57 protein-coding genes, 5 tRNA genes and 1 other annotated feature (1 of these 63 only partly in view) are annotated in these 56,301 nt (G+C 53.8%); of the genes, 18 read left to right on the forward strand and 44 right to left on the reverse strand.

The annotated features are described in order from the left end of the window. Positions 1 to 219: 219 nt before the first annotated feature. The 3 genes from clpB to rluD all read right to left on the reverse strand — a co-directional run bounded on the left by clpB (position 220) and on the right by rluD (position 4,627). The gene (clpB, locus tag RAC60_RS13340; protein ID WP_033739502.1) at positions 220 to 2,793 is read right to left on the reverse strand and encodes an ATP-dependent chaperone ClpB; all 2,574 of its coding nucleotides are present in this window, start codon (positions 2,791 to 2,793) and stop codon (positions 220 to 222) included. Positions 2,794 to 2,918: 125 nt separating this feature from the next. Further along, on the reverse strand, positions 2,919 to 3,650 hold the full coding sequence (gene yfiH / locus RAC60_RS13345; protein WP_262959402.1) for a purine nucleoside phosphorylase YfiH: 732 nt from the start codon (positions 3,648 to 3,650) through the stop codon (positions 2,919 to 2,921). After that, positions 3,647 to 4,627: a 23S rRNA pseudouridine(1911/1915/1917) synthase RluD gene (gene rluD / locus RAC60_RS13350; RefSeq protein ID WP_006120699.1), complete on the reverse strand. Its 981-nt coding sequence runs from the start codon at positions 4,625 to 4,627 to the stop codon at positions 3,647 to 3,649. Before rluD ends, yfiH begins: the two co-directional genes overlap by 4 nt. A 129-nt stretch (positions 4,628 to 4,756) precedes the next feature. On the opposite strand from rluD, the gene bamD reads away from it, so the two are divergent. The 4 genes from bamD (at position 4,757) to pheA (ending at position 7,506) form a co-directional block, all read left to right on the forward strand. Beyond that, positions 4,757 to 5,488 carry an outer membrane protein assembly factor BamD gene (gene bamD / locus RAC60_RS13355; protein ID WP_375093903.1) on the forward strand — a complete coding sequence of 244 codons (732 nt, stop codon included), beginning with the start codon at positions 4,757 to 4,759 and terminating at the stop codon, positions 5,486 to 5,488. A gap of 276 nt (positions 5,489 to 5,764) precedes the next feature. Next, positions 5,765 to 6,097 (forward strand): ribosome-associated translation inhibitor RaiA, encoded by a 333-nt coding sequence (gene raiA / locus RAC60_RS13360; RefSeq protein ID WP_006120701.1) that lies wholly within the window; start codon positions 5,765 to 5,767, stop codon positions 6,095 to 6,097. Positions 6,098 to 6,196: 99 nt separating this feature from the next. Next, positions 6,197 to 6,320 (forward strand) — a sequence feature (Phe leader region). After that, positions 6,198 to 6,245 carry a hypothetical protein gene (locus tag RAC60_RS13365; protein WP_193750318.1) on the forward strand — a complete coding sequence of 16 codons (48 nt, stop codon included), beginning with the start codon at positions 6,198 to 6,200 and terminating at the stop codon, positions 6,243 to 6,245. (Overlaps the previous feature by 48 nt.) Before the next feature lie 22 nt (positions 6,321 to 6,342). Further along, entirely contained in the window at positions 6,343 to 7,506 is a 1,164-nt protein-coding gene (pheA, locus tag RAC60_RS13370; protein ID WP_033739505.1) for a bifunctional chorismate mutase/prephenate dehydratase, read from the forward strand. A gap of 36 nt (positions 7,507 to 7,542) precedes the next feature. Here pheA and tyrA read toward each other — a convergent pair whose 3' ends face one another. Then, the gene (tyrA, locus tag RAC60_RS13375; protein ID WP_006120703.1) at positions 7,543 to 8,664 is read right to left on the reverse strand and encodes a bifunctional chorismate mutase/prephenate dehydrogenase; all 1,122 of its coding nucleotides are present in this window, start codon (positions 8,662 to 8,664) and stop codon (positions 7,543 to 7,545) included. Between the two features lie 6 nt (positions 8,665 to 8,670). Then, positions 8,671 to 9,750: a 3-deoxy-7-phosphoheptulonate synthase gene (locus tag RAC60_RS13380; RefSeq protein WP_375093904.1), complete on the reverse strand. Its 1,080-nt coding sequence runs from the start codon at positions 9,748 to 9,750 to the stop codon at positions 8,671 to 8,673. 284 nt (positions 9,751 to 10,034) lie between these two features. On the opposite strand from RAC60_RS13380, the gene RAC60_RS13385 reads away from it, so the two are divergent. Further along, positions 10,035 to 10,562: a GNAT family N-acetyltransferase gene (locus RAC60_RS13385; RefSeq protein WP_033739509.1), complete on the forward strand. Its 528-nt coding sequence runs from the start codon at positions 10,035 to 10,037 to the stop codon at positions 10,560 to 10,562. Between the two features lie 21 nt (positions 10,563 to 10,583). On the opposite strand, the gene RAC60_RS13390 is transcribed toward RAC60_RS13385, so the two are convergent. From RAC60_RS13390 to ffh, 6 genes are all read right to left on the reverse strand, one after another. After that, positions 10,584 to 11,138, reverse strand: coding sequence for a hypothetical protein (locus RAC60_RS13390; protein WP_033739511.1), 555 nt, complete (start codon positions 11,136 to 11,138; stop codon positions 10,584 to 10,586). 398 nt (positions 11,139 to 11,536) lie between these two features. Next, entirely contained in the window at positions 11,537 to 11,884 is a 348-nt protein-coding gene (gene rplS, locus RAC60_RS13395) for a 50S ribosomal protein L19 (RefSeq protein WP_006120707.1), read from the reverse strand. A 42-nt stretch (positions 11,885 to 11,926) separates the two neighbouring features. Next, positions 11,927 to 12,688 (reverse strand): tRNA (guanosine(37)-N1)-methyltransferase TrmD, encoded by a 762-nt coding sequence (gene trmD, locus RAC60_RS13400; RefSeq protein ID WP_050504850.1) that lies wholly within the window; start codon positions 12,686 to 12,688, stop codon positions 11,927 to 11,929. A gap of 35 nt (positions 12,689 to 12,723) precedes the next feature. After that, positions 12,724 to 13,272, reverse strand: a complete 549-nt coding sequence (gene rimM / locus RAC60_RS13405; protein WP_375093905.1) for a ribosome maturation factor RimM — start codon at positions 13,270 to 13,272, stop codon at positions 12,724 to 12,726. Between the two features lie 18 nt (positions 13,273 to 13,290). Continuing rightward, on the reverse strand, positions 13,291 to 13,539 hold the full coding sequence (gene rpsP, locus RAC60_RS13410; protein ID WP_033739514.1) for a 30S ribosomal protein S16: 249 nt from the start codon (positions 13,537 to 13,539) through the stop codon (positions 13,291 to 13,293). Positions 13,540 to 13,681: 142 nt separating this feature from the next. Beyond that, the gene (gene ffh, locus RAC60_RS13415) at positions 13,682 to 15,043 is read right to left on the reverse strand and encodes a signal recognition particle protein (RefSeq protein WP_006120711.1); all 1,362 of its coding nucleotides are present in this window, start codon (positions 15,041 to 15,043) and stop codon (positions 13,682 to 13,684) included. Between the two features lie 167 nt (positions 15,044 to 15,210). On the opposite strand from ffh, the gene RAC60_RS13420 reads away from it, so the two are divergent. Beyond that, complete coding sequence (locus tag RAC60_RS13420; RefSeq protein ID WP_006120712.1) at positions 15,211 to 16,008, forward strand: inner membrane protein YpjD; 798 nt, start codon at positions 15,211 to 15,213, stop codon at positions 16,006 to 16,008. An 18-nt stretch (positions 16,009 to 16,026) separates the two neighbouring features. Further along, entirely contained in the window at positions 16,027 to 17,313 is a 1,287-nt protein-coding gene (locus tag RAC60_RS13425; protein WP_033739517.1) for an HlyC/CorC family transporter, read from the forward strand. Between the two features lie 126 nt (positions 17,314 to 17,439). On the opposite strand, the gene luxS is transcribed toward RAC60_RS13425, so the two are convergent. The 17 genes from luxS to mltB all read right to left on the reverse strand — a co-directional run bounded on the left by luxS (position 17,440) and on the right by mltB (position 30,735). Continuing rightward, positions 17,440 to 17,955, reverse strand: coding sequence for an S-ribosylhomocysteine lyase (luxS, locus tag RAC60_RS13430; protein WP_006120714.1), 516 nt, complete (start codon positions 17,953 to 17,955; stop codon positions 17,440 to 17,442). A gap of 151 nt (positions 17,956 to 18,106) precedes the next feature. Beyond that, positions 18,107 to 19,711, reverse strand: coding sequence for a glutamate--cysteine ligase (gene gshA, locus RAC60_RS13435; protein WP_058702176.1), 1,605 nt, complete (start codon positions 19,709 to 19,711; stop codon positions 18,107 to 18,109). A gap of 31 nt (positions 19,712 to 19,742) precedes the next feature. Then, positions 19,743 to 20,171: a YqaA family protein gene (locus RAC60_RS13440; protein WP_006120716.1), complete on the reverse strand. Its 429-nt coding sequence runs from the start codon at positions 20,169 to 20,171 to the stop codon at positions 19,743 to 19,745. Beyond that, positions 20,168 to 20,734, reverse strand: a complete 567-nt coding sequence (gene yqaB / locus RAC60_RS13445) for a fructose-1-phosphate/6-phosphogluconate phosphatase (protein WP_375093945.1) — start codon at positions 20,732 to 20,734, stop codon at positions 20,168 to 20,170. Before yqaB ends, RAC60_RS13440 begins: the two co-directional genes overlap by 4 nt. 747 nt (positions 20,735 to 21,481) lie before the next feature. Beyond that, a tRNA-Arg gene (locus tag RAC60_RS13450) sits at positions 21,482 to 21,558 on the reverse strand. Positions 21,559 to 21,737: 179 nt separating this feature from the next. Continuing rightward, positions 21,738 to 21,814, reverse strand: a tRNA-Arg gene (locus RAC60_RS13455). 188 nt (positions 21,815 to 22,002) lie between these two features. Next, positions 22,003 to 22,079, reverse strand: a tRNA-Arg gene (locus RAC60_RS13460). A gap of 135 nt (positions 22,080 to 22,214) precedes the next feature. Then, positions 22,215 to 22,291, reverse strand: a tRNA-Arg gene (locus RAC60_RS13465). A gap of 8 nt (positions 22,292 to 22,299) precedes the next feature. Further along, positions 22,300 to 22,392 (reverse strand) — tRNA-Ser (locus RAC60_RS13470). 284 nt (positions 22,393 to 22,676) lie between these two features. Then, the gene (gene csrA / locus RAC60_RS13475) at positions 22,677 to 22,862 is read right to left on the reverse strand and encodes a carbon storage regulator CsrA (RefSeq protein WP_006120718.1); all 186 of its coding nucleotides are present in this window, start codon (positions 22,860 to 22,862) and stop codon (positions 22,677 to 22,679) included. A gap of 249 nt (positions 22,863 to 23,111) precedes the next feature. After that, on the reverse strand, positions 23,112 to 25,739 hold the full coding sequence (gene alaS, locus RAC60_RS13480) for an alanine--tRNA ligase (protein ID WP_375093906.1): 2,628 nt from the start codon (positions 25,737 to 25,739) through the stop codon (positions 23,112 to 23,114). Between the two features lie 131 nt (positions 25,740 to 25,870). Beyond that, positions 25,871 to 26,383, reverse strand: a complete 513-nt coding sequence (locus RAC60_RS13485) for a regulatory protein RecX (RefSeq protein ID WP_080752857.1) — start codon at positions 26,381 to 26,383, stop codon at positions 25,871 to 25,873. Positions 26,384 to 26,497: 114 nt separating this feature from the next. After that, a complete protein-coding gene (recA, locus tag RAC60_RS13490) occupies positions 26,498 to 27,568 on the reverse strand; it encodes a recombinase RecA (RefSeq protein ID WP_006120721.1) in 1,071 nt (356 codons plus the stop codon). 95 nt (positions 27,569 to 27,663) lie between these two features. After that, a complete protein-coding gene (pncC, locus tag RAC60_RS13495) occupies positions 27,664 to 28,158 on the reverse strand; it encodes a nicotinamide-nucleotide amidase (protein WP_039338334.1) in 495 nt (164 codons plus the stop codon). 105 nt (positions 28,159 to 28,263) lie between these two features. Next, positions 28,264 to 29,040 (reverse strand): trans-aconitate 2-methyltransferase, encoded by a 777-nt coding sequence (tam, locus tag RAC60_RS13500; RefSeq protein ID WP_277283073.1) that lies wholly within the window; start codon positions 29,038 to 29,040, stop codon positions 28,264 to 28,266. Positions 29,041 to 29,235: 195 nt separating this feature from the next. Then, complete coding sequence (locus RAC60_RS13505) at positions 29,236 to 29,571, reverse strand: zinc ribbon domain-containing protein YjdM (protein ID WP_375093907.1); 336 nt, start codon at positions 29,569 to 29,571, stop codon at positions 29,236 to 29,238. Between the two features lie 75 nt (positions 29,572 to 29,646). After that, positions 29,647 to 30,735, reverse strand: a complete 1,089-nt coding sequence (mltB, locus tag RAC60_RS13510; protein WP_058708939.1) for a lytic murein transglycosylase B — start codon at positions 30,733 to 30,735, stop codon at positions 29,647 to 29,649. Positions 30,736 to 31,070: 335 nt separating this feature from the next. Between mltB and mutS the strand changes: the two genes are divergently transcribed. The 3 genes from mutS (at position 31,071) to RAC60_RS13525 (ending at position 35,112) form a co-directional block, all read left to right on the forward strand. Further along, a complete protein-coding gene (gene mutS, locus RAC60_RS13515; protein ID WP_375093946.1) occupies positions 31,071 to 33,632 on the forward strand; it encodes a DNA mismatch repair protein MutS in 2,562 nt (853 codons plus the stop codon). Between the two features lie 227 nt (positions 33,633 to 33,859). Continuing rightward, positions 33,860 to 34,333 carry a helix-turn-helix domain-containing protein gene (locus RAC60_RS13520; protein WP_033739674.1) on the forward strand — a complete coding sequence of 158 codons (474 nt, stop codon included), beginning with the start codon at positions 33,860 to 33,862 and terminating at the stop codon, positions 34,331 to 34,333. Positions 34,334 to 34,380: 47 nt separating this feature from the next. Continuing rightward, complete coding sequence (locus tag RAC60_RS13525; RefSeq protein ID WP_375093908.1) at positions 34,381 to 35,112, forward strand: 2-phosphosulfolactate phosphatase; 732 nt, start codon at positions 34,381 to 34,383, stop codon at positions 35,110 to 35,112. A gap of 69 nt (positions 35,113 to 35,181) precedes the next feature. Here the strand turns inward: RAC60_RS13525 and rpoS are convergent, their stop codons facing one another. The 13 genes from rpoS to cysG form a co-directional block, all read right to left on the reverse strand. Then, positions 35,182 to 36,174 (reverse strand): RNA polymerase sigma factor RpoS, encoded by a 993-nt coding sequence (rpoS, locus tag RAC60_RS13530; RefSeq protein ID WP_006120728.1) that lies wholly within the window; start codon positions 36,172 to 36,174, stop codon positions 35,182 to 35,184. A 51-nt stretch (positions 36,175 to 36,225) separates the two neighbouring features. Beyond that, positions 36,226 to 37,350: a murein hydrolase activator NlpD gene (gene nlpD, locus RAC60_RS13535; RefSeq protein ID WP_282498143.1), complete on the reverse strand. Its 1,125-nt coding sequence runs from the start codon at positions 37,348 to 37,350 to the stop codon at positions 36,226 to 36,228. 164 nt (positions 37,351 to 37,514) lie between these two features. Beyond that, complete coding sequence (locus RAC60_RS13540; protein ID WP_006120730.1) at positions 37,515 to 38,141, reverse strand: protein-L-isoaspartate(D-aspartate) O-methyltransferase; 627 nt, start codon at positions 38,139 to 38,141, stop codon at positions 37,515 to 37,517. Next, positions 38,135 to 38,896: a 5'/3'-nucleotidase SurE gene (gene surE / locus RAC60_RS13545; protein ID WP_006120731.1), complete on the reverse strand. Its 762-nt coding sequence runs from the start codon at positions 38,894 to 38,896 to the stop codon at positions 38,135 to 38,137. Before surE ends, RAC60_RS13540 begins: the two co-directional genes overlap by 7 nt. 267 nt (positions 38,897 to 39,163) lie before the next feature. After that, positions 39,164 to 40,204, reverse strand: a complete 1,041-nt coding sequence (gene truD / locus RAC60_RS13550; RefSeq protein WP_375093909.1) for a tRNA pseudouridine(13) synthase TruD — start codon at positions 40,202 to 40,204, stop codon at positions 39,164 to 39,166. After that, positions 40,201 to 40,683: a 2-C-methyl-D-erythritol 2,4-cyclodiphosphate synthase gene (ispF, locus tag RAC60_RS13555; protein WP_058708981.1), complete on the reverse strand. Its 483-nt coding sequence runs from the start codon at positions 40,681 to 40,683 to the stop codon at positions 40,201 to 40,203. Before ispF ends, truD begins: the two co-directional genes overlap by 4 nt. Further along, positions 40,683 to 41,399: a 2-C-methyl-D-erythritol 4-phosphate cytidylyltransferase gene (ispD, locus tag RAC60_RS13560; protein WP_006120734.1), complete on the reverse strand. Its 717-nt coding sequence runs from the start codon at positions 41,397 to 41,399 to the stop codon at positions 40,683 to 40,685. Before ispD ends, ispF begins: the two co-directional genes overlap by 1 nt. Positions 41,400 to 41,402: 3 nt before the next feature. Continuing rightward, entirely contained in the window at positions 41,403 to 41,720 is a 318-nt protein-coding gene (ftsB, locus tag RAC60_RS13565; protein ID WP_006120735.1) for a cell division protein FtsB, read from the reverse strand. A gap of 169 nt (positions 41,721 to 41,889) precedes the next feature. Then, on the reverse strand, positions 41,890 to 42,210 hold the full coding sequence (locus RAC60_RS13570; RefSeq protein ID WP_006120736.1) for a DUF3561 family protein: 321 nt from the start codon (positions 42,208 to 42,210) through the stop codon (positions 41,890 to 41,892). A gap of 55 nt (positions 42,211 to 42,265) precedes the next feature. After that, a complete protein-coding gene (gene cysC, locus RAC60_RS13575; protein WP_033739539.1) occupies positions 42,266 to 42,871 on the reverse strand; it encodes an adenylyl-sulfate kinase in 606 nt (201 codons plus the stop codon). After that, positions 42,871 to 44,298, reverse strand: coding sequence for a sulfate adenylyltransferase subunit CysN (gene cysN / locus RAC60_RS13580; protein WP_033739540.1), 1,428 nt, complete (start codon positions 44,296 to 44,298; stop codon positions 42,871 to 42,873). The genes cysC and cysN overlap by 1 nt, the downstream gene beginning before the upstream one ends. Before the next feature lie 11 nt (positions 44,299 to 44,309). Continuing rightward, positions 44,310 to 45,218: a sulfate adenylyltransferase subunit CysD gene (gene cysD, locus RAC60_RS13585; RefSeq protein WP_006120739.1), complete on the reverse strand. Its 909-nt coding sequence runs from the start codon at positions 45,216 to 45,218 to the stop codon at positions 44,310 to 44,312. An 11-nt stretch (positions 45,219 to 45,229) separates the two neighbouring features. Next, positions 45,230 to 46,645 (reverse strand): siroheme synthase CysG, encoded by a 1,416-nt coding sequence (gene cysG, locus RAC60_RS13590; RefSeq protein ID WP_033739542.1) that lies wholly within the window; start codon positions 46,643 to 46,645, stop codon positions 45,230 to 45,232. A 251-nt stretch (positions 46,646 to 46,896) separates the two neighbouring features. On the opposite strand from cysG, the gene RAC60_RS13595 reads away from it, so the two are divergent. Both RAC60_RS13595 and RAC60_RS13600 read left to right on the forward strand, forming a co-directional pair. Then, entirely contained in the window at positions 46,897 to 47,907 is a 1,011-nt protein-coding gene (locus RAC60_RS13595; RefSeq protein ID WP_006120741.1) for an aminopeptidase, read from the forward strand. A 9-nt stretch (positions 47,908 to 47,916) separates the two neighbouring features. Beyond that, positions 47,917 to 48,201 carry a YciI family protein gene (locus RAC60_RS13600; RefSeq protein ID WP_033739545.1) on the forward strand — a complete coding sequence of 95 codons (285 nt, stop codon included), beginning with the start codon at positions 47,917 to 47,919 and terminating at the stop codon, positions 48,199 to 48,201. A 43-nt stretch (positions 48,202 to 48,244) separates the two neighbouring features. On the opposite strand, the gene RAC60_RS13605 is transcribed toward RAC60_RS13600, so the two are convergent. Continuing rightward, complete coding sequence (locus RAC60_RS13605; protein WP_033739547.1) at positions 48,245 to 48,997, reverse strand: IclR family transcriptional regulator; 753 nt, start codon at positions 48,995 to 48,997, stop codon at positions 48,245 to 48,247. Between the two features lie 362 nt (positions 48,998 to 49,359). On the opposite strand from RAC60_RS13605, the gene RAC60_RS13610 reads away from it, so the two are divergent. The 6 genes from RAC60_RS13610 to RAC60_RS13635 all read left to right on the forward strand — a co-directional run bounded on the left by RAC60_RS13610 (position 49,360) and on the right by RAC60_RS13635 (position 54,159). Further along, positions 49,360 to 49,752: a RidA family protein gene (locus RAC60_RS13610; RefSeq protein ID WP_033739549.1), complete on the forward strand. Its 393-nt coding sequence runs from the start codon at positions 49,360 to 49,362 to the stop codon at positions 49,750 to 49,752. Between the two features lie 122 nt (positions 49,753 to 49,874). Next, positions 49,875 to 50,717: a transporter substrate-binding domain-containing protein gene (locus RAC60_RS13615; protein WP_039338353.1), complete on the forward strand. Its 843-nt coding sequence runs from the start codon at positions 49,875 to 49,877 to the stop codon at positions 50,715 to 50,717. 48 nt (positions 50,718 to 50,765) lie between these two features. Continuing rightward, positions 50,766 to 51,503 carry an amino acid ABC transporter permease gene (locus RAC60_RS13620; RefSeq protein WP_039338355.1) on the forward strand — a complete coding sequence of 246 codons (738 nt, stop codon included), beginning with the start codon at positions 50,766 to 50,768 and terminating at the stop codon, positions 51,501 to 51,503. After that, positions 51,500 to 52,141, forward strand: coding sequence for an amino acid ABC transporter permease (locus RAC60_RS13625; protein ID WP_006120747.1), 642 nt, complete (start codon positions 51,500 to 51,502; stop codon positions 52,139 to 52,141). The genes RAC60_RS13620 and RAC60_RS13625 overlap by 4 nt, the downstream gene beginning before the upstream one ends. Further along, the gene (locus RAC60_RS13630; protein ID WP_033739676.1) at positions 52,141 to 52,878 is read left to right on the forward strand and encodes an amino acid ABC transporter ATP-binding protein; all 738 of its coding nucleotides are present in this window, start codon (positions 52,141 to 52,143) and stop codon (positions 52,876 to 52,878) included. Before RAC60_RS13625 ends, RAC60_RS13630 begins: the two co-directional genes overlap by 1 nt. Before the next feature lie 9 nt (positions 52,879 to 52,887). Continuing rightward, positions 52,888 to 54,159, forward strand: a complete 1,272-nt coding sequence (locus RAC60_RS13635) for an alanine racemase (RefSeq protein ID WP_375093910.1) — start codon at positions 52,888 to 52,890, stop codon at positions 54,157 to 54,159. A gap of 91 nt (positions 54,160 to 54,250) precedes the next feature. Here the strand turns inward: RAC60_RS13635 and RAC60_RS13640 are convergent, their stop codons facing one another. Both RAC60_RS13640 and cysI read right to left on the reverse strand, forming a co-directional pair. Next, complete coding sequence (locus tag RAC60_RS13640; protein WP_006120753.1) at positions 54,251 to 54,982, reverse strand: phosphoadenylyl-sulfate reductase; 732 nt, start codon at positions 54,980 to 54,982, stop codon at positions 54,251 to 54,253. Then, positions 54,979 to 56,301, reverse strand: the 3' portion of a protein-coding gene (cysI, locus tag RAC60_RS13645) for an assimilatory sulfite reductase (NADPH) hemoprotein subunit (protein ID WP_324029889.1). The gene runs 399 nt beyond the window's last position; only the last 1,323 of its 1,722 coding nucleotides appear in the window; the start codon falls outside the window, past its right edge; the stop codon is at positions 54,979 to 54,981. Before cysI ends, RAC60_RS13640 begins: the two co-directional genes overlap by 4 nt.

Consider the following 56,301-nt stretch of genomic DNA (forward strand, 5'->3'; position numbering starts at 1 on the left):
AAAACTCCGGGGAGTTCTCTGCTGAACACCGCATTCCGTAAGCAGTTGTGCCGTATCAGTGGAGGCGCATTATAGGCAAATATTTTGGGCTGGCAAGGGGGTAATTCAAAGAAACCTCTCAACCGCTCACTTTCCAGGCAAACCGTCGCAGAAACCACCAATCCGGCCCGTTTCAGAAACAAAAAACGGGCATTACGCCCGTTTTTAACAGAGACAACCTTACTGATGTGCCGTAATGACGTCGTCTTTGACATCCATTTCTATCACTTTTCCCGGAACCAGTTGTCCGGAAAGGATCTGCTGTGCCAGCGGATTCTCTATCTGTTGCTGGATAGCGCGTTTCAGTGGACGCGCACCGTACACCGGATCATAACCGTTCTCACCCAGCAGCTTGATCGCGGCATCAGAGATATGCAGCTGATAACCGCGATCCTCCAGACGTTTGTACAACCGTTGCAGCTGAATCTGTGCGATAGAGGCAATGTGTTTTTCACCCAGAGGATGGAACACCACCACCTCATCAATACGGTTAACAAATTCAGGACGGAAGTGCTGTCCTACCACACCCATGACAACCCCCTTCATTTCGGCGTAGTTCAGATTGCCGAAACGTTCCTGAATCAGATCGGAGCCCAGGTTCGAGGTCATGATTACCACCGTGTTGCGGAAATCAACGGTGCGACCTTGCCCATCCGTTAACCGGCCATCATCCAGCACCTGCAGCAGGATATTGAAGACATCGGGATGCGCCTTCTCTATCTCATCCAGCAGAATCACCGAATACGGACGACGGCGAACCGCCTCGGTCAGATAGCCGCCTTCTTCATAGCCAACGTAGCCCGGAGGTGCCCCCACCAGCCGCGATACCGAGTGTTTCTCCATAAATTCAGACATGTCGATACGGACCATCGCATCGTCACTGTCAAACAGGAAGTTAGCCAGCGATTTACACAACTCGGTTTTACCCACACCCGTTGGGCCGAGGAACAGGAATGACCCGACAGGACGGTTTGGATCGGCCAGACCCGCACGGCTACGACGAATGGCATTGGACACCGCTTCGACGGCTTCATCCTGTCCGATAACGCGTGAGTGGAGCTCCTGTTCCATTCGCAGCAGTTTGTCTCGCTCCCCTTCCATCATGCGGGCAACCGGAATACCGGTCCAGCGCGCCAGCACATCGGCAATTTCCACATCTGTCACGCGATTGCGCAGCAGCTTCATGGTTTTGCCTTCAGACTGGGTGGCAGAAGCCAGTTGTTTTTCCAGCGCCGGGATTTTGCCGTACTGCAGCTCAGACATCTGCGCCAAATCACCAGAGCGACGCGCCTGCTCAAGCTGGAGGCGTGCCTGTTCCAGCTCCGCTTTAATATTCTGCGTACCGGTTAATGAGGCTTTTTCCGCTTTCCACTCTTCTTCCAGCTCAGCATATTCACGCTCTTTCTGATTCAGCTCCGCTTCGAGCATCTCCAGACGTTTCACGCTGGCATCATCAGACTCTTTCTTCAGCGCCTGCTGTTCCAGTTTCAACTGAATAATGCGCCGCTCCAGTCGATCCAGTGCCTCTGGTTTGGAGTCAATCTGCATACGAATGCTGGATGCCGCTTCATCGATCAGGTCAATCGCCTTATCGGGTAACTGACGATCGGCGATATAGCGGTGAGAAAGCGTGGCCGCCGCAACGATAGCCGGGTCAGTAATCTGTACATGATGGTGCAACTCATAGCGCTCTTTTAACCCGCGCAAAATGGCGATGGTATCTTCAACGCTTGGCTCTGCGACAAACACTTTCTGGAAACGACGCTCCAGTGCCGCATCCTTCTCAATGTACTGGCGATATTCATCCAGCGTGGTGGCACCGACGCAGTGCAGCTCACCACGTGCCAGTGCCGGCTTCAGCATATTACCGGCATCCATTGCGCCGTCCGCTTTGCCTGCGCCCACCATGGTATGTAACTCATCGATAAACAGGATGACGTTGCCTTCCTGTTTGGCCAGGTCGCTGAGTACGCCTTTCAGGCGCTCCTCGAATTCACCCCGGTATTTTGCCCCTGCCACCAGCGCGCCCATATCCAGCGCCAGTACACGGCGACCTTTCAGCCCTTCCGGCACTTCGCCATTGATAATGCGTTGGGCCAGCCCTTCAACAATGGCGGTCTTACCTACGCCGGGCTCACCGATTAACACAGGGTTATTTTTAGTACGGCGCTGCAATACCTGGATGGTACGGCGAATTTCCTCATCACGACCAATCACCGGATCCAGCTTGCCTTTCTCGGCACGCTCAGTGAGATCGATTGTGTATTTCTTTAACGCCTGACGCTGATCTTCAGCACCCTGATCGTTCACGTTGTCACCTCCACGAAGTTGTTCTATCGCTTTGGTGAGCTTGTCGTTAGTGGCACCCGCAGACTTCAGAATGTCTGCCAGCGAGCCACGTGAATCCAGGGCTGCCAAAACAAATAATTCAGATGAGATAAAGTTGTCATTGCGCTTCTGTGCCAGCTTGTCGCACAGATTAAGCACTCTGATCAGGTCGGCAGAAGGTTGCACGTCGCCGTCGCTGCCTTCCACCTGGGGCAGACGATCGATAGCCTGGTCAATCTGCGTACGCAGAGAGGCCACGTCTATGCCGGTAGAGGACAACAGCGGAGCGACCGATCCCCCTTCCTGTTTGAGCAGTGCGCTCATCAGATGTAAAGGTTCGATAAACTGGTTGTCGTGTCCCAATGCCAGAGACTGCGCGTCGGAGAGAGCAAGTTGAAATTTATTAGTAAGACGATCCAGACGCATAATTCCTCCCATTACAGGTCAAATGCTACTGGAGATTAAAATGAGGTCATCCCTCAAGTTTTCAAGGATAATGACCTGAGATATGAGTAAAAAATGCACTGCCTGGATCGTCTTATGGCGTAAGACTATAACAGCCAAATTAAAGTTGCCATACGCCCGGTGATCCTGTCCCGGCGGTAGGAGAAGAAATTGTCGGGTTCACTGAAGGTGCAGCGTGAATCTGCACTGACAGACTGGACCCCTGCGGCCTGCAGGCGTTGTCGGGCCAGATGCCAGATATCGGCAAAAAATTTATCTCCGACGGGGCGGAATGCATCCGCCGCACGCGGATCAATGTCCATGAATGCACGACGAACCTCCGCGCCGACTTCAAAAGCATCAGGACCGATCGCCGGCCCCAGCCAGGCATGGATTCTGTCGGGCGGCGCCTGAAACTGCGCCAGCGTATTTTCCAGCACGCCGCCACAAAGCCCACGCCATCCGGCATGTGCAGCGGCCACTTCACGCCCATCGTCAGAACAAAACAGCACGGGCAGGCAGTCAGCGGTCATCACAGCACAAACTACGCCCGGCTCACGCGTTATACAGGCATCGGCTTGCCGCGGCTGAGGATCCATGCGGGCAGAGAGATGTTCAACGTCAGTTGAATGCACCTGATTCAGCCATTGCGGCATCGCGGGCAACGCCGCAAGCGAGACCAGTCGCTCACGGTTAGCACGAACATGTTCTGCTTTATCACCGACATGGCCCCCGAGATTCAGCGAGCACCAGTTTCCCTCACTGACGCCACCGTGGCGTAATGTCGAGACAGCTCGCACCTGCGCTGGCGCAGGCCATTTTGGGATAATCAGACTCATAACCAGTCCAGTTGATCCTTGAACATCTCTGTGTCGGCTTTCAGCGCGTCAATCAGATCGATCATATCCTGCGGAATGGCCGCATGAAACTCCATCTCAATACCCGAGATAGGATGATAAAGACGGAGCATCGTGGCGTGCAGTGCCTGACGATCAAAACCGCGTAAGGTCGCGATAAATTCTTCAGACGCGCCTTTTGGCGGACGCGGCCGGCCACCGTAGAGCGGATCGCCCACCAGCGGATGATTAATATGCGACATATGCACGCGAATCTGGTGCGTACGGCCGGTTTCCAGTCGCAGACGAAGCCGCGTATGGGCGCGGAAATGCTCCATAATGCGATAATGGGTCACAGCGGGTTTACCCATTGGATGCACGGACATATGCGTACGTTTCGTCGAGTGACGGCTAATCGGTTCATCCACCGTTCCCCCCGCCGTCATGGTGCCAATGGCCACCGCCTCATATTCACGCGTAATTTCACGACGCTGCAGGGCATCAACTAAATGCGTCTGCGCCGGTACGGTCTTCGCCACCACCATCAAACCGGTGGTGTCTTTATCCAGACGATGGACAATACCCGCACGCGGAACGTCCACAATGGCGGGATAGTGATGCAGTAGTGCATTCAGTACCGTACCGTCGGGATTTCCCGCCCCAGGATGGACAACCAGGTCACGTGGTTTATTGATGACGATAATATCTTCGTCTTCGTATACGATATCCAGCGGGATGTCCTGGGGTTCCCAGCGCTGCTCCTCTTCGATCTCTGCATCAATCGTGACGCGCTCGCCGCCAAGCACTTTCTCTTTCGGCTTATCAATGACAGTGCCGTTAACACTGACGCGCTGGTTGAGAATCCACTCTTTTATGCGGGAACGTGAATAATCAGGGAACAATTCCGCCAAAGTCTGATCTAAACGTTGTCCGAGTTGTGACTCGGATACCGTTGCGGTGAGTTGAACTTGTTGTGCCATATACAGCTTCTTCGTTAACGTTGGGTTTTACGGCGATGCCGTTTAATATAATGTGCTATCGTACCTGGTCATTACCGGGAGCTATACGGACAGCTTCCGCCATAACATTTTGAGGATAATCACTTCGTCATGACGCGTATGAAATATCTGGTGGCTGCAGCCACACTGAGCCTGGCACTTGTTGGTTGTTCCGGCTCAAATGACGCGGTACCGGACAACCCGCCTTCTGAAATCTATGCTACAGCGCAACAAAAGCTGCAGGACGGTAACTTTAAAGCGGCGATTAAGCAACTGGAAGCGCTGGATAATCGTTACCCGTTCGGTCCCTATTCGCAGCAGGTTCAGTTGGATTTGATCTACGCGTACTATAAAAATGCCGATCTGCCCATGGCGCAGGCGGCGATCAGTCGCTTTATGCGTTTGAATCCTACGCACCCTAATATCGATTACGTCATCTATATGAAAGGTCTGACGGATATGGCGCTGGACGATTCAGCATTGCAGGGCTTTTTTGGCATTGACCGTTCGGACCGTGATCCTACGCATGCGCGCGATGCTTTCCGCGACTTTGCACAGCTGCTGCGCAGTTACCCGAACAGCCAGTATGCCGCTGATGCTTACAAGCGTCAGGTCTTCCTGAAAGATCGTCTGGCTAAATATGAACTCTCGGTGGCGCAATTCTATACCAAGCGCGGGGCTTATGTCGCGGTCGTTAACCGTGTTGAAGGCATGATGCGCGATTATCCTGATACGCAGGCGACACACGACGCGCTTCCGCTGATGGAAAATGCCTACCGTCAACTGCAGTTGAATGCAGAGGCCGATAAAGTGGCAAAAATTATCGCCGCCAATAACAGTTAATCAGCCTTCCTTTCCCGAAACAAAAAAAGCAGCCCTGAGGCTGCTTTTTTTTGCGCACAGAACAGGCAATATTGACACGTTGCCGCTGAGCTAACCTATCAACAATGCCTTGTTAATGCCCTGGCTTCAAGCCTTTTCGACCACATTCTCGCCCTTTCTCACAATTTGCCTTGGTTGACAAAAAGTGACATTTTTTTGTGATCAAAATCACACAAATACAGAATTATCGCGCTATGCTGGATCTATTCCGACGGCAATCACAGAGAGGTAAGCATAATGATCGTGAACATTACCAGTAAGCAAATGGAAATTACTCCAGCCATCCGTGAACACGTCGAAGACCGCCTTGCCAAGCTTGAGAAATGGCAAACTGACCTGATTAATCCGCATATCGTCCTGTCGAAAGAGTCCAAAGAGTTTGTGGCAGACGCGACCATTAACACACCAAACGGTACCCTGGTCGCCAGTGCCAAACATGACGACATGTACACCGCTATCAATGATTTGATCGGCAAACTTGAGCGCCAACTCAATAAAGTCCAACACAAACCTGAAGCGCGGCGTGCGGCCAGCAGCGTGAAAGATTTCACGCCAGCAGCCGAAGAGTAGCCTCATCCCCGCTTTTCTGACGCGCCTCCGGGCGCGTTTTTTGTTGACAGCTTTTCGTGAGTACGGTTACTCTCAGGTCAGCTCAATTTTGGAACGCCTCATGAAAATACTGTCGTTTTTCTTCGCTTTCTTTTTTACCTTCCCCTGAACGGGAGGCCATTCGTCGTGTAAAAAGAAAGCGAAGACGAACAACAAAGCCTCCCAATCGGGAGGCTTTTTTATTGGATAGCTTACAGGTGAGCCTTATGACCCCGGACAATCCGCTTCTGGCGCTGCGTGAAAAAATCAGCGCCGTGGACGAAAAACTACTGACGTTACTTGCCGAACGGCGTTTGCTGGCTGTGGAGGTGGCAGAAGCGAAACTCGCCACCCATCGTCCTGTCCGTGATATCGAACGTGAGCGCGCGCTGATCGAACACCTTATTGTGCTGGGCAAAAAGCATCAGTTAGATGCGCATTACATTACCCGTCTGTTTCAGTTAGTCATTGAAGACTCTGTGCTGACACAGCAGGCATTGCTGCAAAAGAACCTGAACCATCCGCATGCACAGGCTGCGCGCATCGCGTTTTTAGGGCCAAAGGGCTCTTATTCTCATCTGGCTGCGCGACAGTATGCTGCCCGCCATTTCGACAGCATGGTGGAATGCGGTTGCCTGAAATTCCACGACATTATTAAACAGGTTGAGAACAACGCGGCAGACTACGCTGTCCTGCCCATCGAAAACACCAGTTCCGGCTCCATCAATGATGTTTATGACCTGCTTCAACAGACCAATTTGTCGATTGTCGGTGAAATGACGTTGCCCATTGAGCACTGCATGCTGGTGAGCGGCCCGAGCGACCTGGAACAAATCGAAACGGTTTACAGCCACCCACAGCCTTTCCAGCAGTCCAGCCACTTTATCAACCGTTTTCCACACTGGAATATTGTTTACACAGAAAGTACCGCCGCCGCGATGGAAAAAGTGGCCGCGCTCAACTCGCCGAAGGTTGCGGCTATCGGCAGTGAGGCCGGAGGTGAGCTTTATCAGTTACGCGTGCTTGAGCGCCATCTGGCTAACCAGCAGCAGAACCATACTCGCTTTATTGTTCTGGCACGCAAACCTATTGATGTCTCCGATCAGATTTCGGCCAAAACCACGCTGATCATGGCAACCGGTCAACAGGCAGGTGCACTGGTTGACGCCCTTTTGGTCCTGCGCCAGCACAATCTCATCATGAGCAAGCTGGAATCCCGTCCAATTAACGGCAATCCCTGGGAAGAGATGTTTTATCTGGATGTGCAGGGTAATTTGCAGTCTGAGAAAATGCAGCAGGCACTGGAAGAACTTCGCGCCATGACGCGTTCACTGAAAGTTCTTGGCTGCTATCCCAGTGAGAATGTGATTCCTGTGGAACCCAAGCAATAGAAATGAAAAAGGCATCCGGTTGGATGCCTTTTGCTTTTAAGGACGGCTGTCGTTAGCCGATCGCAGTAAGCTTCTGCTTTCAACCAAAAAGCGTTTTGCGTGATCGCCAAACCAGGCCTCAACCCGATTGAAGCTGGCGATAAAGGCGTGCTTATCGCCTTGTTCCAGCAAAGCAATCGCTTCGCCAAATCGCTGATAATACCGCTTGATAAGATTCAGGTTATTTTCAGACGACATGATGATATCCGCATAGAGCTGGGGATCCTGAGCAAACAGGCGCCCAACCATTGCCAGCTCCAGCCGGTAGATAGGCGATGACAACGCCAGCAGTTGGTCAAGATTGACGTTCTCTTCCGCCAGATGCAGCCCATAAGCAAACGTCGCAAAATGGCGCAGGGCCTGAATAAAGGCCATGTTCTGATCGTGCTCTTCCGCACCGATACGATGAAGGCGCGCGCCCCAGACCTGGATCTGCTCCAGAAACCACTGGTAGGCTTCCGGTTGTCGCCCATCACACCAGACCACAACCTGCTTGGCCAGGCTGCCGCTGTCAGGCCCAAACATTGGATGCAGACCCAATACTGGCCCGCGATGTGCGGCCAGCATCGCCTGCAAAGGGCGATGTTTAACCGAGGCAAGATCCACCAGAATGCAGTCATCCGGCAAGGGAGGAAGCCGGTTAATCACCGCCTCTGTCAGATGAATAGGGACACTGATCATCACCATACCGGCATCCGCCAGCAATGTATCCGCCTTGTCCCAGTCATCTTTGTCCAGCGTCTTTACCGCATAGCCAGACAACGTCAGCATTTTATTGAACAGGCGCCCCATCTGCCCTTCACCGCCGATAATCACGATTGGGCGAAGCGCAGGACACAATGTTTTAAAACCTTTATCGTTTTCGCTGGCGTAAGATTCACGCATCACCCGGCGTAATACGTCTTCGATCAAGTCCGCAGGAACACCAAGGGCCTCAGCTTCTTTACGACGCGACGCCAGCATCGATGCTTCACGTTCAGGGACATAGACCGGCAAACCATGGCGGCTTTTGACTTCACCCACTTCAGCGACCAGTTCCAGACGTTTTGCCAGCAGATCCAGTAAAGCTTTATCTACCGTATCAATTTGTTCACGTAATGCGTTTAGTTCCGCGACCATTACCTATCAGACCTCGTGTGAAAAACGCGCCGCCAGCGCCCCTTGTAGCTCATGATGCATGCCACGCAGTAAATCTTCGGTAACCTGCCAGTTGATGCAGGCATCCGTGACGGAAACACCGTACTTCATCTCGCTGCGCGGCTGCTCAGAAGACTGGTTGCCTTCATGGATGTGACTTTCCAGCATCAAGCCAATAATTGAGCGGTTACCTTGTTTGATTTGCGCAACGGCAGATTCCGCTACACCGGGCTGACGGCGGTAATCTTTATCGGAGTTACCATGGCTGCAATCTATCATTAAGGCCGGACGGAGTCCCGCTTTTAGCATGGCGGCTTCGCACTTCGCCACATCTTCAGGGCTGTAGTTGGGCGCTTTTCCTCCGCGTAAAATGACGTGGCCATCCGGGTTACCCTGCGTTTGCAGCAGGCAGACCTGGCCCGACTGATTGATCCCGACAAACCGGTGAGGCATCGCCGCCGCACGCATGGCATTAATCGCGGTGCCCAGGCTGCCATCAGTCCCGTTTTTGAAGCCAACCGGCATGGAGAGTCCTGACGCCATCTCACGGTGCGTTTGCGATTCCGTTGTACGCGCACCGATCGCCGACCAGCTGAAGAGATCGCCCAGATACTGTGGGCTGTTAGGATCCAGCGCTTCCGTAGCTAAAGGCAGGCCCATGTCGACCAGATTAACCAGCAATTCACGTGCAATGTGCAGCCCTGCTTCCATATCAAATGAGTTATCCATGTAAGGATCGTTGATCAACCCCTTCCAGCCAACGGTTGTGCGGGGTTTCTCAAAGTAGACGCGCATAACAAGATAGAGTTGATCACTCACCGTTTCGGAAAGGGTTTTTAAACGACGCGCATAATCAAGAGCGGCTTCTGTGTCATGAATAGAGCAAGGACCGCACACCACTAACAGGCGTGGATCGCGACCGGCAATGATATCGGCAATGGTCTGGCGCGATGCCGCAATTTGCGCCTGCTGCGCAGGGCTTAACGGAAACTTGGTTTTCAGCTCTTCAGGGGTGATCAACACTTGTTCATTCGCAATGTGAACATTGTTTAGCGCGTCTTTTTGCATCTTGCTGTCCTTTACACTCATTTATGCGTTTACAGGATCCTCACAGAGGATGTGACACTACTGTACCATAACTGATACACGCAACAACGCTGGATGTACACTTTATTTACCACTACCCATAAAAGCCTTGGCAAAATAAATTAAATACCAATAAAAACAAGACATTAATAAAAGACAAATGAACTCAGAAGCCGCTGAATATGTAAACTTTAATATACACAAAAGAATTTTACGTGGCGGTATCGCCTGTTAAGATAAGCGCATTCCCACAGAGAGGCAGAAATATGGTTCAGATCCCACCAACAATCCGGCTACGTCCTTTTCAGTTAAACGATGTCGAGGCATTTACCGCGGCGGTAAATGCCTCACTTGATACCCTTTTGCCCTGGATGAGCTGGGCACACGAAAACTATCAGCCTCATGAGGCCGAAAGCTGGATTCGCTTTACCCACTTACAACGGGCGGTACGAGAATCAGAAGAGTTTGCGATTGTGGATGCGCAGGATCGTCTGTTAGGCGGTGCTGGTTTTCGTTTTGCCAGCGAGCCGGGCGCGTTGTGTTCCCTCGGTTACTGGGTGCGCAGCGATGCACAGCGCCAGGGCGTGGCTACGCAGGCGGTGAAATTATTACTGGAATTTGGCTTTGCGCGGCCGGATGTGCAGACAATCGAACTGCTGGCGGTGGAGAACAACTATGCCAGCCGGCGAGTGGCAGAAAAAAGCGGTGGGCGCTTTATCGATTACCGTTATGGCTTAATTGTCCTGGACAGCGGGCCAGTAAACGCGGCGATCTATCATTTTCAGCGCCCCTGATGTCAGGTCAGCCGGGCGTTCTCAGAGGCTATAAGCCTCAACATAAGCGATAAGCCAGTCGTCAACGGTCATGCTTTCATTTGTCCGCCAGACAATAACCATGCCGTACTCAATCCGGTCCAGTTCGAATGCGCGTAACTCTCTGTAAAAATGACTATAACCTTTAATAAATCGCCCATCGCAGGATTCCACATCGACGCGTTGGTAAACGACCTTGCCCTCATAGTCAAAATAACTGAAGCCGATCTCTTTCATGTTCAGCCAGGGCATATCCACATCGACTAACGGGATATGCGGCTTAACTGCCGTGGCTTTCTGCTTCTTACGCGCCATTTCCTTTCTGTGTTCACGGCCAGCCCAGACAATGATGAGGTTCAGCGCCACCAGAATCAGGGCCGGACCATATAATCCAATGGCGAGAAACAGGGGAAACAACACGAACACCATGAGGGACCACAGCACGGTCAGAATGCGGCAAAGCCATAGATTGCTGTTGCCTTCCAGCGCATAGCGGGCTGAACGAAATGAGGCGATGGAAAGTAAAAATCCAGAAAGAAAAAAAAGAGCGTCCTTCACAACCTGTCCTTATGATAATGCGCACCTTCCCGGGCAACCCCTCTCATGGGCGAGACGACGAAAATCGGGGAGGCAGTATTTATGCAGCCGCTCATGACAGCGTGCTTTTATTTTGCAGTACGGCCCTGTCTTCAACGCGCGAACGGCGGGACACATGTTACCTGAAAACACCGGCAGAGACGCCATCCCTTGCTGACGGGAGTGATCGTGATCGTCCTTCACGCCGGGATTCGTCATCCTAAACGACAATCCGCCCTGTCAGGCCGACAGACCCGGACTGCGGGCTGCATCGGGTAAGTCTTTTCTGTAAAAGCGTTTCTCTGGCAATAAAAAAAGGGGCTGGCATGCTGCCAACCCCTTGTTTTCTATTAACTTTTAGATGTCGCGTTAGCGATACCTTAGCTAAGACGCTCTTTGATACGAGCAGACTTACCAGTACGCTCACGCAGGTAGTACAGTTTGGCTTTACGCACAGCGCCACGACGTTTAACAGCGATGCTGTCAATTACCGGAGAGTGAGTCTGGAAGACACGCTCAACGCCTTCGCCGTTAGAAATTTTGCGAACAGTGAATGCAGAGTGCAGACCGCGGTTACGAATAGCGATAACCACGCCCTCGAATGCCTGCAGACGTTTTTTAGAACCTTCAACGACCCATACTTTCACTTCCACGGTATCACCCGGACGGAAGGAAGGTACGTCCTGTTTCATCTGCTCTTGTTCAATTTGCTTAATAATGTTGCTCATAATTAAATCTCTTATCCTGGGTAAACTGATAGTCAGGGAAGATTACTCTTCCGCATCATCGTTTTGTTGCTGGTGTTCCTGTTGGAACGCCTTAAGCAACCTTGCTTGCTCTTCAGTCAGAGCCAGGTTTTCCAGAAGTTCAGGTCTTCTCAGCCAGGTACGGCCTAGCGACTGTTTCAGGCGCCACTGGCGAATATCGGCATGGTTGCCCGACAGTAATACTGGCGGAACCTCCATCCCTTCTAACACTTCAGGTCGGGTATAGTGTGGACAATCCAGCAATCCCTCCGAGAACGAATCCTCATCGGCTGACGCCTGCTTGCCGAGTACTCCCGGAATGAACCGGGCGACTGCGTCAATCATCGTCATTGCGGGCAGTTCCCCACCGCTGAGAACGTAATCACCGATTGACCATTCTTCATCAATTTCGGTCTGGATTACGCGCTCATCAATCCCTTCATAGCGGCCACAAACAAGAATTAACTTGTCGCGTGACGCCAGTTCGCAAACGCCCTGTTGGTCCAGTTTGCGCCCCTGAGGTGAAAGATATATCACCCTGGCACCCTCTCCCGCCGCTGCTTTCGCTGCGGAGATGGCATCCCGTAAAGGTTGTACCATCATCAGCATTCCCGGTCCGCCACCATAAGGACGATCGTCCACAGTACGGTGCCGGTCGTGCGTGAAGTCACGTGGACTCCAGCTTTGAACGCTGAGCAGGCCATTTTTTACTGCCCGGCCAGTTACCCCGTAATCGGTAATAGCGCGAAACATTTCTGGAAACAGGCTAATTACACCAATCCACATTGTTTTCGCCGTTACGTTACCGTTTGATTCGGAGATCAAAAACCAGGATCCCAATCTACTTCAATAAGGCCAGTAGCGAGATCGACTTTCTTGATAACCTGTTCATCAAGAAACGGAATTAACCGCTCCTGTACACCAAACGCATCTTTCAGGTTTGCCTTCACGACGAGAACGTCGTTCGAACCGGTTTCCATCATATCGATGACTTTACCCAGCTCGTAGCCTTCAACGTTGACCACCTTGCAACCCATCAGGTCTTTCCAGTAGTACTCACCGTTTTCCAGCGCAGGCAGTTGCGTAGAGTCGACCTGAATTTCGCAATTGGTCAACTGTGCCGCCGCATCCCGATCGTCAATGCCTTTGACTTTGATGATCAGGTCCTGTTTGTGGTGCTTCCAACTATCCAGTTCCACCTGCTGCCATTTACCGGCGCGCTGGATAAACCAGGGTTGGTAGTCAAAGATGCTTTCAGCGTCTTCAGTGGAGGAAAACACTTTGAGCCAGCCGCGAATGCCGTATGCAGCGCCCATTTTGCCCAATACAATCGGGTTAACAGGTGCCTGTGCGGCAAGTTGTCTGCTCATGCTCACCACCGTGACAGATTAAGCTGCTTTCTTTGCTTCTTTGATCAGCGCGTTAACGCGATCAGAAAGCGTTGCGCCCTGGCCAACCCAGTGCTCGATACGATCCAGATCCAGACGCAGTGCTTCAGCCTGACCAGAAGCGATCGGGTTGAAGAAACCTACGCGCTCGATGAAGCGACCGTTGCGTGCATTGCGGCTGTCAGTAACGACGACCTGATAGAACGGACGCTTTTTAGCGCCGTGACGTGCCAAACGAATTGTTACCATAACATCCTCTTCAGTTAATAAAACACCCGGCCCCCATCGAGGAACGGGGTCCGGGTGCTGTATAAAAAGCCCGAAAATTTTACTCATTTTGGCGCAAAAAGCAACCTAAACTGAGCCATCCCAGGTTTTTTTGTGGAACCCCTTAGCGTCCGGGGAAACCTGGCGGCATCATACCTTTCATGCCGCGCATCATTTTCGCCATTCCGCCCTTCTTCATTTTCTTCATCATCCGCTGCATGTCGTCGAACTGCTTTAATAAGCGGTTAACGTCCTGCACCTGCATACCGGAGCCGGTGGCAATACGGCGCTTACGTGAGCCTTTGATGATTTCTGGTTTTTCGCGCTCTTTGCGCGTCATTGAATTGATGATGGCTTCCATGCGGACCAGCACTTTGTCATCCATCTGCGATTTCACGTTGTCAGGCAGTTGCCCCATGCCCGGCAGCTTGCCCATCAGGCTCGCCATTCCGCCCATGTTGCGCATCTGCTTCAGTTGCTCAAGGAAATCATTGAGATCAAAACCGTCGCCGGTTTTCAGCTTCTTCGCCAGTTTTTCCGCTTGCGCGCGGTCAACTTTGCTCTCGATATCTTCAATAAGCGAGAGGACGTCGCCCATACCAAGGATGCGTGAGGCGATACGGTCCGGATAAAACGCTTCCAGCGCATCGGTCTTCTCGCCCATCCCCATAAACTTGATTGGCTTGCCCGTGATATGGCGAATCGACAGCGCGGCACCGCCGCGCGCGTCACCATCCACTTTCGTCAGGATAACCCCTGTCAGCGGCAGCGCTTCATTAAAGGCCTTCGCGGTATTCGCCGCATCCTGACCGGTCATGGCATCCACGACAAACAGGGTTTCAACCGGATTAATCGCGGCATGAACCTGTTTAATCTCGTCCATCATCGCTTCGTCTACGTGCAGACGACCTGCGGTATCCACCAGCAATACATCGTAAAACTTGAGTTTGGCTTCACGCAGCGCGTTGTTGACGATATCAACAGGCTTCTGGCTCAGATCGGACGGGCAGAAATCCACCCCCACCTGTTGTGCCAGGGTTTCCAGCTGTTTGATCGCCGCCGGGCGATAAACGTCCGCGGACACCACCAGCACTTTTTTCTTGTGCTTTTCACGCAGGAATTTACCCAGCTTACCCACACTGGTGGTTTTACCCGCACCCTGCAGGCCCGCCATCAGCACGACAGCCGGCGGCTGCGCGGCCAGATCCAGCGCGTTGTTTTCTGCGCCCATCGCCGCAACCAGTTCATTGCGGACGATTTTGATAAATTCCTGCCCCGGCGTCAGGCTTTTATTGACGTCATGGCCCACCGCGCTTTCTTTTACGCGGTTAATGAAATCCCGCACCACCGGCAGCGCAACGTCAGCTTCCAGCAATGCCATGCGCACTTCGCGCAGCGTGTCTTTGATGTTGTCTTCAGTCAGCCTTCCGCGGCCGCTGATATTGCGCAGAGTTTGCGACAAACGATCGGTTAAATTGTCAAACATTGTCTCTCACTTAAAAAAAATCGCGAGGCGCCATATCGGCAGAATGCGGCGGATTATAACACGAAGCCGAGCCGATCTCTTCAATTCCACCTCAGATCGTTTGGAGCCTGCTTCGCCTGGCGCTATACTGCCCTTTTCCTTTATCTGACTGATGCCTGAAAGGAACTATGTCCGTTTTCGCGATTGTGGCGCTGTTCGCCTACTCCCTGAGTCTTGCACTCATCATCCCCAGCCTGTTGAAACGTCAAAGCGGCTGGCGTCGGTTAGCTGTGTTGTCGGCCTGTGTGGCGCTTGTCACCCACGCCGTCGCCCTGCAGCAACGAATTTTCGCTGTCGATGGCGGGCAAAACCTCAGCCTGCTGAATATTGGTTCGCTGGTCAGCCTGCTGATCTGTGCCATTATGACCATTGTTGCCTCACGGAATCGTGGCTGGTTACTGCTGCCGATTGTCTACAGCTTTGCCTTAATTAACCTGGCTTTTGCCACATTTGTACCGAACGCATTCATTACCCATCTTGAAACAACGCCAGGCATTATGATCCACATTGGCCTGTCGCTGTTTGCCTATGCCACGCTGATTATTGCGGCGTTGTATGCGTTACAGCTGGCATGGATTGACTACCAGTTGAAAAACAAAAAGCTGGCCTTCACGCAGGATATGCCACCGCTGTTGACCATTGAACGGAAGATGTTCCACATCACCCAGGTCGGCGTGGTGTTACTGACGCTGGTGCTGTGTACGGGCCTGTTCTATATGCACGATCTGTTCAGCGCCGAGAACGTGGATAAAGCCGTGCTGTCCATAATTGCCTGGTTTGTCTACATCGTTTTGCTCTGGGGCCACTATCATGAAGGCTGGCGCGGTCGCCGTGTGGTGTGGTTCAACTGCAGCGGCGCTGTGCTGCTGACGATGGCTTATTTCGGCAGTCGCGTGCTTCAGCATCTGCTTATTCACAGTTCTTAATCAAAAGGAAGTTTTGCGGTGGAACATGTTTCGACCACGACCCTGATTGTCACGCTCATCATCATGGTGTTGGTTTCAGCCTACTTTTCGGGTTCTGAGACCGGCATGATGACGCTCAATCGGTATAAATTGCGTCATCAGGCAAAAAATGGTCACCGCGCCGCCCGCCGCGTTGAAAAGTTGTTAAAGCGTCCCGATCGCCTTATCAGCTTGGTGCTCATCGGGAATAACCTGGTCAATATCCTTGCGTCCGCCATTGGCACCATTGTGGGAATGCGCCTGTATGGTGACGCCGGTGTGGCGATTGCGACGGGTGTTCTGACCTTTGTCGTGCTGGTTTTTGCCGAGGTGCTCCCTAAAACCGTTGCTGCACTTTATCCAGAAAAAGTCGCCTATCCCAGTAGCTTTCTGCTGGGCCCGCTGCAGTACGTTATGCTGCCGCTGGTCTGGTTACTGAATACCATTACGCGTCTACTGATGCGTCTTGTCGGCATTCGGGCAGAGGGGGCTATCAGTTCCGCGTTAAGTAAAGAGGAACTGCGCACTATCGTTTATGAATCACGTACGCACATGTCCCGACGCAACCAGGACATGTTGCTGTCCGTACTGGACCTGGAAAAGGTCAGCGTGGACGATATTATGGTGCCACGCAATGAAATCGTCGGCATCAATATCAATGACGACTGGAAATCCGTGATTCGTCAGCTCAGCCACTCACCGCACGGTCGTATTGTACTGTTCCGCGACTCACTGGATGACTGCGTGGGCATGCTGCGCGTGCGTGAAGCCTGGCGCATGATGACGGAGAAAAAAGAGTTCACTAAAGAGATGTTGCTGCGTGCCGCTGATGAAATTTACTACATCCCGGAAGGCACTCCGCTTAATACACAGTTGGTGAAGTTTCAGCGCAACAAGAAAAAGACCGGTCTGGTCGTTGATGAATATGGCGATATTAAAGGGTTAATCTCTATCGAGGATATTCTGGAAGAAATTGTCGGGGACTTCACTACCTCGATGTCGCCGTCGCTGGCCGAAGAGGTCATGCCGCAAAACGATGGCTCGGTGCTCATTGAAGGCAGCGCCAATATTCGTGAGATCAACAAAGCTTTCAACTGGCAGTTACCCGAGCAGGAAGCGCGCACGATTAACGGCATGCTGCTGGAGGCGCTGGAAGAGATCCCCACCGTTAATACGCGAGTCCGGGTGAATCATTACGACGTCGATATCCTGGATGTGCAGGATAATATGATTAAGCAGGTGCGCATTACGCCACAGACGCCGCTTAAACAGTCTGTAGGCTCCTGAGCAGAATAAAGCCGCCTTTTAGGGCGGCTTTTTATTGGCCTGGCTCCGGCTTTTTGCATAAACGGCGAGCCGTAACCCAATAAAAAACGCCGCGTATGCGCGGCGTTTTTGTGAGAACAGCCCAGACTAGATGTGCAGCTCTTTTAGCTTTTCAGCAGGCAGTTTCAGATCGTCATTGTGGTTAACGCCGATCTCCTGTGCCAGCACATTACGGGCAATTTGCTGCGCTTCATCCAGCGAATGCAGCTTGTAACTTCCACACTGGTATTCATTCAGCTCAGGAATCTGGTTCTGATCTTTCACTTTCAGCACATCTTCCATCGCGCCTTTCCAGGCCTGTGCCACACGTTGCTCATCTGGCGCACCAATCAGGCTCATGTAGAAGCCGGTACGGCAACCCATAGGTGAAATATCGACAATTTCTACGCCATCACCGTTGAGGTGGTTACGCATAAAACCTGCAAACAGATGCTCAAGCGTATGGATGCCACGTTCAGTCAGAATATCGATATTGGGGCGACAAAAACGCAGATCGAAAACGGTAATCGTATCGCCATGCGGCGTCTTCATGGTTTTTGCAACACGCACGGCGGGCGCGGCCATGATGGTATGATCTACAGTAAAACTATCCAGTAATGGCATACGTCACCTCTTAGTCTGAAAAATTTTTTATGAACGATGAAACTTTTCCGATCGCCCAGCGTCTGAATATATGAAAGACGCGCATTTGTTATCATCCATCCCTGACAACAGAGATGTTAATTTGGCCACAGTGATGTGGCCTTTTTCTTTTCTACCCTTCCCGGCTGGCCAGATAGGTTTCAAAATCCAGCGTATCACTCGCTTCGAGCTGCTGTTGCGCTGCAACAGATGCCTGCGCCTGTTGCGCAAAGTCTTCTGGCTTTAACACTTCCAGCGGCTCATTAACCAGCAGCTGACGATACTGTTCCGCCAGCATAATCCCCGTGCCCGTTACGCCGTGTTCTTTCATGGCATTCAGAATACGTGCCGAATAGGTTAGCTCAGGATCGTCAAAGGATGCTACCAGTTCATCGCAGACCTGCTGATATTCAGTGGTGCCCTGATTACTGTCCAGCGCTTCTGCGACGCGGCGCAGGTCGGCGAACAAGGTTTTGCCCACCTCGCGCAGTGAATATTCCGCCTCACCACATCCTACCGCAATCTTCAGGTCAGGCTTACGTCCTTCCAGCACCACGCGGTTCCAGTTCTGCCGGCTACATTGTAATTCATCAGCGCTCATTTCAGGCGCGTCTGCCAGCGTGCACCAGATCAGGAACAGATCGAGGAAGCGGACCTGATTCTCATCCACACCAACAGGTGAGAAGGGGTTGATGTCCATGGAACGCACTTCAATGTACTCAATACCACCCCGTAACAGCGCATCTGATGGAGCTTCTCCGGAACGGGTAACGCGTTTCGGACGAATCGGCGCATAGAGTTCATTTTCAATCTGCAATACGTTGGTATTCAGCTGTAACCAGTTGCCCTCAGCATCCCGGGTGCCCATCTTCACAAAGTCTTCTGAAGGCGTTTTAATCGCTTTTTTCAGTGCGCTGACGTAACCCTCAAGGGAATTAAAGGTAATGCCCAATGCACTTTGTGACTTGTTCGTGTAACCCAGGTCGCTCAGACGTAACGATGTCGCGTAAGGCAGCCACAGCGTGCCTTTGTCATCGTGTTTAAACGGCAGTGCGCTTTCTTTGCCCTGCAGGAAGCTGGAGCAGATAGCAGGTGATGCGCCAAACAAATAAGGAATGACCCAGCCAAAGCGATAATAGTTACGAATCAGGCGCAGATAGCCCGCAGAAATCGTCTCTTTACCACTTTCGTAATCTTTTACGTCTGCCCATGCCTGCCAGAACGACAGCGGCAGAGAGAAATTATAGTGAATGCCGGAGATGGTTTGCATCAGCGCACCATAGCGGTTTTTAAGCCCCTGGCGATACAGCGTTTTCATCCGACCAATATTCGATGTGCCATACTGCGCCAGCGTAATCTTATCGGCGTCCTCAATCAGGCAAGGCATGCTAAAAGGCCACATGCGTTCGTCACCGAGCTCATCCGCAACATGGCGGTGGACATCGCGCAAAAACGCCAGCATATGCTCAATGCTGTGATCGACTGGGGTAATGAACTCCAGCAGCGTCTCAGCAAAGTCAGTGGTGATCCAGTCATGCTTAAGCGCCGATCCGAGCGACGCAGGATGCGCAGTCGTTGCAAGATGTCCATCCGGCTGCACGCGCAACGTTTCACGTTCGATGCCACGACCAATGCCTTTTAATGCATCAGGATGCGCCTCCAGCCAGGATAACGCTTTTGATACGTCGGGGATCACATTAACCTCCGGCTGTGTGAATAATTTATTTTTGTTCAGCATAGTGTTAACCCTAGCCCCGAATCTGTACGAATCAATGCCACCATTCCATGCCCTGTAATGTGGCGGTCGCAATAACGATGTAACGCAGAGTTTTGCCAATCGCCAGAAACAGCACAGTGGGTAGCCAGGCAAAACGCAACCAGCCTGCAAGCACGCAGAGCAAATCACCCACTACCGGCAACCAACTCAATAACAAAGCCGCCGGCCCAAGCCGCTGCAACCATGCCATTGCTGTTTCATGCCATCGCCCCTGACGTTTTAACGGCAATAAGCGACCCAAAATTATGTTGGTCAAGCCACCCAGGGTATTCCCTAACGATGCGACTCCAATCAACCCGTAAACTGATGCGCTTTTCGCGATCAGCAATGCAACCAACAGCGCCTCTGAACTACCCGGAAGTAGCGTCGCACTAAGAAAGCTGCTGCTCAATAAAGACAGATATGCCAGCGTCTCGCTCACAGCAGACGGACATCAACCACGGCCATACCTGCGGCTTTCGCTGCCTGTACGCCAAAATCTGCGTCTTCAAATACCACACAACGCGCCGGTTCAACGCCCAGTAATGCCGCACAGCGCAGGAACGTCTCGGGCTCCGGTTTGTGATGCTCGACGTCATCCGCCCCAACCACCGCCGAGAAGAGATCTCTGACACCCAGATGATTAAGAAGTGCATCTGCCATGGCGTGCTGGCTACCGGTGCCAACAGCCAGAGGTCGACGTCTGTGATAAGCCTTAACGACGTCCATTAACGGAAGCGGCTGGACATTTTCCAGCAGCATCGCTTTTACTGCCGCCGTTTTTTCTGCGGCAAGCAGATAAGGATCGTGATCGGCGTTATTGGTTTCGACAATTAGCTGCGCCAGCCGCCATGATGGCGCACCATTGAAATCCATCATGCGCGCTTCATCAAACGTTAAGCCATAACGCGTCAGCACCTGACGCCACGCTTTTCGATGTGTCGGTTCTGTATCAAGAATAGTCCCGTCCATATCGAAAATCAGGGCGTCGTATTGATCGTAGATTGTCACAGAGGACCTCCAACAAATGAGCCACTACTTTAGCTGAATGTGCGTAGGTTGTCGCCAGGCGGGATGAACAGCAAATGCTTTGAAAGCATTAGCTATTTTAGTTTTCAGATAAAGGTGATCGTGATGGAAAGCCTGTAACCCTTCGAATTTCCAATGGTTTTAGCAGGAAAGCAGAACGTAAGCATTATGTTAAGAAAGCCGAAGTGCCTGCCATCCGGGACAGAAAGTTTACGTCGCGATAAACACGATATTCCTTACAAAATCAGCCTGATCGAGAGGAATTCAATACTATGTTTATGACTAAAACAGTTAAGTTGGCGTTCTGGATTGCGACGGTAAGGCTGGATGTTACGCACCTGCTGCACCAGGAAGGCGTTGAATGAAATACACGACGCCAATCCTTGCTTTTGCGTTTAGCACGCGTGGCGAGGTTGTGTGGACTGTCAGGTGGAGCGCAGAGAGAAGGCGTTTGAAGATTAATCGCGATACACCGGGAGGATGATTCGGCTCGCGCCTTACCCTTCGGGCCGTTGCTGACGCAACGCTGGTTCTGACTGACAGACTGAATGGCTTACAGACCAGAAACATATGTTCGTACTGAAAAGTAGGGTGCATCCGGGAGGATGATTCGGCTGACGCCTTACCCTTCGGGCCGTTGCTGTCGCAACGTTATCCTCCCTGGTTCTGACTGACAGACTGAATGGCTTACAGACCAGGAACACATGTTCGTACTGAAAAGTATGGTGCATCCGGGAGGATTCGAACCTCCGACCGCTCGGTTCGTAGCCGAGTACTCTATCCAGCTGAGCTACGGATGCATTTAGAAAGCTTTATGGGACGGCAGAAGCCAGTCTGGGGGATAATACGAAGAATGGTGCATCCGGGAGGATGATTCGGCTCGCGCCTTACCCTTCTGTCCGTTGCTGACGCAACGCTGGTTCTGACTGCCAGACTGATTGGCTTACAGACCAGGAACACACGTCCACACTGAAAAGTATGGTGCATCCGGGAGGATTCGAACCTCCGACCGCTCGGTTCGTAGCCGAGTACTCTATCCAGCTGAGCTACGGATGCATTTAGAAAGCTTTTATGGAACGGCAGAAATCAACCTGGGGATAATACGAAGAATGGTGTATCCGGGAGGATGATTCGGCTCACGCCTTACCCTTCGGGCTGTTGCTGTCGCAACGTTATCCTCCCTGGTTCTGACTGACAGATTAAATGTCTTACAGACCAGGAACACACGTCCATACTGGAAAGTATGGTGCATCCGGGAGGATTCGAACCTCCGACCGCTCGGTTCGTAGCCGAGTACTCTATCCAGCTGAGCTACGGATGCATTATGAAATTCTTGTACAACGCAGGGTGCTAACGACTCACCATGAAGGAATTGCTAATTCACTTTACAACTCTGTTCCGATACTGTTCTCTGCTGGCGCGTAGCCTTGCATCAACGTGTCCATATTCAACGATATGGTGCATCCGGGAGGATTCGAACCTCCGACCGCTCGGTTCGTAGCCGAGTACTCTATCCAGCTGAGCTACGGATGCATCGGAAATGGCGGTGAGGGAGGGATTCGAACCCTCGATACAGCTTTTGACCGTATACTCCCTTAGCAGGGGAGCGCCTTCAGCCTCTCGGCCACCTCACCTTACGCGTTCTTCCGAACTGTGCTCCTGAACTTTGTTTCCGCTCATCGGCACTGCGTGGCGCACATATTACTTTCCCGGACTTATAAGTCAAACAATTTTTCGGAAGGTTTTTTCTGTTTGCACAAATGACAGGCAATTGGGACAAAATGACGGCAAAAAGGGTGAATAATCAACAATGAAAGATGATGAAGTTAACAAAAATGGGCGATAAACAGAAAAAAGGAAATTAAGCGGCGGGAGGAAAAAGGGGAGCGTCTCGCACAGGTGCGAGACGCAGAATCTGTCAGACGTTAGTTTGTTGCGTTTTTTCGGCCTGGATGCGCTGGTAAATCTCTTCGCGATGCACAGACACTTCTTTGGGTGCGTTAACACCAATACGGACCTGGTTACCTTTGACGCCCAGCACCGTTACAGTCACCTCATCGCCAATCATGAGGGTTTCACCAACTCGACGAGTTAGAATAAGCATTCTTTGCTCCTTGAAAGATTAAAAGAGTCGGGCTCATACAGCTTCCCGGCGTTATCCATCACTTAACGCTGTACACAGGTTATGAGAAATACACCATTGCACATCAACGCGCCAATACATTCTGCTGATAAATAGTTTAGCCGAAATACGCTACATCAACCCGACTTTGTCACTAGCAAATTTAACACCGTATTAAAAAGCGCCGGAACACCAGTTCTGACGCTTGCTACGATGAATTATTTTATTTCATCACAGACGGCTCGAAACCCATCCTTCAACACCTGCCAGCGCACCTTTCAGTGCCGTAGCATCACTGCCACCTGCCTGCGCCATATCAGGTCGACCACCGCCTTTCCCGCCCACTTTCGGGGCAAGTTCAGCAATCAGCTCTCCCGCTTTTACGCGGTCGGTAAGATCTTTTGTTACGCCAGCAATCAATGACACTTTGCCCTCAGCGACAGTGGCCAGAACAATGATGGCCGAACCCAGCTGATTTTTAAGATCATCAACCATAGTGCGCAACATTTTCGGATCGGTGTTACTGAGCTCTGTCACCAGCAGCTTCGCGCCTTTCACATCAATGGCGTTGTTGCCAAGCTGGGCACTTTCCTGCGCAGCCTGCTGATCGCGCAACTGCTGTAATTCTTTTTCCAGCGACCGCACGTGATCAACCAGCCCACGCACTTTGTCGTTCAGGTTGCTGCTGTTGGCTTTCACCAACTGAGCAATGTCCTGTAACTGACTGCTCTGGGCATAAACCTGCGCCAGTGCTGCTTCACCCGTGACCGCTTCAATGCGGCGAATACCGGCTGCGCTACCCGATTCAGCCTGAATACGGAACAGACCAATATCCCCCGTACGTGCGGCGTGCGTACCACCACAGAGTTCAACAGAGAAATCGCCCATGGTCAGTACACGCACGCGTTGGTCATATTTCTCGCCAAACAGCGCCATTGCGCCTTTCGCCTTCGCCGCCTCAAGATCCATCACGTCGGTTTCTACCGGTAAGTTGCGACGGATTTGCGCGTTCACAATATCTTCGACCTGACGAATCTCCTGAGGTTTCATGGCCTCAAAATGAGAGAAGTCAAAACGCAGGTATTTATCGTTAACCAGAGAGCCTTTCTGTGCGACGTGCTCACCCAGCACCTGACGCAATGCAGCATGCATTAAGTGCGTTGCGGAGTGATTCAGACGGATACGTGCACGACGTGCTTCATCAACCACCGCCTCCACGCGGTCGCCAATGCGCAACTGACCGCTGCTCACTTTGCCAATATGCCCAATTGCCTGGCCATATTTCTGCGTATCCTGAACCTGGAATTCAACGTTATTGCCTTTCAGCACACCGGTATCGCCAACCTGACCACCCGACTCGCCATAGAAAGGCGTTTCATCCAGCACTACCACCGCATCCTGCCCTGCCGAAACGACGTCAACCGCTTCACCTGCGACGAACAGCCCTTTCACCGTCGCGGCCAGGTCCAGTTGGTCATAGCCTTTAAAGGATGAGGCCGCATCTGTGCGGATGACATTGCTGTAGTCAGCGCCAAAGCCGCTGGCTTCACGGGCCCGTTGACGCTGTTGTTCCATGGCTTTTTCAAAACCGGCTTCGTCAATTTTGAGATTACGCTCACGGCAGACATCGGCCGTTAAATCGGCAGGAAAACCAAAGGTATCGTACAAACGGAAGACAGTTTCACCATCCAGCGTATCGCCTTTCAGTTTAACCAGTTCGTCATCAAGCAGGGCCAGGCCACGCTCCAGCGTTTTCGCAAACTGCTCTTCTTCGCTCTTCAGAACATTTTCAACCTGAGCCTGTTGGCGCTGCAGCTCTTCGCCAGCCGCCCCCATCACCTCAATCAGTGGCGCAACCAGTTTGTAGAAGAACGCCTCTTTCGCACCCAACATGTTGCCGTGACGCACTGCACGACGAATGATACGGCGCAGAACATAACCGCGGTTTTCGTTCGACGGGATCACGCCATCCGCAATCAGGAATGCACAGGAGCGGATATGATCGGCAATAACGCGCAACGACTTATTGCTCAGATCGGTCGCACCAGTGACCTCAGCAACCGCGTTAATCAGCTTCTGGAACAGATCGATTTCATAGTTGGAATTCACATGTTGCAGGACCGCCGTGATGCGTTCCAGCCCCATTCCGGTATCTACCGACGGCTTAGGTAATGGCAGCATGGTGCCATCCGCCTGACGGTTAAACTGCATGAAGACGATGTTCCAGATTTCGATGTAACGATCGCCGTCCTCTTCAGGACTGCCTGGCGGTCCGCCCCAGATATGATCGCCATGATCGTAGAAAATCTCGGTGCAGGGACCACAAGGACCCGTGTCCCCCATCTGCCAGAAGTTATCTGACGCGTAAGCACTGCCTTTGTTGTCGCCAATACGGATAATACGTTCGCGCGGAACACCAATATCATTGGCCCAGATGTCGAACGCTTCGTCATCGGTTTCATAGACAGTAACCCAAAGGCGCTCTTTCGGCAGCCTGAACCATTGGTCACCGGTCAGCAGTTCCCAGGCATAGGCAATGGCTTCTTTTTTGAAATAGTCGCCGAAGCTGAAGTTGCCCAGCATTTCAAAAAAGGTGTGATGGCGTGCGGTGTAACCGACGTTTTCAAGGTCGTTATGCTTCCCGCCCGCACGAACGCAACGCTGCGACGTGGTGGCGCGGGTATAGTCACGCTTGTCCTGACCGAGAAACACATCTTTAAACTGGTTCATTCCGGCGTTAGTAAACAGTAACGTCGGATCGTTGTTCGGTACCAGGGAGCTGCTTGCTACAACCTGATGTCCCTTACTATTGAAAAAGTCGAGAAACGCTTGACGGATCTCAGCAGTGCTCTTGCTCATATATATCCTGGAATCACGCTAACGAAAGGTCCTTCTTTATCAGGCGTACCGCGTTATCACGGCAGCAAGCTTAAGGAACCAAAAGGGGTAAGATAAATATTCTTCGGAGGGAAGTAAAATCACATCGGCCTTTAGTCGTCAAAATTTCTGAAAACCTGCTGAATATCTTCACTCAGAAAGCCTTTTGCATGCAGATAGCGTTGCACTTTTGCTTTTTCTTTCCATTCGGTCGGCAACGGATGGCCAAATTTCTTTTCTGCCAGTTCCGCTGCGCAGGCTGACCAGTCGATCTCCGTCTCTTCCATGGCGAGATCAATCGCATCACGGCTTATGCCCTTTTGCCCCAGCTCCAGCCGGATCCGTTGTGGGCCAAAGCCTTTACGGCTGCGGCTCTGAATAAATCGCTCTGTGAAGCGCTCATCGTTCAGCCAGCCATTTTCGCTGCACCAGTTGATGACCCTTTCCAACAGCTCGGGAGTGATAATTTCAGGTTCTTTTTGTTTTATCCACGCACTGCGCTGGGCAGATAACTGCAGTTTTTGTTTGAGCTCTTCGCGACTGTGATCGCGCTGACCCAGCAGGCGCATTGCCCGATCGAGCAGGCGTGAAAAAGAGATAACGTGTGGCTGAGGTTGTTCAGACATACTGCGCACCTTTAACAAACGGAAAGAGAGTATGGAGGCAGAGGAGGAAAGAGGAAAGGCAAGTGAGAGGTTAACGTCAAACGGGAGCTGATTTCTCTGCTCCCGTTTCAGGCATTAATAGTCTTCGTTAGCTTCGCTGGCTGCATTCTCAACGTCGTCAGCGGAGAAGTCCGCTGCGTCGTTTTGCTCAGCGCCGTTGAGCAACATGTCGCGCAGTTTCAGGTCAATTTCGTTTGCGACAGCCGCATTTTCCTTGAGGAAGTTGCTGGCGTTTGCCTTACCCTGACCAATTTTATCGCCTTTATAGCTGTACCAGGCACCCGCTTTTTCAATCAGCTTGTGCTTCACACCGAGGTCTACCAGCTCACCGAAGGTGTTGATCCCTTCGCCATACATGATCTGGAACTCAGCCTGCTTAAAGGGCGCAGCAATTTTGTTCTTAACCACTTTAACGCGGGTTTCACTACCGACGACGTTATCACCCTCTTTGATGGCGCCAATACGGCGGATATCAAGGCGAACTGACGCGTAGAACTTCAGTGCGTTACCGCCGGTAGTGGTTTCCGGGTTACCGAACATCACACCAATTTTCATACGAATCTGGTTGATGAAGATCAGCAGCGTATTCGACTGTTTCAGGTTACCGGCCAGCTTACGCATCGCCTGGCTCATCATACGCGCCGCCAGGCCCATATGTGAGTCACCGATTTCGCCTTCAATTTCGGCTTTTGGTGTCAGGGCAGCAACGGAGTCGACGATAATCACGTCAACGGCACCGGAGCGCGCCAGCGCGTCACAGATTTCCAGCGCCTGTTCACCCGTATCGGGCTGTGAACACAGCAGGTTATCGATATCAACGCCCAGTTTCTTGGCGTAGACCGGATCCAGTGCGTGTTCAGCATCGATAAAGGCACAGGTTTTACCTTTACGCTGTGCGGCGGCAATCACCTGCAGCGTCAGCGTGGTTTTACCCGAGGCTTCAGGACCGTAGATCTCGACGATACGGCCCATCGGCAATCCACCCGCACCTAATGCGATATCCAGTGACAGGGAGCCTGTTGAGATGGTTTCCACATCCATTGAGCGGTCTTCACCCAAGCGCATGATGGAGCCTTTACCAAATTGCTTCTCAATCTGGCCGAGCGCGGCAGCTAAAGCCTTCTGTTTGTTTTCATCAATTGCCATTTCTACTCCTAATCATGCCGGGTAAACACGCACACATGGTGCCTGTGCACTTTCTGTTGCGAATAATTATACTGTATAGTCATACAGTATCAAGTTTAATTTTTCAGAAATTTACTGGCCAATGTCTGCAGCGCCCAGGCAACCGACTGACGGCGCACCGCATCACGGTCACCGTCAAACTGCTGGCGAAAAGCCATGACAATATCGTCGGGGCCGGCAAAGCCAAACCACACCGTTCCCACGGGTTTGTCTTCACTGCCCCCCTCCGGGCCAGCAATGCCGCTCACGGAAATGGCGTAATCGGCCCGCGCCTGCTGCCGGGCACCGACAGCCATTTCGCGCACTACGGCTTCACTGACCGCGCCAGATTGCGTCAGTGAGGCGGCACTGACGCCGACTAATTCCTGCTTGGCTTCATTACTGTAGGTCACGAATCCCCGTTCAAACCAGGCCGAGCTTCCACTGATGTCCGTAAACACCTTGGCGATCCAGCCGCCGGTGCAGGATTCGGCGCAGGTCACCGTAGCATTACGCTGCTTCAGCGCCTCACCAATCTGCGCACTCAACGTCTGCAACTGCGAATCATTCATTTTGTCGCTCCCTGTCAACGAGTACTGAACATGGTGCAAGCCCTGCCCTTTTTCAAGCGCCTGGGGTAAAGCAATGCAGAAATTGCGTGTGACTATCCAGATATTTTAGCGATTACGTGTCGCCACCATGAAAAGCCGGGGAAACGCCAGTAAGACCTTGCCGTCCTGCCGCGCCGGATATGCGGTCATGAGGCACTGGTGATAGGCGGCCAGAAACTGTTCCTGTTCAGATACGCTAAGTGGCGCAAGAAACGGACGCAGCCCGGTGGCTTTCAACCAGTGGATGATGGCCTGGGCATTATCCATAACGTGATAATAGGTGGTCCGCCAGATATCAACGGCACACCCGGCCGTTGTCAGCACATCGTAATAGTGTTCAGTTGAAGGTAATCGCTTGCGCTCGGCCGCCTGCGCGCTGATTTTGTCACGCCACGGCCCGGAAGTGGCCACATCTCGCATTAACTGATGTGAAGGCTCATCCAGATTATCAGGCATCTGGACGGCCAGCGTACCGCCGGGTGCCAGCTGATTTACGAGATGTGGTAAGAGCGAGGAATGGCCGCCCAGCCACTGTAGCGAGGCATTCGCATAGATAACCTGCTGTGGAATCGCGGCCTGCCAGGTGGCGATATCAGCCTGAATAAATGCGCATTGTGGTAGACGTTCACGCGCCTGCTCCAGCATGGCAGCAGAACTGTCGAGGCCCGTAATCTGCGCCTGTGGCCAGGCGTCGACAAGCAGTTCGGTACTGTTGCCGGGGCCGCACCCCAGATCGGTAACGAAACGGACATCTTCAACCCTGATTCTGGACAGTAATTCCTGAGCCGGTCGTGTTCTTTCGGCTTCGAACTTGCGATACAGCGTGGGATCCCATTCTTGCATAACGTTTCACCTCTCATGCGCTCCGGACACACAGAACATAGACGTACAAATACGCATAAAGTGCCCGTTCAGGCAACAAAAGGGATAATGTCTGGTGGGGCTGTCAACGGATTTTGGCAGAGCCGGTGAGTACCGGTAACGCATCAGGGCGACGTGAGGACACATGAAATCGGGCGCGCTGGGCGCCCAATACCATCAGTTCTTTTTGACAAACTCAGACTTCAGCTTCATCGGACCGAATCCGTCAATTTTACAATCGATATTGTGGTCGCCTTCTGCCAGCCGGATACTCTTCACGCGGGTGCCAATCTTCAGCACAGAAGAGCTGCCCTTCACCTTGAGATCCTTGACAACCGTTACGCTGTCGCCATCTGCCAGTATATTGCCGTTAGCATCGCGAACGACCTGTTCCTGAGCGCTGTCGCTGCCTTCAGCTTGCGTCCAGATATGACCACATGACGGACAGTTTAGGTTCTCAGCATCCTGCCAGGTGTAATCAGCCTGGCAAACGGGACAAGCAGGTAAAGACATAACGACTCCAGATAATAACGGCGGCACAAAATACAGGGCCGCCATCATATAGCCTCACAGTTAATAAGGGTAGTATTAAAACAGCGAGCCCTTGCGCGCCTTGCTGACCGCTTCACCCAACTGCCACACAGCCATCGCATAATGCGTGCTGTTGTTATAACGCGTAATGGCATAGAAGTTAGGTAAACCGTACCAGTACTGATAACTGGTGCCTAAATCCAGCCGCAGCAGGCTGACCTGATCATTGCCGTCCAGCGGACCCTGGGGAGAAAGTCCTGACGCGGCCAGCGTACTGACGCTGTAACGGGTCTTAAAGCCATTCTCCAGCATCGGTGCCTGGCCGCTGGCCGGCACGGCCACATTCTCGCCAGGACGCCAGCCATTCTGCTGAAAATAGTGCGCGACGCTGCCTATCGCATCGACCGGATCCCATAAATTAATATGGCCATCACCATTGAAGTCGACAGCGTAAGCTTTGTAGGACGATGGCATGAACTGGCCATAGCCCATCGCACCGGCAAACGATCCTTTGAGATCGAGTGGATCGTCTTTTTCATCACGCGCCATCAGCAAAAAGGTTTCCAGTTCGCTGCTGAAATAGGCAGAACGGCGTGGATAATCAAAGGAGAGCGTAGCCAGTGCATCCAGAATACGGGTTTTGCCCATAACACGGCCCCAGCGCGTTTCGACGCCAATAATGCCGACGATAATTTCCGGCGGAACGCCATAGACCTGCTGCGCGCGCTGCAGAGCATCCTGATATTGATTCCAGAACGCCACGCCATTTTGTACGTTATCCGGCGTAATAAACTTATCGCGATAGCGGATCCAGGCCCCGTTAGGCCCACTTGGTGGTGTATACGAGGGAGCCTGGCGATCCATCAGACGCAGGACATAATCCAGTCGTTTTGCCTGGCCGATGATGGCGTGCAGTTGCTGACGGTCAAAGCCGTGCTTCGCCACCATTTTATCAATAAATTGTTCTGCAACAGGGTTACTGGCGAAATCACCAAACATCGGTTGAACCGCATGTGCGGGTTCCAGTAAAAATCCGCCTTTCGGCGCAATCAGTTCCGCAGGAGGCTGCGGCTGCGAAGTGTGTGGCTTACTGCTACAGGCGGCAAGCAGGGCAAAAAGCGGAAGAAGAGCAAGCTTAGAACGCATTGGATATCCATATAACAAGCCAGACCAGGGATGTTAATGTTAATCGTTCAGCAGGAAGACATACAAACGTGATCGTATAAAAAATCGCTTTTTTTACCGCTGCATCGGCACGTTTTGTGAAGTGGCCCGAACGCTGAGGCCTCCCTTTACTGACGCGCTTTCTGTCACCCCGCGGCTTTGTTAAGTTCATGACTCGCCGTGGCAACCCTGATGATGCAGAAGCCGTAAACTGGTAAGATTCCTGCACGGTACAGACATCCCTGTCTGTCTCTCTGTTAAACCACCGCCTTGACCGTGACGGGCAAAAGGAAGAGTCAACCTTGAGTAAAGATGAGATGAAAAAAGCAGAGCAAATGGACTTGAGCACCCATACGCCAATGATGCAGCAGTATTTACGCCTCAAGGCCGAGCATCCTGACATCCTGCTGTTTTATCGCATGGGCGATTTCTATGAGCTGTTTTACGACGATGCGAAACGCGCCTCTCAGTTATTAGACATTTCCTTAACCAAGCGCGGTGCCTCGGCGGGCGAACCGATCCCTATGGCCGGTGTCCCGCATCATGCGGTTGAAAATTATCTGGCGAGGCTGGTGCAACTCGGTGAGTCGGTCGCCATCTGTGAACAAATTGGCGACCCGGCGCTCAGCAAAGGGCCGGTCGAACGTAAGGTCGTCCGCATTGTTACCCCGGGCACGATCAGTGATGAGGCACTCTTGCAGGAGCGGCAGGATAACCTGCTGGCCGCTGTGGTGCACGGTGCGCGCGGCTATGGTTACGCCACGCTGGATATCAGTTCAGGCCGGTTTCGTCTGAGTGAGCCCATGGATCTGGAAACCATGGCAGCCGAACTGCAGCGAACCAATCCTGCCGAACTCCTTTACCCGGAAGATTTTTCGCCGATGTCGCTCATCGATCAGCGTCGTGGTCTGCGCCGTCGTCCCTTGTGGGAATTTGAAATTGATACCGCGCGTCAGCAGCTTACTTTGCAGTTTGGTACGCGGGATTTAAACGGTTTTGGTGTGGAGCAGGCTCATCTCGGCCTGCGCGCGGCGGGTTGTCTGCTGCAGTATGTCAAAGATACCCAACGGACCAGCCTGCCACATATCCGCGCCATCAGCATGGAACGTCAGCAGGACAGCATCATCATGGATGCCGCCACCCGACGTAATCTTGAAATTACCCAAAACCTTGCAGGCGGTACCGAGAACACCTTAGCCGCGGTGCTGGATAAAACCGTCACGCCAATGGGCAGCCGGATGCTAAAACGCTGGCTGCATATGCCGTTGCGTGACAGCAGCGTCATCGCGAAACGACAGGAATCAATCGCCGAGTTGCAGGCGCTGAGCGACGTGCTTCAGCCCGTTCTGCGCCAGGTCGGTGATTTGGAGCGTATTCTGGCCCGCCTGGCGCTACGTACGGCGCGTCCACGCGATCTGGCGCGCATGCGCCATGCGTTTCAGCAGTTGCCGGAACTCAACGATCTGCTGGCAAACGCCGGGTCCGCCCACCTGAAAACCCTGCGTACCCAGATAGGTGACTTTAGCGACCTGTGCACGCTGCTTGAGCAGGCCGTTGTCGAATCCCCACCCGTATTAATCAGAGATGGCGGGGTGATCGCCCCGGGTTATCACGCTGAGCTGGACGAGTGGCGCGCCCTGGCGGATGGCGCGACGGATTATCTGGATCGCCTGGAGATCCGCGAACGTGAAAAACTCGGTCTGGACAGCCTGAAAGTCGGTTTTAACGGCGTGCACGGTTATTACATTCAGGTCAGCCGGGGTCAGAGCCATCAGGTCCCTATTCACTATGTCCGCCGTCAGACTCTTAAGAATGCTGAACGCTATATCATTCCCGAGCTGAAGGAGTATGAAGACAAGGTCCTGACGTCAAAGGGCAAAGCGCTGGCGCTGGAGAAAAGCCTGTATGAGGGCCTGTTTGATCTGCTGCTGCCGCACCTTGAAGCGTTGCAGTTAAGTGCGGCGGCGCTGGCCGAACTGGATGTACTGAGTAACCTCGCGGAACGCGCATGGACGCTAAACTACTGCCGTCCCACGCTGCACGACAAGCCCGGGATTAAAATCACCGCCGGCCGCCATCCGGTAGTGGAGCAGGTCCTGAAAGAACCTTTTATCGCCAACCCGCTCTCGCTGGCACCACAACGCCGCATGTTGATCATCACAGGCCCGAATATGGGCGGTAAAAGTACCTATATGCGTCAGGCTGCGTTAATCGCGCTGATGGCCTGGATCGGCAGTTTCGTTCCCGCCGAAGAAGTGGTTATTGGTCCACTGGATCGTATCTTCACCCGTGTGGGCGCAGCAGATGATCTGGCCTCCGGCCGCTCGACATTTATGGTCGAAATGACGGAAACGGCCAATATTCTGCACAACGCGACTGAAAACAGCCTGGTCCTGATGGATGAAATCGGCCGCGGCACCTCCACGTATGACGGCTTGTCGCTTGCCTGGGCTTGTGCGGAAAATCTGGCGAACCGAATCAAAGCGATGACCCTGTTTGCAACGCACTACTTTGAACTGACGACCCTGCCTGAAAAACTGGAAGGCGTGGTTAACGTTCACCTGGATGCGGTAGAACATGGCGATACGATTGCGTTCATGCACAGTGTGCAGGACGGTGCCGCCAGTAAAAGCTACGGGCTGGCCGTGGCCGCGCTGGCCGGCGTGCCAAAAGAGGTGATTAAACGCGCGCGTAATAAGCTGAAAGAGCTCGAAACGGTTTCCAGTCAATCCGCAACGTCAAACGTTGACGGCTCGCAGTTGCCGTTGCTGGTGGAAGAAACGTCTCCCGCCGTGGAAGCGCTGGAAGCACTGGATCCCGATACGCTGACACCGCGCCAGGCGCTGGACTGGATTTACCGCCTTAAGGCACTGGTCTGATGACGGCCGCCCTTTCGCGGGGCGGCTACGGATTTCCCGTTACGCGTTTCTCTGCGCCCGCCTTCTTTATCCCTGCTGGCGCATCCTTCTGCTACCGCTTTACGCGATTACAGGCTGATAAAGCGGTGTCATAATGCTGTCGTGTGCCTGTCGTGCTGCGATCGTGTTTCTGTCGACACTTACCGGCGATGCTGCAAACCGATTGTTTACTCTTTCGGAGACTCATTATGCGTAACCTGAACAACGTCAGAGAATATCGCCTGGCACGTGCCTGGTCACAGGAACAACTGGCGGAAATGGCCGGCCTCAGCACCCGAACCATACAGCGCATCGAAAACGGCGATCCGCCCAGCCTGGAAACATTGAGCGCACTGGCGGCCGTGTTTGAGATTAACGTGACCGATCTGACCGATGCCCCTGCGAATAACGGTGAAGCGCTGGACAGCTACATTTCTGACGCCCGCCAGCAGCTGGCTGCCGAGAGCCGGTTTTACCGTTCTCTGTTTAGCGCTGTGGTGGTATGCGCATTGCTGTATGTCCTGAACCACTTTACGGCGCCCAATGACCGCTGGTCACTCTGGGTCGCCGCCATTTGGGGCGCCTTACTGCTCGTCAGAGCATTGCGTCTGTTTATATTTAAGGATGCGATCCGCCGCTGGCAGCAAAAACGGCTGCAAAAATTATTGCGCAGGCAGGGCTAACTTCCGCGGTTGCACATCTCTGTTACACCACACTGCGGGAAAAGCCTATGAACTGGTATCGTCAGGACGCGTTTGCTGTTCGTCTGGAATGGGGGATCCTGGCCATTGATCATCTTGCCGGGGACGTGGATATCATCGTGATTATTGACGTGATGTCCTTTTCTACCTGTGTCAGCGTGGCAGTGGAGAACGGGGCGCGCGTCTATCCTTATCCCTGGAAAGATCACTCTGTCACGCAGTATGCGCAGTCCGTCGGTGCCATCGCGGCTAACAGCGACAGGCGATTCAGTGGCGAGGGCTACAGTCTGTCACCGCGAACGTTACTCAGTGTTCGCCCGGATGAAAAACTGGTGCTGCCCTCCCCTAATGGCTCCGCAACCTGCTTCAGGGCGCGGGAACGGGGCGTCCCCGTGCTGACAGGCTGCCTGAGAAACCTGACCGCAACGGCCGAAGCCTGCCGCGCCTTCAGCCGTATTCTGATTGTCCCCTGTGGCGAACGTTGGCCAGACGGGAGCCTTCGCCCCTGTATTGAGGATTATGTGGTAGCGGGGGGAATCATTGCCGCGCTGGCACAACGCACGCTTTCACCTGAAGCGCAGACCGCTGTCGCCGCCTGGCACGCTCATCAGTCCCAGAATTTCGCGGCACTGTTTCACTGCGCGTCCGCAGTCGAGCTGATACAAAGAGGCTTTCCGGACGATGTGACACTTTGCCTGACAAAAGATGCCGCCCGTCAGCCCTGTTTTCTGACAAGGGAGTATTTTGCCGGACAGGCTTAAGCGTAAATAACAGACAAAAAAAAGCGATGGGGGTTACTCATCGCTTTCTGTTGACGTGCCGTGTTCAGCTTATTCGCGGAACAGTGCTTCAATGCTGAGGCCCTGACCTTGCAGGATTTCGCGCAGACGGCGCAAACCTTCAACCTGAATCTGGCGCACACGCTCGCGGGTTAAACCGATCTCACGGCCAACATCCTCAAGCGTTGCCGCTTCATAGCCCAACAGGCCGAAACGACGAGCCAGCACTTCGCGCTGCTTGGCGTTCAGTTCGAACAGCCATTTAACGATACTTTGCTTCATATCGTCGTCTTGCGTGGTATCTTCTGGGCCGTTGTCTTTTTCATCGGCCAGGATATCCAGCAGCGCTTTCTCAGAATCGCCCCCTAATGGAGTATCAACTGAGGTAATACGTTCGTTGAGACGCAACATACGACTTACGTCATCAACCGGTTTATCCAGTTGTTCTGCAATCTCTTCCGCACTCGGCTCGTGGTCGAGCTTGTGAGAAAGTTCACGCGCAGTACGCAGATAAACGTTCAATTCTTTCACAATGTGGATAGGCAAACGAATTGTCCGGGTCTGGTTCATGATTGCCCGTTCAATGGTCTGACGAATCCACCAGGTGGCATACGTTGAGAAACGGAATCCACGTTCTGGATCAAATTTCTCAACGGCGCGAATCAAGCCGAGGTTACCTTCCTCAATCAGGTCCAGCAGGGCCAGACCGCGATTGCTGTAACGTCGTGCAATCTTCACCACCAGTCGTAAGTTACTTTCGATCATGCGGCGACGAGAAGGAATATCACCTCGTAATGCCCGGCGAGCGAAGAGTACCTCTTCCTCGGCCGTCAGCAATGGAGAATAGCCAATCTCCCCAAGATAGAGCTGAGTAGCGTCAAGGACACGTTGCGTCGCACCCTGCGCCAGCAACTCCTCTTCTGCTACATCATTGTCGCCAGAGTCATTTTCGACGAGCGCCTTCTCATCAAAAATTTCTGCTCCATTCTCTTCGAATTCCGCATTCTCATGTAACTCGTTTACTTTCAGCGTATTCTGGCTCATAAGTGGCTCCTACCCGTGATTCCAGGGCAGACTCCAGAGGACTCTGCCGGATTATCGCTGCGGTAAATAACGCAACGGGTTTACGGATTTCCCCTTGTAACGAATTTCAAAGTGTAATCTAACTGAACTGGTTCCGGTGCTACCCATGGTAGCGATCTTTTGCCCAGCCTTAACTTCCTGTTGTTCCCGGACCAGCATTGTATCGTTGTGGGCGTAGGCACTCAGGTAATCATCATTATGTTTGATGATGATTAAATTACCGTAACCACGAAGCGCGTTGCCTGCATAAACCACCCTTCCTGAAGCAGTGGCCACAACCGGCTGTCCGCGCGAACCTGCGATATCGATCCCTTTGTTACCACCCTCGGTGGCAGAGAAGTTATCGATGATCTTACCTTCGGTCGGCCAACGCCAGCTTCCAACAGGCGTTGAACTGTTTGTTGTACTGCTCACCGTCGGTGGTGCGGTAACGGCTGGAGCTGTTGTCGTTGCAACATTTGCTCCCTTCGAAGGCAACAATTTACTGCCATTCGAGTTACCTGAATCATCAGAATACGTAATAACAGGCTGCTGTGCAACAGGGGCCTGTTTTATTTGTGGTGCGGTGACGATGCCGCTTTGTGATGCATCCGCCGCGGTAATCGCGTTGCCCCCGGTAATAGGCTGGCCGGAGCCGTTGTCGACCTGCAAGGTTTGCCCAACATTTAGGCTGTACGGTGGCTGTACGTTGTTGCGCTGCGCCAGATCGCGGAAGTCATTGCCGGTAATCCAGGCAATATAGAAGAGGGTATCGCCGCGTTTTACGGTGTACGTTTGTCCAGAATAGCTTCCTTTAGGAATATTCTGATAACTTCTGTTGTACACAATTCGCCCGTTCTGGGTTTCAACTTCATTACTTGTATTATTACCGGTACTAATGATTCCCGGCTTATTCTGCGGCACAGGCGTATTTCGGCTCAACATGCCGCCCTGCGATGGCATCGTCGGCACACCACTGGCAACAGGCGCAGTACCAGTGCTGGCCATATTACCGTTATCATTCATGCTGCTGCTGTCGCCGATATTACTTATTGGCGCTTGTGTATTGTCGCCTGAACTACAGCCTGCCAGCCAAAAACTTACCAGTGAAAGCGCCGCCAGACGGCGTAACTGAAAAATTGTGCTTCCCGTGCTCATTAATCCCCCGTGGTGGCAACCTTTAAAAACTGACTTTCTCTTTTCACCAGCACATTACACTGTGTGGCACGTTAAACGCTGTATTTTCGTTGAACTGACTGGATAGTAACAATATCAACTACCGTGTGCCATGAAACAGTTATTAAGAAATGCTAACACGGTCATCAGGCCAGATCGCCCTGAACCAGCGGGACGAAACGCACCGGCTCAATCGTTTCCTCGGTGATTTCACCGCCGCGTCGGCGCAGGCGTTTAAGCACCTGCTGCTCTTCACCGACAGGTAGCACCATAATGCCACCTTCTGCCAGTTGTGCTATCAGCGCAGTCGGAATTTCGGGGGGCGCCGCCGTCACAATAATGGCATCGAAAGGCCCGCGCGAGGGCCAGCCCTGCCAGCCATCACCGTGGCGGGTAGAGACGTTATGTAAATCGAGCTGTTTCAGACGGCGCTTTGCATGCCACTGCAGACCTTTGATGCGTTCGACAGAGTAAACATGCTCAACCAGATGAGCCAGAATCGCGGTCTGATAACCAGAACCGGTCCCGATTTCCAGAACACGCGAGTGCACATCGAGCTCCAGCAGGGCGGTCATCCGCGCCACCATATAGGGCTGTGAAATCGTCTGGCCTGAGCCGATGGGGAGCGCCATGTTATCCCAGGCTTTGTGCTCAAAGGCCTCATCGATAAAGCGCTCACGCGGCACGTCGGCGATGGCTTTTAACAGGTGTTCGTCATGAATCCCCTGTTGACGCAGTTGCGCCAACAGTGTCTCGATACGCCGACTCACCATACCAGGTTTACCTCAGCGTTATCCAGCCAGCGACTCAGCACGTCCTGAGCCTTGTGCGCGGTGAGATCAACATGCAGCGCGGTGACGGACACATAACCTTCATCCACGGCGGCAAAATCAGTATCAGGGCCGGCATCCAGTTTTTCGCCCGGTGGTCCTATCCAGTACAGCGGATTGCCGCGCGGATCGGTTTGGGCAATCACCTGATCGGCCGGATGCCGACTGCCACAGCGCGTCACGCGAATGCCTTTCACCTCCGCCAGCGGCAGATCGGGCACATTGATGTTCAGTATGCGTCCGGTGCGCAGCGGCTCACGACTCAGCGCTTTAAGCAGCGCACAGGTTACCGCCGCCGCAGTGGCATAGTGCTCATGACCATTGAGCGAAACCGCAATGGCGGGCAAACCCAGATGACGTCCCTCCATGGCCGCGGCCACCGTGCCGGAATAGATAACGTCATCACCCAGATTGGGGCCGGCATTGATCCCCGAGACCACAATATCGGGTCGGGGTTGCATCAGTGCGTTTACGCCCAAATACACGCAATCGGTGGGCGTGCCCATTTGCACCGCAATGTCCCCGTTTTCATGGGTAAAGGTGCGCAACGGGGTTTCCAGCGTCAATGAGTTGGAGGCACCACTGCGATTGCGATCCGGTGCCACCACCTGCACCTCGGCAAATTGACGCAAAGCCTTTGCCAGCGTCTGAATACCAGGCGCATGGATGCCATCATCGTTGCTGAGCAATATCCGCATTTAATTCTGACCTTTTCTGTTCAACCGGGTCGCCGTAATAAGGACCTGTTTTGAAGCATGGCAACAGGTTATGACTGGACAGCGACTTTTGCATTCTAGCGGTGAGCGAGAGGAAGTGGTAGACGAAAATAAAACGCACAGGCAGGAAAAAGGTAACACATTTGCTTGAAAGGAAAGATTTCGTGCGATGCTGGCCCCCTGCTACGCCGCCCATCGTGTACGCCAGCGCGTCCCTCACCCGCGCGACTGGCCAGGTGAGGACGTGGCTTATTCGTCAGGTAAATCCGCTGTGTCGTCAGTGATGACCAGCTCTCTGACCACGCTGGTGGCAAAGCTGCCCGCCGGTAACCAGAACTGCAACGTCAGGGTGGCGTCATCCAGCCACTGCCAGTGCAAATCGCGCGGCACCACCAGCATGGCACGCCGGCTGGCCTCCACCCGTTCACGCACCAGCAGCGCGCGCAGTTCTACCGCATCCTCCAGACAGTGCTCTTCGAACGCCAGCGCGTCGCCCTGTGGCCCCGCCTCGCCTTTTCCGGGCAAGGGTGCCGTGATACGCAGCGCTTGCTGATCCACGCGCGCCTGCAACGCCTCCCTTTCCTCGGGCTGGGCGACAAACCAACTGCCACGCCCGGTAAGCTGCAATGCATCCCCGTTCATGACCTGAGTCAGGCTACCCTGCTGCTGCAAACGCAGACTGGTGACCTGATTGAATAACGCACTGCGTGCAGCAGAGAGCATCAGGCCACGTTTATTGCGGTCACGTATCTGGATTTCCTGACGCGCCAGTTTCAACGCCGTCTGCAGATTGTTGCCGTTGCGCCCAAAGCGTTGCTCGCCAAAGTAATTAGGCACACCGCGTTCACGAATCTGCTTAAGGCGGGCCTCGACGTCATCGCGCTGGCTGACCTGTCGTATGGTCAACCGAAAGGCGTTTCCGGCCAGCGCGCCGACGCGCAATTTGCGCTTATGACGCACAACCTCAAGGATTTCGACGCCTTCTGATGCAAAGCCTGTCAGGTTGGGCATCGCATTGCCCGGCACACGGAAGCAGAGTGTTTGCTCGGTCACGGCGTGGCGGTCTTTCATGCCGGCATAACTGAGGTCGCGGGCAGGAATTTTCATAAATTTTGCCAGGGCTTCGGCAACAAAACGCGTATTGGCACCCGTTTTACGAATGCGCACCAGCACATGCTCACCTTCACCGTCAGGGCGATACCCCAGGTCTTCCTTCACCTCGAAGTCTTCCGGGCGGGCTTTAATTACGCCCGTCGCGCCAGGCACACCGTGGAGGTACTGCAACGTCATGCCAACTCCGTTTTCAGCAGCAACGCGACCGCTTCACAGGCAATGCCTTCGCCGCGTCCGGTGAACCCGAGCTTTTCCGTCGTGGTGGCTTTAACGTTCACCTGGTCCATATGGCAACCCAGATCCTCAGCAATATTGATGCGCATCTGGGGTACATGCGGCAGCATTTTAGGTGCCTGAGCGATAATCGTGACGTCCACGTTACCGATGCGATAGCCTTTCGCCGCAATACGGCGCCAGGCTTCCCGCAGCAAACCGCGGCTGTCTGCGCCTTTGAACGCCGGATCGGTATCCGGGAACAGCTTGCCTATATCGCCCATTGCCACCGCGCCCAGTAAGGCATCGGTCAGAGCATGCAGTGCCACGTCGCCATCCGAATGGGCGATAAAACCATACTCAAATGGAATTCGCACACCGCCAATCACCAGCGGACCTTCTCCACCGAAAGCGTGAACGTCAAAACCGTGACCGATACGCATCATGCGCTCTCCTTTGACTGAATCTGACTAAGATAAAAAGCCGCCAGGGCTAAGTCTTCCGGGCGGGTAACTTTAATGTTATCGCTGCGACCTGTGACCAGCTCAGGATGGTAGCCACAATATTCCAGTGCCGAGGCTTCATCGGTAATGATCGCGCCCTCGTTCAAGGCGCGGGTCAGGCAGGCGGTAAGGAGCGCGTGGGGAAAAAGTTGCGGCGTCAGGGCATGCCACAGATGGTCACGTTCGACCGTATGCGCAATCGCTGACTGGCCGGGTTCCCCCCGCTTCATGGTGTCACAGACCGGTGCCGCCAGAATGCCACCCGTTTTGCTCTTTCCTGGTAACTGCAGCAGGCGGTCCAGATCATCCGGATGCAGACACGGGCGCGCGGCATCGTGCACTAACACCCAGTGCGCGCCCTGCGCCGCCTGTAATCCCGCCAGCACCGACTCGGCACGCGTTTCGCCGCCGGTCACGCGCACAACACGCGGATCGCTGGCCAGCGGCAAACGGGCAAAGTGATTATCGTCAGGGCTTAACGCGACGATGACCTGAGAAACCGCGGGATGGGAGAACAGACGCGCAATACTGTGTTCCAGAAGTGTGTGCTGACCAATCGTCAGATACTGTTTGGGACAGGTTGCCTGCATGCGGCTGCCGATACCGGCAGCGGGCACCACGGCAATCACATCCGCAGAGTGGGACTGATTGTTCATGTTTTATCGTTGTTGGTTTTGCGCAGCTTGTTGCGCGTTGCGTTTGTTCTGGTCAGGCACCAGACGATAGAAGGTTTCACCCGGCTTAATCATGCCTAGTTCACTGCGTGCGCGTTCCTCGATCGCTTCAGAGCCGCCATTGAGATCGTCAATTTCGGCAAACAGTTGATCGTTACGCATTTTAAGTTTGGCGTTTGTCGCCTTTTGTACCGCCACGTCATCGCTGACGCGCGTAAAATCATGGATACCATTCTTGCCTAACCACAAGGAATATTGCAGCCAGCCAAGCAGCACCAGTAGCAGTAACGTCAGTTTTCCCATCCCGCCCCCTAAAAACGGCTCAATCATCCCATAACTTTACTCAGGACTCCACACTGGCAGCGAAAATGCCTGCTAATGCCGTTCGCCTGAGCAAAAAAAGGAGAAGAACGAGAAGGCACAAGACCGGAAAACTTTTGTAACCTGCTGGTGCGTTTAGACATCAACGCCGTTACCAGCGTGACAGAAACAGGAACAGTATCCAGAACTGGAGGGCGACAGCGATAACGCATATCAGGGAGGTCCATATCCATTGCCCACGCAGCCAGGTACTCAGTACCATGCCCGTCAGGACGGAAACCGGAAACAGCGCCAGGAAAAAGGGCCACGTGTAGAGAAAGAAAAACAGCGTACTGGAGCCGTACAACAGGAAAGGAATGGCCAGCGCACACCAGTAACATACGAAACCAATGATACCACCCGGTAACACCGAACGCGGTTCATCAGGCGTACGTGAGTCTTTGCGTGCCAGCATGGGGGTTATATTCTGCATAAATATCCTGTCAACGCGAAGGCGGCAAAACGGAATGCGCTCTGCCGCTGTCTGTTCAGGAACTGATAATATCGCGCTGGCGCAGCAGATCTAATAATTGGGGCGTCAGTTTTGTAACCAATTGTTCCCCATTAAGCCGGATTTCTGGCTGTTCCGGCGCTTCATAAACGCTGTCTATACCGGTGAAATTTCGCAATTCGCCCGCGCGGGCTTTTTTGTATAACCCTTTCGGGTCGCGCGCTTCACAGACTGCCAACGGTGTATCGACATAAACCTCAATAAACCGGCCTTCATCCAGCAGATCACGCACCATTTGACGCTCGGCCCGATGCGGTGAGATAAACGCGGTCAGCACCACTAACCCCGCATCCACCATCAGTTTTGCGACTTCGCCTACCCGGCGGATATTCTCTTTACGATCGGCATCGCTAAAGCCCAGATCGCGGCACAGGCCATGGCGCACGTTGTCGCCGTCCAGCAGATAGGTGCTGACGCCGATGCGGTGCAACGCCTGTTCCAGCGCGCCAGCCACAGTGGATTTTCCCGACCCCGAAAGGCCGGTGAACCACAGCACCACGCCCTGATGGCCGTGCTGCTGTTCACGCGCATCGCGCGTGACGGGATGGTCATGCCATACGACATTTTCATCATGCCGGGCCATTACTGACCGCCCAGCAGATCGCGTGCATTCCAGTGCGGGAAATGACGACGAACCAGCGCATTCAGTTCCAGTTCAAACGCACTAAATTCACCGTGCTGCTGGGGGTTATCGGCCAGCGGCTCATGAATAAGCCCAGCCCCGACGGTCACGTTACTCAGACGATCGATGATAATCATTCCGCCGGTGACCGGGTTATCCTGATAGCTGTCGAGCACCAGCGGTTCGTCAAAGGTAAACGTCACCAGACCAATGCCATTCAGCGGCAGGCTGTCCGCCTCGCGTTTTTCCAGCGAGTTAATCTCAACCTGATGAATGACCTTTTCAACACGACCGCGCGCTTTTTTGCCCGCAATTTTTACATCGTAACTTTGCCCGGCCTGTAACGGCTGCTCTGCCATCCACACCACATCGACGGTGGCTGACTGAACCGCACGCAGTTCCGCGCTTGCCTCCACAAGCAGATCGCCACGACTGATATCAATCTCATCATTGAGAACCAGCGTAATGGCTTCACCCGCGCCCGCCTCCTGCAAATCGCCATCAAAGGTCACGATGCGGGCAACAGTCGATTCAACGCCGGAGGGCAGCACTTTAACCCGCTGGCCCACCTTTACGGTCCCGGACGCGAGCGTACCGGCATAACCCCGGAAATCAAGATTGGGACGGTTAACGTACTGCACCGGAAACCGCATCGGCTGATGATCGACGACTGCGTTCAGCTCCACCGTTTCCAACACGTCCAGTAAGGTCGGACCGGTGTACCAGGGCATGCTTTGACTCTGTGAGGCGACGTTTTCGCCTTCCAGCGCCGACATCGGCACGAAACGAATATCCAGGTCGTCGGGCAGTTGTCCGGCAAAATCGAGATAATCCTGTTTGATCTGCTCGAACACAGACTGCTGATAGTCCACCAGATCCATTTTGTTGATCGCCACGACCAGATGCTTGATTCCCAGCAGAGTGGAAATAAAGCTGTGGCGGCGGGTCTGGTCCAGCACGCCTTTACGGGCGTCGATCAGCAGAATAGCCAGATCGCAGGTCGATGCCCCCGTCGCCATATTGCGGGTGTACTGCTCATGCCCCGGCGTGTCGGCAATGATGAATTTGCGCTTCTCGGTAGAGAAATAGCGGTAAGCGACGTCAATGGTGATGCCCTGCTCACGCTCGGCTTGCAGGCCATCCACCAGCAGGGCCAGATCCAGTTTTTCGCCCTGCGTACCATGACGTTTACTGTCACTTTGTAATGACGACAGCTGATCTTCGTAGATTTGTCGGGTGTCGTGCAGCAGGCGACCGATCAGCGTACTTTTCCCATCGTCCACGCTGCCGCAGGTCAGAAAACGCAGCAGGCTTTTGTATTGTTGTGCGGTCAGCCAGGCTTCAACGCCGCCCTGTTCGGCAATTTGTTGTGCAATTACGGTATTCATCTGGCGTCTCCTTAGAAATAACCCTGACGTTTTTTCAGTTCCATCGAACCGGACTGATCGCGGTCAATCACCCGGCCCTGACGCTCGCTGGTGGTCGAAACCAGCATCTCTTCAATAATCTCAGGCAAGGTTTGCGCTTCAGATTCCACCGCACCGGTGAGCGGCCAGCATCCCAGGGTACGGAAACGCACCATGCGCTGTTTAATCACTTCACCTGGCTGAAGGTTGATACGGTCGTCATCGATCATCATCAGCATGCCGTCACGTTCCAGTACCGGACGCGGCGCGGCAAGATAGAGCGGAACAATCTCAATGTTTTCCAGGAAGATGTACTGCCAGATATCCAGCTCGGTCCAGTTTGACAGCGGGAAAACACGGATGCTCTCGCCTTTGTTAATCTGGCCGTTATAGTTGTGCCACAGTTCCGGGCGCTGGTTTTTCGGGTCCCAGCGATGAAAACGGTCACGGAATGAGTAGATACGCTCTTTAGCGCGTGACTTCTCTTCATCACGGCGCGCGCCACCAAAGGCCGCATCGAAACCGTACTTGTTCAGGGCCTGCTTCAGGCCTTCGGTTTTCATGATGTCGGTGTGTTTGGCACTGCCGTGCACAAAGGGATTAATGCCCATCGCCACGCCTTCCGGGTTGCGATGCACCAGCAGTTCGGCCCCCATCGCTTTTACGGTGCGATCGCGGAATTCGTACATCTCACGAAACTTCCAGCCGGTATCGACATGCAGCAACGGGAAGGGCAGCGTACCCGGATAGAAGGCTTTGCGTGCCAGATGCAGCATCACAGAAGAATCCTTGCCGATAGAATACATCATGACCGGATTGCCAAATTCGGCTGCCACTTCACGGATGATATGGATACTCTCTGCCTCCAGTTGGCGCAGATGAGTGAGTCGTTTTTGATCCATCGTTTTTCCTCTCAAGCCAGATTGACAACGGCGGACTCACGAGCCCCCTGCTGTGCCGAATGCTGAAACCAGGCAAGTTGCCCGTGTAAATTAACCACTTCCCCAATCACCAGCAGGGCCGGGGAAGGCGCTGACGCTGCCAGCGTTTCAAGATGTTCAAGCGTGCCGGTCAGAACCTGTTGGTCGGACCGGGTGCCGCGGCCAATTACCGCCACCGGCGTCGACGCCGCGCGTCCATGGAGAATAAGCTGTCGACTGATTTCGGCGGCCTTCATCGCACCCATATAAATCGCCAGCGTTTGTCGCGCGCGCGCCAGGGACGGCCAGTCAATGTCATCACTGTCCGGCCGACAGTGACCGGTAATAAACAGAACGCTCTGCGCGTAATCACGGTGCGTCAGCGGGATACCGGCGTAGGCGGTTGCGCCAGCGGCAGCGGTAACGCCAGGCACGACCTGGAACGGAATGCCCGCCTGCTGGGCGGCCTGTAACTCTTCGCCGCCGCGGCCGAAGATAAACGGATCGCCGCCTTTCAACCGCACCACGCGCTTGCCTTTCTGCGCCAGCTGCACCATCAGTTGGTTGATTTCGTCCTGCGGTAACAGATGCGCGCTGGCACGCTTGCCCACGCAGATACGGTCGGCATCGCGTCGAACCAGATCCAGCACCTCTTCACTGACCAGATGGTCATAGAGCACCACATCGGCCAGTTGCATCACCTGCAGCCCGCGCAGCGTCAGCAGACCGCTGTCGCCCGGCCCGGCACCGACAAGGATAATCTCGCCCTGCCGGGGCGGCTGATCGCCCAGTTCGCTGTCCAGCGTCGCTTTGGCGGCCTCAACATCGCCTGTTGCCATCTGACTGGCAAAGCGGCCGTTAAAGATCCGTTCCCAGTAGCGGCGGCGATCGGACATGCGACTGAAGCGGGCTTTGACTTTGTCACGCCACTGCCCCGCCAGCTCGGCCATCTGGCCCAGATGAGACGGCAGCAACGTTTCCAGCTTTTCACGTAACATGCGGGCAAGGACCGGTGCCGTCCCGCTGGAGGAGATCGCCACCACCAGCGGTGAGCGGTCTACGATGGAGGGGAAAATAAAACTGCATTTCGGCTGATCGTCGACGACATTGACCAGTTTATGGCGGGCATTGGCCTCGTCATAAACCTGCGCATTCAGCGCGTTATCGTCGGTCGCGGCAATGACCAGAAACACCTTGTCTAGCTGTGCAGGCTCAAAAGCCGTCGCCAGCCATTCAAGCTGCTGTTCATCCAGTAAGGTTTGTAACTCCGGGCACAGCTCGCGTGAGGCAATCTGAATGCGCGCCCCCGCCCGACGCAGCAATTCAATCTTGCGCGCCGCGATATCTCCCCCGCCCACGACCAGTACAGGTCGACCCGCGAGATCGGCAAAAAGAGGCAAATAATCCACGTTAACCCTGGTGTTGTTACGATGCGTTATCGCGACTATACGTTCCCTGGTGAATTGAGATGAAATTACGAATTGGAATGAGATGTTACCGAATGGAATAACGCTAAAGAAAAGCTCAGAACAAAATGTGCTTAGCGGATGATCCTACAGGCCTTTCAGGACGATTCAAATTGTGTAATGAGCATCACAGTTTCATACTAGGCCACAAAAAATGCCCCTCCTTTTTAGGAATAAGCCACAAGGAACCCGACATGCTTGCCTTTCTCCGCCTGGCCGCACTGCTTGGTGGCAGCGTGATCTTCAGCGCTCAGGCCCTGACCGACCTCACAGGACACTTCGCCGAACAGCAGGTCCGTCATATCTCAACGTACTTTCCCGGTCGCATGAGCGGCAGCCCGGCCGAGTTGATGGCGGCGGAATACCTGCAACATCAGTTTACGGCCCTGGGGTTTGAAACCAATACCCGACAGTTCAATACGGGTTACACATGGCAGGAACGTGATGGCACATCACGCTGGCGCAAGCTTACCGCGACCTCGGTGATCGCCGCACGGGAAGGCAGCGCCCCACAGGAAATTCTGGTGATTGCCAGCCTGGATACCTGGATTCCACTCAGCGACAATGAGCAGGCGCGCGGCCTGGGTGGCCTGCGTTTGCAAGGCGTGGATGATAATGCTTCCGGATTAGGCGTGATGCTGGAACTGGCTAAGCAGTTAAGCCATAAGCCGCTTCATTACGGGGTGCGCTTTGTGGCGCTCAGCGCCAGCGAATCCCATCTGCATGGCATGGACGATTATGTGGCGCGCATGAGCGAGAAAGAGAAGAAGAATACGCTGCTGGTAATCGATCTCAACAGTTTGATTACGGGCGACCACCTCTATTTCAACAGCGGTATGAACACGCCGCGTGCCGTACGCAAACAGACCAGCGAACGCGCCCTGCTGCTGGCGCGTCGTTTTGGCATTTCCGCCGCCAGTCGTCAGCTCACGAAAAATGACTTTCACGGTGTCAATCCTTTCGATGCGGCAGGTTTTCCCTTACTGGATGTCACCGCCAGAAACTGGAACGCAGGCAGCAAAGACGGCGACCAACAGCGCCGCCGTTCCCGGCATTTCCCTGACGGTACCACCTGGCATCAGACCGACCGCGACAATCTGGATTTCCTGGATCACTGGCTGCCCGGTCGTATCAGTCTGCGCACCCATGACAGTGTGAAAGTCCTGCTGCCGTTACTGAGTGAACTAACCAACCCCAAAGTGTGAGGAGCTACGATGTACATCGTTTACCTGAACTATTTCCGCCCGATTGAGGACGTCGAGGCCCTGCTGGCTCCGCACATTACGTGGCTGGATCAGCATTTTAACAGCGGCGACTTTATCGCTGCGGGCCGAAAGGATCCGCGTACCGGCGGCATGATTATGGTCAAAGCAATGCCGCGCGCCCGGTTAGATCACATTCTGGCGGACGATCCTTTCGTTGCGGTGGCCCATTACGAGGTCACTAACGTCAACATCACGCGCGCAGCCGATGAAGTCGCGGTCCTCAAAGGTTATTAGCACGTCAGTGTGACCGACAGAAGAAGCAGGCTCTTCTGTCGGTTCAGGTAAAGTCAGACAGCTTTTGCCCCGCGTTGATAAGCGTTTTTAACAGCATCTGACGTCGCTCCTCGGGCGTATCCCGACTGACCATAAAACAAATCGCGGCCACGGCCAGATCGTTTCGGGCGCGAATCGGGGCGGCCATACAACAGGTAAAACTTTCAGACAGCCCTTCCGTCATCGAATAGCCCTGATGGCCCGCCCGATGAATATCGGTCAGAAAAGCCTGCTTATCTAAGACGTTACCATTGGCCAGCCGGTAATCCTCCTCGGGGATCAGGGCCAGAATCGCCTCATCACTCCAGTTACTCAACAGCAGACGGCCCGTTGCGGTCCAGGGAATCGGAATTTTAACGCCGATGTCTGAGGTGATTTTGAAAGGATGCGCATTGCTCTCTGACAGCACCACCGTATATTTATTGCCTTCCAGCATGCACAGCTGCACGGTTTCGCCATGCTCAGCAACCATCTCGATCATTAATTGATGCGCGCGGCGAATCAGAGGATTGTGCGCCATGTAGTCCGCACCGTAATAGTGCATTTCGCGGCCAAAATACACGCTGCCTTCTGCATCCAGTTCAACCAGCCCTGCCTCACTCAGCAGATTAACCAGTTCATAAACGCTGGAACGCGGCGCACCGGTCGCTTCAATCAGTTCGCGCATCGCCATCGGCTGGCGGGCAATATGCAGCTGACGGAAAATATCAATTACGCGGTCCACGCCGCGCGCTCTGGCGGGTTTATCTTCCTGCATACCACTTTTCTCCTACCGGCATCGCCACGTTAAATCGGTTCAGGCCGCCATCATACACAGCCAACATGTTTTTACCTGAGTACGCGCACAATAACCATCCTTTTCTTTTTTCTCCTGATGCTAATTATTGGGGCACCAAAAACGCGCACGCTGAATTAAAAAAAGAGACATCGATCACTTTTAATTTAAAAAACTAATCATTGATAAAAAATATTCGTGAGCCATACGTTAATGCTAAAAAATAATCCCGTTACTCGCTATTGCAAAATAATTAACATTGTGCAAATCTCGACCTATCCGGTATTGCAGATTTAATTCCGGTATACCAGACAAAGCAAGGTGACGATTTTAAGGGCATAAGTATGACTATCAAGCGTTACGGTACGGAAGGCGGCGTCGGAACCGGAGGACAAAAACTGCCTTTTGCACGTGCGGTCGAAGCCGATGGCTGGCTTTATATCTCCGGACAAACACCGATGACAGGCGGTGAAGTCGTAGAGGGCGGCATCATTGAGCAAACACGGCTGGCCTTTGAAAACTGCCTGACCATCATGCGGGAAGCGGGTTATCAGATTAAGGACGTGGTGCATGTGACGGCGGTCCTGACGGATGCCCGGTACTTTAGTTCATTTAATAAAGTGTTTAGTGAACTTTTTCACGACCATCCGCCCGCCCGAATCTGCAGCGTGCAGGACCTGGTTGTGGATTGCAAAGTCGAAGTCGATATGACGTGTTTTAATGCCGGACGAAAATAATAGCTGCGGTTTATTCGCCTGGTAAAAATAAACGCATCCAACAGAAAAGCCATAATTAAAAATATCCCGCCACATTATTTAATAATGTTGGTGATATCCCTCTTTTATTTGAGAGAAGAAATATGAATACCACTTTCCAGCAAAATGTATTCGTCCGGCTCCTTCCCGCTCTGCTCACCGTCGCGGCGCTGACCGGTTGTACACCGACCGAAAATAAAAACGAAACCGCAGGTGCAGCACCGCCATCCACGCTACAAACCGTTCTTCAGCGCGGCACATTGCGGGTGGGCGATTGCCTGAGTTTTGCACCGTTCGGTTTTTACGATAAAGCGGGTAATCCGGATGGTTACGATGTCGACCTGGCGAAAGCGCTGGCAAAAGAGATGGGCGTCAAACTGGAAATGGTGAATACCACCAGCGCTAACCGTATTCCCAATCTGCAAACCAACAAAGTGGATGTCGTGTTCTGTAATTTCACCCGTAACCTGACGCGCGCGAAAGAGATTGGCTTTACTCAGCCCTACGTGGTGGCCAGTGAAGCCATGCTGGTGCGTAAAGCGAGCGGGATCAAATCGGCCCACGACATGGCGGGCAAAACCATTGCGACCGTGAAAGGCTCGACCAACGGCGACGAAGTACGCAGCATGGGGATCGACGTGAAGATTCAGGAATATGACTCTTCTCAGGCCGCTATCCTGGCGGTGAAACAGGGACAAGCCGATGCGATGATTGAGGATAACAACTTCCTCGCCTACCAGGCCAAGCTCGATCCGACGCTGGAAGTGACAAACGAAGCGCTGGTCCCGCTGGAATATAACGCGTTTGGTGTTAAACAGGGCGATCAGATCTGGACGAACTACCTCAACGAGTTCCTGTTTGAAATTAATGCATCCGGTGAGAATGCCCAGCTCTACCAGAAATGGTTTGGCAGTAAACCTCGCTATCCGCTGAATCCGCAGTTCTGACCAGAGAGGACGCAGGTGATGTCCTGCGTCCTGTTAAGGAGGCTTCCTATGCGCTATCAATGGCTGACACTCTGGCAGTATGCCGACACCTTTCTCGCCGCGACCTGGCTGACGCTTCAGGTGACGCTGCTGGCGTTTATGCTGGCGCTGGCGCTGGGATTGCTGGCTGCCGTGGCAAAAGCCGCCCGCTTTGCGCCTGTTCGCTGGCTGAGCCACGGCTATGTTGAATTTATCCGTAACACGCCCGTGCTGTTGCAAATATTCATCGTGTTCTTTGGGCTGCCTTCGCTGGGCATCACCATGAGTGCGTTTACGGCGGGTGTGCTGGCGTTGGGCATTAACGTCGGAGCCTATCTGGCCGAGATTTTCCGGGCCGGGATTCAGTCGGTTCCTAAAGGTCAGCTCGAAGCCGCCTGGATTTTGGGCATCAGCCGCCGCCAGATGTTTATCAATGTGGTCATGCCCCAGGCAGCGCGCGCGGTCTGGCCCGCTATCGTGAATAACCTGATTCAACTGTTGCTGGGCACCTCACTGCTGTCAGCGATTGCGTTGCCGGAACTGACGGGCACAGCCACCGTGATTAACGCCCGGACGCTGCTCTACATCCAGACCTTTAGCGTTGTCGCGCTGGTCTACCTGTTTCTCAGCAACCTGTTCTCGTGGTTAGGGACGGTTGCGGGACGTCGGCTGTTCATGCCACCGCTGGTCGTCGCCGTAAAAAGGCCGCTCTGGTCACAGGCCAGAAAAATGCTGTCACCTTCCGCTAAACAGGAGCCGGTCCAATGAGCGAACTGATTCTCAGCAGCCTGCCATTGTTGTGGCGCGGTCTGATAATTACGTTGTTGCTGTCGGTTGCCGCCATTGTCGGCAGTACCTTGCTTGGCCTTCTGGCCGCCGTCTTGCGGACCAGCCGTCTGCCTGTCGCCCGGCAGATTGCGGTGATCTATACCGAGCTGTTTCGCGGCACACCGGTTTTGATCACGCTGATGTTTATCTACTTTGGCGTGGCGTATTTTGGCTATGACATCAACCTGTTTGCCGCAGGCATTTTGGGGCTGAGCATTTATCAGGGCGCATACATTGCCGAGATCTTTCGTGGTGGCATTGAGGCGGTCCCGAAAGGCCAGTGGGAGGTTTCCTGGATCCTCGGCCTGTCCAGACGACAGACCTTCACCAGCGTTATCCTGCCGCAAACCCGTGGGATCGTCTTGCCCCCGCTTGTCGGCCAGTATCTGTCGCTCATCAAAGATACCTCGATTGTCAGCATGATCGGCATGTCTGAACTGATGCATCAGGGCCAGGCCATCGTTGATCGTATCGGGCAGCCGGTGCTGATTTATGGTCTGGTCGCCCTGCTCTACTTCGCGCTTTGTTACCCGCTTTCTCGCTGGGTGCAACACCAGCAAACCAGGAACCCGTTATGATGAAAAATGCAGCCATTACCCTGAGCCGGATCACGAAGTCATTCGGCGCGACTCAGGTTCTGAAAGAAATCAGTCTGGATGTCTCGCCGGGCGAGGTTCTGGTGCTGATCGGAGCGTCCGGTTCGGGTAAAAGTACGGTACTGCGCATTATGAGCGGTCTGGAAAAAGCCGACGGCGGCGAAATTTGGGTTAACGGCATACCGCTGCACGATCAAAAACGGAGTCGCGATATCTGTGGGCACGTCGGCATGGTGTTTCAGCAGTTCAATCTGTTTCCCCACAAAACGGCACTGGGCAACGTCACGCTGGCCTTGATTAAAGCTCAGAAACTCTCCGTCGCAGAGGCAAACGCGCGCGGCATGGCCGCGCTGGAACGCGTCGGACTGGCTGACCGCGCCGGCCACTATCCTTCTCAGCTTTCGGGCGGACAACAGCAACGTGTGGCTATCGCACGCGCGCTGGCGGTACAGCCCAAAATCATGTTTTTCGACGAAGCGACCTCCGCACTCGATCCCGAATTAGTCGGCGAAGTCATGGAAGTCATGCGCGGGCTGGCGCGTGAAGGAATGACCATGGTTGTGGTGACGCATGAGATGGGCTTTGCCCGCAAAACCGCTGACCGGGTGGTGTTTATGGATCAGGGCGTAATTGCCGAACAGGGCACACCAGACGCCATTTTCGGGCATCCCCAGAATCCACGCACGCAACAGTTTCTGTCACGCGTTCTTGAGCATTAAGGAGCCGCTATGTCTTTACGTCTTCCGCTAAACGCGGATGCCACGCTGGATGCCGCGCAGCCATCGCCCCGTTTTAAATCCGTTGCCGGTAACGGCGCGGCGCCGCTTGAGATCGGCACCGACGTCCTGCGCAGCGCAGCAGTGTTTTCGCCGGTGATGGTCATGAAACAGGCCGCACTGGAGAATAACCTGCAGCAACTCGCGGCATTCTGTCGCGAAAAAGGTGTCATGCTGGCGGCGCACGGTAAAACGTCGATGGCACCGACTATCTTACGGCGAGCTGTCAGTCAGGGCGGTGCATGGGGCATCAGCGCCGCCACGCCCGCTCAGGTCCGTGCCCTGCGACACTTTGGTATCCGCAATGTCTTTCTGGCAAACGAGTTAGTCGATCCTGCCGGTATTCGCTGGATCGGTGAATGGCAGCGCCAGCATCCTGACCACGGCTTTCTCTGTTATGTGGACTCACTGGCGGGCATCACGCTGCTGGAAGAGAACCTAGGCGATACGGCCATTGCCGTGTTGATTGAAGTATCGATTCCCGGCGGCAGAACAGGATGCCGAACCGAGGAGGAAGTGCTGAGGATAGCTGAACGCATCGCCCGGAGTCGCCACCTGCAGCTTGTCGGTGTCGCGGGCTATGAAGGGGCGCTGGGTGCCGCGCGTGATGCAGCGGGCGTGGCGTTAATTCAGCACTACTGCAACGTCATGTTATCTACCGCCACTCTGCTGGCTGAACGCCAGCTGTTTCAGAGTGAGACCATTCTGCTGAGCGCCGGTGGGGGTGCCTGGTTTGATGTGGTGACAGCGTGCTTTACCCAGGCCACGCTGCCGCTACCGGTTCAGCCTTTAATTCGCTCGGGTGCGTATATGGCACACGACAGCGGTCTCTATTCCCGTATCGCCCCCTTTGCGCAGCCGGGCTCAGGCCACCATTTTGAAGCCGCGCTGGAAATCTGGGGACGCGTACTGTCCCGTCCGGAACCGGGACTGGCGCTGCTGGACTTTGGCCGACGCGATGTCCCTTTCGATCAGGATTTACCTGTCCCGCTGTGGATGCGTGCCGCTGACGGCAGCGCACCGCGATCCGGCACGCATCTGTCGATCAGCGAGGTTAACGATCAGCATGCCTATCTGCGCCTTCCCGCGGATGAATCCCTTCAGCCGGGCGACTGGGTAGGATGCGGTATTTCTCATCCCTGTACCGCTTTTGATAAGTGGCGCTACCTTCCGCTGGTCGATGACGACTACCGCGTCGTGGACAGCGTAGAAACCGCGTTCTGACCGCAGAGAATCTCCACCGCTGAGGCCGCGACCCGGCCCATAACAAAACGGGCGATTCATCCGAATCGCCCGTTTTGTTATGCTGTCTTCATCAGCCTTCGTGCAAGCCGCACTCGCGTTTCAGGCCAAAGAAACGTGTTTCTTCTTCCGCCATGCCCGGCTCCCACTTACGCGTGGTGTGCGTATCTCCCACCGACAGGTAGCCTTCGTCCCACAACGGATGGTATTTCAGATTATGGGTTTGCAGATACTGATGAACCTGGCGGTTATCCCAGTCAATAATCGGCAGCACTTTAAACACACCGCGCTGAACGCCCAGCACCGGCAGACTGGCACGACTGCCTGACTGATCGCGACGCAGGCCCGCAAACCAGGTCTGGGCGCCCAGCGTTTCCAGTGCCCGGTTCATCGGCTCAACTTTGTTGATTTGGTTGTACTGCTCAATGCCTTCAACCCCTTGTTCCCACAGCTTGCCATAACGCGCTTCCTGCCAGGCAGGCGACGTTTCGGCGCGGAACACCTTCAGGTTGAGATTGAGCTGGTCGGCCAGCTCATCTATAAAGCGATACGTTTCCGGAAACAGATAGCCCGTATCCGTGAGGATAACCGGAATATCGGGTTGCACACGCGTGACCAGATGTAGCGATACGGCAGCCTGAATACCAAAGCTGGACGAGAGCACATAAGCACCCGGCAGGTTTTCCAGTGCCCAGCTTACGCGTTCTTCCGCAGAGGCTTTTTCCAGTTGGGCATTCGTCGCGGCCAGCGCCATCGCGCGCTGGACCTTCGACATCGCATTCAGTGCTGCAAGATCGATACTCATTTTGCCTCCTGCCAGAAGTCGCGCGCAGGGTCCTGCACCGGTGCAACGATGCCCGCACGGATCACGAAGTCGCCAAAGCCTTCTGCGGCCTCGCGCTCTTTCGCCCAGCGCCCTACCAGCTCATCAATTGTGGCGAGAATTTCAGGTTCGGTAATGTTTTCACGGTACATACGTGGGATGCGCGTGCCGATACGGTTACCCCCAATGTGCAGGTTGTAACGCCCTGGCGCTTTCCCGACCAGGCCCACTTCTGCCAGCATCGCACGGCCACAGCCGTTCGGACAACCGGTAACGCGTAGCACGATGTGCTCTTCACCGACGCCGTGATTGTGCATGATCGCTTCAACCCGGGTGACGAAAGACGGCAGGAAACGTTCAGCCTCCGCCATAGCCAGTGGACAGGTCGGAAACGCCACGCAGGCCATTGAGTTTTCTCGCTGAGGCGTCACGTTTTCCATCAGGCCATGTTCACGGGCAATCGCCTCAATCTGCGCTTTCTGGCTTTCTGGCACGCCCGCCACGATCAGATTCTGGTTGGCGGTCAGGCGGAAATCGCCCTGATGGATTTTGGCGATTTCGGCGATGCCGCTTTTTAACGGACGTCCCGGATAATCCAGCAGACGGCCGTTTTCAATGAACAGCGTCAGATGCCATTTGTTGTCGATACCTTTGATCCAGCCGAAACGATCGCCGCGTGTAGTGAATTCGTAAGGGCGCGTCGGCTCAAACATCACACCGGCGCGCTTCTCAACTTCGGCCTTAAAGGTGTCAACGCCCACGCGCTCCAGCGTGTATTTGGTTTTGGCGTTTTTACGATCGGTACGGTTGCCCCAGTCGCGCTGCGTGGTAACCACCGCCGCGGCGACGTCCAGAATCTTCTCTACCGGAAAATAGCCGAATTCGCTGGCGGTACGGGCATAGGTCGCTTTGTTACCGTGCTCAATGGACAAACCGCCGCCCACCAGCAGGTTAAAGCCGACCAGCTTGCCGTTTTCCGCAATGGCAATAAAGTTCAGATCGTTAGCGTGCAGATCGACATCATTGTGCGGCGGGATCACCACCGTGGTTTTAAACTTACGCGGCAGGTAGGTTTCCCCCAGGATCGGCTCTTCGTCGGTTGTGGCGACTTTCTCCTGATCCCACCAGATCTCAGCATAGGCGCGGGTTTGCGGCAGCAGATGTTCTGACAGCTTTTTCGCCCATTCGTAGGCTTCCTGATGCAACGCGGATTCCACCGGGTTGGAGGTACACAGGACGTTACGGTTAACGTCATTCGCCGTCGCCAGCGCATCCAGCCCCACTTCGTGCAACATCTGATG

Origin of the sequence: Pantoea sp. BR_17 (assembly GCF_041955125.1) — a bacterium.
Taxonomy (GTDB): domain Bacteria; phylum Pseudomonadota; class Gammaproteobacteria; order Enterobacterales; family Enterobacteriaceae; genus Pantoea; species Pantoea stewartii.

What these genes read in the sequence shown, in the direction of transcription:
- RAC60_RS13385 (WP_033739509.1), top strand. Translation starts at nt 10,035, where the DNA reads ATGGTTCAGATCCCACCAACAATCCGGCTACGTCCTTTTCAGTTAAAC.
- rimM (WP_375093905.1), bottom strand. Translation starts at nt 13,272, where the DNA reads ATGAGCAGACAACTTGCCGCACAGGCACCTGTTAACCCGATTGTATTG.
- recA (WP_006120721.1), bottom strand. Translation starts at nt 27,568, where the DNA reads ATGGCAATTGATGAAAACAAACAGAAGGCTTTAGCTGCCGCGCTCGGC.
- rluD (WP_006120699.1), bottom strand. Translation starts at nt 4,627, where the DNA reads ATGGCACAACAAGTTCAACTCACCGCAACGGTATCCGAGTCACAACTC.
- RAC60_RS13615 (WP_039338353.1), top strand. Translation starts at nt 49,875, where the DNA reads ATGAATACCACTTTCCAGCAAAATGTATTCGTCCGGCTCCTTCCCGCT.
- pncC (WP_039338334.1), bottom strand. Translation starts at nt 28,158, where the DNA reads ATGAATGATTCGCAGTTGCAGACGTTGAGTGCGCAGATTGGTGAGGCG.
- gshA (WP_058702176.1), bottom strand. Translation starts at nt 19,711, where the DNA reads ATGCTGAACAAAAATAAATTATTCACACAGCCGGAGGTTAATGTGATC.
- yfiH (WP_262959402.1), bottom strand. Translation starts at nt 3,650, where the DNA reads ATGAGTCTGATTATCCCAAAATGGCCTGCGCCAGCGCAGGTGCGAGCT.
- RAC60_RS13595 (WP_006120741.1), top strand. Translation starts at nt 46,897, where the DNA reads ATGCTTGCCTTTCTCCGCCTGGCCGCACTGCTTGGTGGCAGCGTGATC.
- nlpD (WP_282498143.1), bottom strand. Translation starts at nt 37,350, where the DNA reads ATGAGCACGGGAAGCACAATTTTTCAGTTACGCCGTCTGGCGGCGCTT.
- RAC60_RS13520 (WP_033739674.1), top strand. Translation starts at nt 33,860, where the DNA reads ATGCGTAACCTGAACAACGTCAGAGAATATCGCCTGGCACGTGCCTGG.
- cysN (WP_033739540.1), bottom strand. Translation starts at nt 44,298, where the DNA reads ATGAATACCGTAATTGCACAACAAATTGCCGAACAGGGCGGCGTTGAA.
- RAC60_RS13640 (WP_006120753.1), bottom strand. Translation starts at nt 54,982, where the DNA reads ATGAGTATCGATCTTGCAGCACTGAATGCGATGTCGAAGGTCCAGCGC.
- truD (WP_375093909.1), bottom strand. Translation starts at nt 40,204, where the DNA reads ATGACGTTGCAGTACCTCCACGGTGTGCCTGGCGCGACGGGCGTAATT.
- raiA (WP_006120701.1), top strand. Translation starts at nt 5,765, where the DNA reads ATGATCGTGAACATTACCAGTAAGCAAATGGAAATTACTCCAGCCATC.
- cysC (WP_033739539.1), bottom strand. Translation starts at nt 42,871, where the DNA reads ATGGCCCGGCATGATGAAAATGTCGTATGGCATGACCATCCCGTCACG.
- bamD (WP_375093903.1), top strand. Translation starts at nt 4,757, where the DNA reads ATGACGCGTATGAAATATCTGGTGGCTGCAGCCACACTGAGCCTGGCA.
- clpB (WP_033739502.1), bottom strand. Translation starts at nt 2,793, where the DNA reads ATGCGTCTGGATCGTCTTACTAATAAATTTCAACTTGCTCTCTCCGAC.
- tyrA (WP_006120703.1), bottom strand. Translation starts at nt 8,664, where the DNA reads ATGGTCGCGGAACTAAACGCATTACGTGAACAAATTGATACGGTAGAT.
- mltB (WP_058708939.1), bottom strand. Translation starts at nt 30,735, where the DNA reads ATGCGTTCTAAGCTTGCTCTTCTTCCGCTTTTTGCCCTGCTTGCCGCC.
- mutS (WP_375093946.1), top strand. Translation starts at nt 31,071, where the DNA reads ATGAAAAAAGCAGAGCAAATGGACTTGAGCACCCATACGCCAATGATG.
- luxS (WP_006120714.1), bottom strand. Translation starts at nt 17,955, where the DNA reads ATGCCATTACTGGATAGTTTTACTGTAGATCATACCATCATGGCCGCG.
- ispF (WP_058708981.1), bottom strand. Translation starts at nt 40,683, where the DNA reads ATGCGTATCGGTCACGGTTTTGACGTTCACGCTTTCGGTGGAGAAGGT.
- tam (WP_277283073.1), bottom strand. Translation starts at nt 29,040, where the DNA reads ATGCAAGAATGGGATCCCACGCTGTATCGCAAGTTCGAAGCCGAAAGA.
- RAC60_RS13380 (WP_375093904.1), bottom strand. Translation starts at nt 9,750, where the DNA reads ATGCAAAAAGACGCGCTAAACAATGTTCACATTGCGAATGAACAAGTG.
- RAC60_RS13570 (WP_006120736.1), bottom strand. Translation starts at nt 42,210, where the DNA reads ATGCAGAATATAACCCCCATGCTGGCACGCAAAGACTCACGTACGCCT.
- RAC60_RS13635 (WP_375093910.1), top strand. Translation starts at nt 52,888, where the DNA reads ATGTCTTTACGTCTTCCGCTAAACGCGGATGCCACGCTGGATGCCGCG.
- cysD (WP_006120739.1), bottom strand. Translation starts at nt 45,218, where the DNA reads ATGGATCAAAAACGACTCACTCATCTGCGCCAACTGGAGGCAGAGAGT.
- RAC60_RS13625 (WP_006120747.1), top strand. Translation starts at nt 51,500, where the DNA reads ATGAGCGAACTGATTCTCAGCAGCCTGCCATTGTTGTGGCGCGGTCTG.
- ftsB (WP_006120735.1), bottom strand. Translation starts at nt 41,720, where the DNA reads ATGGGAAAACTGACGTTACTGCTACTGGTGCTGCTTGGCTGGCTGCAA.
- ispD (WP_006120734.1), bottom strand. Translation starts at nt 41,399, where the DNA reads ATGAACAATCAGTCCCACTCTGCGGATGTGATTGCCGTGGTGCCCGCT.
- csrA (WP_006120718.1), bottom strand. Translation starts at nt 22,862, where the DNA reads ATGCTTATTCTAACTCGTCGAGTTGGTGAAACCCTCATGATTGGCGAT.
- RAC60_RS13505 (WP_375093907.1), bottom strand. Translation starts at nt 29,571, where the DNA reads ATGTCTTTACCTGCTTGTCCCGTTTGCCAGGCTGATTACACCTGGCAG.
- pheA (WP_033739505.1), top strand. Translation starts at nt 6,343, where the DNA reads ATGACCCCGGACAATCCGCTTCTGGCGCTGCGTGAAAAAATCAGCGCC.
- RAC60_RS13600 (WP_033739545.1), top strand. Translation starts at nt 47,917, where the DNA reads ATGTACATCGTTTACCTGAACTATTTCCGCCCGATTGAGGACGTCGAG.
- surE (WP_006120731.1), bottom strand. Translation starts at nt 38,896, where the DNA reads ATGCGGATATTGCTCAGCAACGATGATGGCATCCATGCGCCTGGTATT.
- RAC60_RS13540 (WP_006120730.1), bottom strand. Translation starts at nt 38,141, where the DNA reads ATGGTGAGTCGGCGTATCGAGACACTGTTGGCGCAACTGCGTCAACAG.
- RAC60_RS13525 (WP_375093908.1), top strand. Translation starts at nt 34,381, where the DNA reads ATGAACTGGTATCGTCAGGACGCGTTTGCTGTTCGTCTGGAATGGGGG.
- trmD (WP_050504850.1), bottom strand. Translation starts at nt 12,688, where the DNA reads ATGTGGATTGGTGTAATTAGCCTGTTTCCAGAAATGTTTCGCGCTATT.
- RAC60_RS13420 (WP_006120712.1), top strand. Translation starts at nt 15,211, where the DNA reads ATGTCCGTTTTCGCGATTGTGGCGCTGTTCGCCTACTCCCTGAGTCTT.
- RAC60_RS13610 (WP_033739549.1), top strand. Translation starts at nt 49,360, where the DNA reads ATGACTATCAAGCGTTACGGTACGGAAGGCGGCGTCGGAACCGGAGGA.
- alaS (WP_375093906.1), bottom strand. Translation starts at nt 25,739, where the DNA reads ATGAGCAAGAGCACTGCTGAGATCCGTCAAGCGTTTCTCGACTTTTTC.
- rpsP (WP_033739514.1), bottom strand. Translation starts at nt 13,539, where the DNA reads ATGGTAACAATTCGTTTGGCACGTCACGGCGCTAAAAAGCGTCCGTTC.
- RAC60_RS13605 (WP_033739547.1), bottom strand. Translation starts at nt 48,997, where the DNA reads ATGCAGGAAGATAAACCCGCCAGAGCGCGCGGCGTGGACCGCGTAATT.
- rplS (WP_006120707.1), bottom strand. Translation starts at nt 11,884, where the DNA reads ATGAGCAACATTATTAAGCAAATTGAACAAGAGCAGATGAAACAGGAC.
- RAC60_RS13485 (WP_080752857.1), bottom strand. Translation starts at nt 26,383, where the DNA reads ATGTCTGAACAACCTCAGCCACACGTTATCTCTTTTTCACGCCTGCTC.
- rpoS (WP_006120728.1), bottom strand. Translation starts at nt 36,174, where the DNA reads ATGAGCCAGAATACGCTGAAAGTAAACGAGTTACATGAGAATGCGGAA.
- RAC60_RS13620 (WP_039338355.1), top strand. Translation starts at nt 50,766, where the DNA reads ATGCGCTATCAATGGCTGACACTCTGGCAGTATGCCGACACCTTTCTC.
- ffh (WP_006120711.1), bottom strand. Translation starts at nt 15,043, where the DNA reads ATGTTTGACAATTTAACCGATCGTTTGTCGCAAACTCTGCGCAATATC.
- RAC60_RS13630 (WP_033739676.1), top strand. Translation starts at nt 52,141, where the DNA reads ATGAAAAATGCAGCCATTACCCTGAGCCGGATCACGAAGTCATTCGGC.